At 71.4% G+C, this 57671-nt stretch carries 51 protein-coding genes and 1 tRNA gene (2 of these 52 cut by a window edge); 21 read left to right on the plus strand and 31 right to left on the minus strand.

Going from position 1 to position 57671, the window contains the following annotated elements; all coding sequences use genetic code 11:
• Together K377_RS26235 and K377_RS26240 are read left to right on the plus strand one after the other, a co-directional pair.
• Nucleotides 1-634, plus strand: the 3' portion of a protein-coding gene (locus tag K377_RS26235; RefSeq protein WP_111665977.1) for a dolichyl-phosphate-mannose--protein mannosyltransferase. It extends 1151 nt beyond the left edge of the window; only the last 634 of its 1785 coding nucleotides appear in the window; its start codon lies off the left edge, out of view; the stop codon is at nt 632-634.
• Between the two features lie 16 nt (nt 635-650).
• A complete protein-coding gene (locus K377_RS26240; RefSeq protein WP_111665978.1) occupies nt 651-1079 on the plus strand; it encodes a hypothetical protein in 429 nt (142 codons plus the stop codon).
• Here the strand turns inward: K377_RS26240 and K377_RS26245 are convergent.
• Complete coding sequence (locus K377_RS26245; RefSeq protein WP_111665979.1) at nt 1057-2040, minus strand: GNAT family N-acetyltransferase; 984 nt, start codon at nt 2038-2040, stop codon at nt 1057-1059. The two genes, K377_RS26240 and K377_RS26245, sit on opposite strands and share 23 nt — an antisense overlap.
• A 249-nt stretch (nt 2041-2289) precedes the next feature.
• On the opposite strand from K377_RS26245, the gene K377_RS26250 reads away from it, so the two are divergent.
• The 3 genes from K377_RS26250 to K377_RS26260 all read left to right on the plus strand — a co-directional run bounded on the left by K377_RS26250 (nt 2290) and on the right by K377_RS26260 (nt 6385).
• The gene (locus K377_RS26250; protein WP_111665980.1) at nt 2290-3939 is read left to right on the plus strand and encodes a penicillin-binding transpeptidase domain-containing protein; all 1650 of its coding nucleotides are present in this window, start codon (nt 2290-2292) and stop codon (nt 3937-3939) included.
• Between the two features lie 172 nt (nt 3940-4111).
• A complete protein-coding gene (locus K377_RS26255) occupies nt 4112-5824 on the plus strand; it encodes a penicillin-binding transpeptidase domain-containing protein (protein WP_375605957.1) in 1713 nt (570 codons plus the stop codon).
• A 57-nt stretch (nt 5825-5881) separates the two neighbouring features.
• Nucleotides 5882-6385, plus strand: a complete 504-nt coding sequence (locus tag K377_RS26260; protein ID WP_111665981.1) for a YbaK/EbsC family protein — start codon at nt 5882-5884, stop codon at nt 6383-6385.
• A 13-nt stretch (nt 6386-6398) separates the two neighbouring features.
• On the opposite strand, the gene K377_RS26265 is transcribed toward K377_RS26260, so the two are convergent.
• A complete protein-coding gene (locus K377_RS26265) occupies nt 6399-7172 on the minus strand; it encodes an SDR family NAD(P)-dependent oxidoreductase (RefSeq protein WP_111665982.1) in 774 nt (257 codons plus the stop codon).
• A gap of 110 nt (nt 7173-7282) precedes the next feature.
• On the opposite strand from K377_RS26265, the gene K377_RS26270 reads away from it, so the two are divergent.
• Complete coding sequence (locus K377_RS26270) at nt 7283-7867, plus strand: hypothetical protein (protein WP_111665983.1); 585 nt, start codon at nt 7283-7285, stop codon at nt 7865-7867.
• Here the strand turns inward: K377_RS26270 and K377_RS26275 are convergent.
• The 4 genes from K377_RS26275 to K377_RS26290 are packed head-to-tail and all read right to left on the minus strand — an operon-like array spanning nt 7813 to nt 11645.
• On the minus strand, nt 7813-8985 hold the full coding sequence (locus tag K377_RS26275) for a serine hydrolase domain-containing protein (protein WP_111665984.1): 1173 nt from the start codon (nt 8983-8985) through the stop codon (nt 7813-7815). The two genes, K377_RS26270 and K377_RS26275, sit on opposite strands and share 55 nt — an antisense overlap.
• A gap of 59 nt (nt 8986-9044) precedes the next feature.
• The gene (locus K377_RS26280) at nt 9045-9806 is read right to left on the minus strand and encodes an energy-coupling factor ABC transporter ATP-binding protein (protein ID WP_161195096.1); all 762 of its coding nucleotides are present in this window, start codon (nt 9804-9806) and stop codon (nt 9045-9047) included.
• A 2-nt stretch (nt 9807-9808) separates the two neighbouring features.
• Nucleotides 9809-10570, minus strand: coding sequence for a cobalt ECF transporter T component CbiQ (gene cbiQ / locus K377_RS26285; RefSeq protein ID WP_111665986.1), 762 nt, complete (start codon nt 10568-10570; stop codon nt 9809-9811).
• A 1-nt stretch (nt 10571) separates the two neighbouring features.
• A complete protein-coding gene (locus tag K377_RS26290) occupies nt 10572-11645 on the minus strand; it encodes an energy-coupling factor ABC transporter permease (protein WP_111665987.1) in 1074 nt (357 codons plus the stop codon).
• A 131-nt stretch (nt 11646-11776) separates the two neighbouring features.
• On the opposite strand from K377_RS26290, the gene K377_RS26295 reads away from it, so the two are divergent.
• Entirely contained in the window at nt 11777-12133 is a 357-nt protein-coding gene (locus K377_RS26295; protein ID WP_111665988.1) for an SsgA family sporulation/cell division regulator, read from the plus strand.
• A gap of 11 nt (nt 12134-12144) precedes the next feature.
• Here K377_RS26295 and K377_RS26300 read toward each other — a convergent pair whose 3' ends face one another.
• Entirely contained in the window at nt 12145-14358 is a 2214-nt protein-coding gene (locus K377_RS26300; protein WP_111665989.1) for an MMPL family transporter, read from the minus strand.
• 116 nt (nt 14359-14474) lie between these two features.
• On the minus strand, nt 14475-15062 hold the full coding sequence (locus K377_RS26305) for a TetR/AcrR family transcriptional regulator (RefSeq protein ID WP_111665990.1): 588 nt from the start codon (nt 15060-15062) through the stop codon (nt 14475-14477).
• A gap of 202 nt (nt 15063-15264) precedes the next feature.
• Between K377_RS26305 and K377_RS26310 the strand changes: the two genes are divergently transcribed.
• Complete coding sequence (locus K377_RS26310) at nt 15265-18546, plus strand: S41 family peptidase (protein ID WP_111665991.1); 3282 nt, start codon at nt 15265-15267, stop codon at nt 18544-18546.
• 101 nt (nt 18547-18647) lie between these two features.
• Here the strand turns inward: K377_RS26310 and K377_RS26315 are convergent, their stop codons facing one another.
• From K377_RS26315 to K377_RS26330, 4 genes are all read right to left on the minus strand, one after another.
• Nucleotides 18648-18848, minus strand: coding sequence for a hypothetical protein (locus K377_RS26315; RefSeq protein WP_111665992.1), 201 nt, complete (start codon nt 18846-18848; stop codon nt 18648-18650).
• 114 nt (nt 18849-18962) lie between these two features.
• Nucleotides 18963-19838, minus strand: a complete 876-nt coding sequence (locus tag K377_RS26320) for an SDR family oxidoreductase (RefSeq protein WP_111665993.1) — start codon at nt 19836-19838, stop codon at nt 18963-18965.
• Entirely contained in the window at nt 19835-20803 is a 969-nt protein-coding gene (locus tag K377_RS26325; RefSeq protein WP_111665994.1) for an alpha/beta fold hydrolase, read from the minus strand. Before K377_RS26325 ends, K377_RS26320 begins: the two co-directional genes overlap by 4 nt.
• The gene (locus tag K377_RS26330; RefSeq protein WP_111665995.1) at nt 20800-22329 is read right to left on the minus strand and encodes an NAD(P)/FAD-dependent oxidoreductase; all 1530 of its coding nucleotides are present in this window, start codon (nt 22327-22329) and stop codon (nt 20800-20802) included. The genes K377_RS26325 and K377_RS26330 overlap by 4 nt, the downstream gene beginning before the upstream one ends.
• 174 nt (nt 22330-22503) lie before the next feature.
• On the opposite strand from K377_RS26330, the gene K377_RS26335 reads away from it, so the two are divergent.
• A complete protein-coding gene (locus tag K377_RS26335) occupies nt 22504-23139 on the plus strand; it encodes a MerR family transcriptional regulator (protein WP_111665996.1) in 636 nt (211 codons plus the stop codon).
• Here K377_RS26335 and K377_RS26340 read toward each other — a convergent pair.
• Complete coding sequence (locus K377_RS26340) at nt 23130-23930, minus strand: exodeoxyribonuclease III (RefSeq protein ID WP_161195097.1); 801 nt, start codon at nt 23928-23930, stop codon at nt 23130-23132. The genes K377_RS26335 and K377_RS26340 overlap by 10 nt on opposite strands.
• A 69-nt stretch (nt 23931-23999) precedes the next feature.
• Here K377_RS26340 and K377_RS26345 point away from each other — a divergent pair, with 69 nt between their 5' ends.
• Nucleotides 24000-24521, plus strand: a complete 522-nt coding sequence (locus K377_RS26345) for a GNAT family N-acetyltransferase (protein ID WP_181512646.1) — start codon at nt 24000-24002, stop codon at nt 24519-24521.
• A 3-nt stretch (nt 24522-24524) separates the two neighbouring features.
• Here K377_RS26345 and K377_RS26350 read toward each other — a convergent pair whose 3' ends face one another.
• The 8 genes from K377_RS26350 to galU all read right to left on the minus strand — a co-directional run bounded on the left by K377_RS26350 (nt 24525) and on the right by galU (nt 32392).
• Nucleotides 24525-26561, minus strand: a complete 2037-nt coding sequence (locus K377_RS26350) for a S9 family peptidase (protein ID WP_111665997.1) — start codon at nt 26559-26561, stop codon at nt 24525-24527.
• A gap of 146 nt (nt 26562-26707) precedes the next feature.
• Nucleotides 26708-26781: transfer RNA gene (locus K377_RS26355), tRNA-Ala, on the minus strand.
• 70 nt (nt 26782-26851) lie between these two features.
• A complete protein-coding gene (gene glpR, locus K377_RS26360; protein ID WP_111666062.1) occupies nt 26852-28069 on the minus strand; it encodes a gephyrin-like molybdotransferase receptor GlpR in 1218 nt (405 codons plus the stop codon).
• Between the two features lie 171 nt (nt 28070-28240).
• Entirely contained in the window at nt 28241-28885 is a 645-nt protein-coding gene (locus K377_RS26365; RefSeq protein WP_181512647.1) for a GNAT family N-acetyltransferase, read from the minus strand.
• A gap of 20 nt (nt 28886-28905) precedes the next feature.
• Entirely contained in the window at nt 28906-29430 is a 525-nt protein-coding gene (locus tag K377_RS26370) for a molybdenum cofactor biosynthesis protein B (protein ID WP_111665999.1), read from the minus strand.
• Nucleotides 29431-29544: 114 nt separating this feature from the next.
• Nucleotides 29545-30027: a cyclic pyranopterin monophosphate synthase MoaC gene (gene moaC, locus K377_RS26375; RefSeq protein WP_111666000.1), complete on the minus strand. Its 483-nt coding sequence runs from the start codon at nt 30025-30027 to the stop codon at nt 29545-29547.
• A 96-nt stretch (nt 30028-30123) separates the two neighbouring features.
• Nucleotides 30124-31485, minus strand: a complete 1362-nt coding sequence (gene glp, locus K377_RS26380) for a gephyrin-like molybdotransferase Glp (RefSeq protein WP_111666001.1) — start codon at nt 31483-31485, stop codon at nt 30124-30126.
• Nucleotides 31486-31489: 4 nt separating this feature from the next.
• Entirely contained in the window at nt 31490-32392 is a 903-nt protein-coding gene (gene galU / locus K377_RS26385; protein ID WP_111666063.1) for a UTP--glucose-1-phosphate uridylyltransferase GalU, read from the minus strand.
• Between the two features lie 94 nt (nt 32393-32486).
• On the opposite strand from galU, the gene K377_RS26390 reads away from it, so the two are divergent.
• Nucleotides 32487-33107, plus strand: a complete 621-nt coding sequence (locus K377_RS26390; RefSeq protein ID WP_111666002.1) for a 5-formyltetrahydrofolate cyclo-ligase — start codon at nt 32487-32489, stop codon at nt 33105-33107.
• 62 nt (nt 33108-33169) lie between these two features.
• Here K377_RS26390 and K377_RS26395 read toward each other — a convergent pair whose 3' ends face one another.
• On the minus strand, nt 33170-35932 hold the full coding sequence (locus tag K377_RS26395) for a penicillin acylase family protein (protein ID WP_111666003.1): 2763 nt from the start codon (nt 35930-35932) through the stop codon (nt 33170-33172).
• A 261-nt stretch (nt 35933-36193) separates the two neighbouring features.
• Between K377_RS26395 and K377_RS26400 the strand changes: the two genes are divergently transcribed.
• The 6 genes from K377_RS26400 (at nt 36194) to mscL (ending at nt 42089) form a co-directional block, all read left to right on the plus strand.
• Nucleotides 36194-37696: a potassium/proton antiporter gene (locus tag K377_RS26400; protein WP_111666004.1), complete on the plus strand. Its 1503-nt coding sequence runs from the start codon at nt 36194-36196 to the stop codon at nt 37694-37696.
• Between the two features lie 308 nt (nt 37697-38004).
• On the plus strand, nt 38005-39297 hold the full coding sequence (locus tag K377_RS26405) for an MFS transporter (RefSeq protein WP_111666005.1): 1293 nt from the start codon (nt 38005-38007) through the stop codon (nt 39295-39297).
• 69 nt (nt 39298-39366) lie between these two features.
• Complete coding sequence (locus K377_RS26410; protein WP_111666006.1) at nt 39367-39714, plus strand: FmdB family zinc ribbon protein; 348 nt, start codon at nt 39367-39369, stop codon at nt 39712-39714.
• Between the two features lie 94 nt (nt 39715-39808).
• Nucleotides 39809-40663, plus strand: a complete 855-nt coding sequence (locus K377_RS26415) for an S-methyl-5'-thioadenosine phosphorylase (protein WP_111666007.1) — start codon at nt 39809-39811, stop codon at nt 40661-40663.
• A 319-nt stretch (nt 40664-40982) separates the two neighbouring features.
• Nucleotides 40983-41480 carry a hypothetical protein gene (locus K377_RS26420; protein ID WP_111666064.1) on the plus strand — a complete coding sequence of 166 codons (498 nt, stop codon included), beginning with the start codon at nt 40983-40985 and terminating at the stop codon, nt 41478-41480.
• Nucleotides 41481-41609: 129 nt separating this feature from the next.
• Nucleotides 41610-42089, plus strand: coding sequence for a large conductance mechanosensitive channel protein MscL (mscL, locus tag K377_RS26425; RefSeq protein ID WP_111666008.1), 480 nt, complete (start codon nt 41610-41612; stop codon nt 42087-42089).
• Between the two features lie 4 nt (nt 42090-42093).
• Here the strand turns inward: mscL and K377_RS26430 are convergent, their stop codons facing one another.
• The 4 genes from K377_RS26430 to K377_RS26445 form a co-directional block, all read right to left on the minus strand.
• Nucleotides 42094-42294: a hypothetical protein gene (locus K377_RS26430; RefSeq protein ID WP_111666009.1), complete on the minus strand. Its 201-nt coding sequence runs from the start codon at nt 42292-42294 to the stop codon at nt 42094-42096.
• Nucleotides 42295-42328: 34 nt separating this feature from the next.
• The gene (gene pflA, locus K377_RS26435; RefSeq protein WP_111666010.1) at nt 42329-43132 is read right to left on the minus strand and encodes a pyruvate formate-lyase-activating protein; all 804 of its coding nucleotides are present in this window, start codon (nt 43130-43132) and stop codon (nt 42329-42331) included.
• A 48-nt stretch (nt 43133-43180) separates the two neighbouring features.
• On the minus strand, nt 43181-45463 hold the full coding sequence (gene pflB, locus K377_RS26440; RefSeq protein ID WP_111666065.1) for a formate C-acetyltransferase: 2283 nt from the start codon (nt 45461-45463) through the stop codon (nt 43181-43183).
• 219 nt (nt 45464-45682) lie between these two features.
• Nucleotides 45683-47116: a NarK family nitrate/nitrite MFS transporter gene (locus K377_RS26445; protein WP_202455419.1), complete on the minus strand. Its 1434-nt coding sequence runs from the start codon at nt 47114-47116 to the stop codon at nt 45683-45685.
• Nucleotides 47117-47498: 382 nt separating this feature from the next.
• Here K377_RS26445 and K377_RS26450 point away from each other — a divergent pair, with 382 nt between their 5' ends.
• From K377_RS26450 to K377_RS26465, 4 genes are all read left to right on the plus strand, one after another.
• On the plus strand, nt 47499-48665 hold the full coding sequence (locus tag K377_RS26450) for a low temperature requirement protein A (RefSeq protein ID WP_111666011.1): 1167 nt from the start codon (nt 47499-47501) through the stop codon (nt 48663-48665).
• Between the two features lie 68 nt (nt 48666-48733).
• Nucleotides 48734-49894, plus strand: coding sequence for a P1 family peptidase (locus K377_RS26455; protein WP_111666012.1), 1161 nt, complete (start codon nt 48734-48736; stop codon nt 49892-49894).
• A 154-nt stretch (nt 49895-50048) separates the two neighbouring features.
• Nucleotides 50049-51233: an Ig-like domain-containing protein gene (locus K377_RS26460; protein WP_111666013.1), complete on the plus strand. Its 1185-nt coding sequence runs from the start codon at nt 50049-50051 to the stop codon at nt 51231-51233.
• Nucleotides 51234-51419: 186 nt separating this feature from the next.
• Complete coding sequence (locus K377_RS26465; protein ID WP_237551696.1) at nt 51420-52400, plus strand: DUF6227 family protein; 981 nt, start codon at nt 51420-51422, stop codon at nt 52398-52400.
• A 196-nt stretch (nt 52401-52596) separates the two neighbouring features.
• Here K377_RS26465 and K377_RS26475 read toward each other — a convergent pair whose 3' ends face one another.
• The 5 genes from K377_RS26475 to K377_RS26495 all read right to left on the minus strand — a co-directional run.
• Entirely contained in the window at nt 52597-52845 is a 249-nt protein-coding gene (locus K377_RS26475) for a hypothetical protein (protein WP_111666015.1), read from the minus strand.
• Between the two features lie 157 nt (nt 52846-53002).
• Nucleotides 53003-55012 carry a fructose-specific PTS transporter subunit EIIC gene (locus K377_RS26480; RefSeq protein ID WP_111666016.1) on the minus strand — a complete coding sequence of 670 codons (2010 nt, stop codon included), beginning with the start codon at nt 55010-55012 and terminating at the stop codon, nt 53003-53005.
• Nucleotides 55013-55169: 157 nt separating this feature from the next.
• Nucleotides 55170-56117: a 1-phosphofructokinase gene (gene pfkB / locus K377_RS26485; RefSeq protein WP_111666017.1), complete on the minus strand. Its 948-nt coding sequence runs from the start codon at nt 56115-56117 to the stop codon at nt 55170-55172.
• Between the two features lie 49 nt (nt 56118-56166).
• Nucleotides 56167-56928 carry a DeoR/GlpR family DNA-binding transcription regulator gene (locus tag K377_RS26490; RefSeq protein WP_111666018.1) on the minus strand — a complete coding sequence of 254 codons (762 nt, stop codon included), beginning with the start codon at nt 56926-56928 and terminating at the stop codon, nt 56167-56169.
• A gap of 135 nt (nt 56929-57063) precedes the next feature.
• Nucleotides 57064-57671: the 3' portion of a glucose 1-dehydrogenase gene (locus tag K377_RS26495; protein WP_111666019.1), read on the minus strand. Its footprint extends 157 nt past the window's final position; 608 of the gene's 765 nt are visible here — the last part of the coding sequence; its start codon lies off the right edge, out of view — the gene reads right to left on this strand; the stop codon is at nt 57064-57066.

Consider the following 57671-nt stretch of genomic DNA (forward strand, 5'->3'; position numbering starts at 1 on the left):
GACCGCGGGCAAGGGCGGCCACTTCGCCTGGCTGCCCGACTGGGTGCGCAGCCTGTGGCACTACGAGCACGAGGTCTGGAACTTCAACACCCACCTCACCTCCGCGCACACCTACCAGTCCAACCCGTGGAGCTGGATGGTCGACGGCCGTCCGGTCTCGTACTTCTACGAGTCCCCGGCGGCGGGCCAGGACGGCTGCCCGGCGGACGCGACGGAGAAGTGCGCCCGCGAGGTCCTCGCCCTCGGCACCCCGCTGCTGTGGTGGGCGGCCTGCTTCGCGGTGCTCTACGTGCTGTGGCGCTGGGTGTTCAAGCGCGACTGGCGGGCGGGCGCGATCGTGTGCGCCATCGCCGCGGGCCACCTCCCCTGGTTCAAGTACCAGGAGCGGACGATCTTCTACTTCTACGCGGTCGTCTTCGCCCCGTTCCTCTGCCTGGCCCTCGCGACGATGCTCGGCGGCATCATCGGCAGGCCGGGCTCGACCGAACGCCGCCGCATGGTCGGGGCGGCGAGCGCGGGCGTGCTCGTCCTGCTGATCGTGTGGAACTTCGTCTATTTCTGGCCGATCTACACCGGCACGGCGATCCCGATCGACTCGTGGCGGTCGCGGATGTGGCTGGATACGTGGGTCTGAGAGCGGAGCCGTACGCATGAGGACCCGGATCAGGCTCACCCCGGACGAGGGAGGCGGCACGTTCGTCGCGCGTCTCGCGCCGTCACAGGCGAGTGCGCTGCGCGAGTCGCTGGTGCTGCTGCGTACCAGGGAGTTCGGCGACGCGGTCCTCATGCTCCAGGTGGGCGCGGACCGCGCGACGGTGGACGCCCTCGTCGACCGGCTCGCGGACGACGGGGGCCGGTCGCGGGACATCCCGTTCTCGGCCCCCGAGCTGCACACCCTGCACAGTGCCCTGACCAGCGTCGCGACCATGTTCCTGGCCCACGGTCGGCACTTCTGCCAGGAGCCCTTCCACCAGCGGATCGGCTGCTACCGGGAGGACGCCGACGCCTTGGCGCTCGGCATCGTGGACGCGCTGATCGAGGCCCGCGGAGGGAGCGCTACACCGGAGCCGAGAAGTTGATCCGCGTCTCCGTGTTCCGGAACCCGGCGCGGGTGAACGCCTGGGCCATCGGGCGGTTGCCGAGGTCGGTCGTGGCCGTCACGCGGTCCGCGCCGTCCTCGCCCTGGAAGCGGGTGATGGCGGCGAGGATCTCCGACACGTAGCCGCGGCCGCGCAGTTCCGGGACGACGCCGAGGTAGCCGACGTTGCGGTGGTACGGGGTGGCCGAGGGGATCGCCAGGCCGGCCAGGGCGCCGTCCGGGGTGTGCGCGAGGCGCCACCACTCGCGCTTGCCGGGCCGGTCGAGATAGAACTCCAGGCTCTCGCGGGCGGTGGCCTCCCGGCCGGTTGCCGCCTCGCTCTCCACGGTGTGCGCGTCGAGCGAGCCCTCGGCGACCCGCATCATCGCGTCGAGGAACACCTCGTCGTCCGGCTCCGGGGAGAACACGAGCCGCTCTGGCGCGGCGGGCAGCCGCTCCTCGGGCGTCCACTCGAACTGGAGCCGCTCCACCTCGACGCTCAGGCCCGCGCGGCGGGCCGCCTCCTGGCGCCAGGCCACGGCGGGGACGAAAGCGGGGTCGTCGCGCCACGAGCCGGGCAGGCGGAGGAGGTTGTAGAGCGGCGGGGCCTCGGCGCCCGTCTCGCGGAAGGACCGGTGTCCGGCTTCGAGCAGCGCCGCGGCCAGTTCGGCCCGCTCGGCGGGCGGCACCTCGTCGGCCACCGCGAGACAGTCCAGCGCGAGCGGGTGCGCGCTGTCGCTCTGCCCCCACCACAGGGCGCGGGCCAGCACCCGGCCGTCCCGGTCCCGGGCGGCCCAGGTCCACTCCGGGCGGTACTGCCGCTGGGCGGCCTCCTCCCGGTACGCGTCGGCGGACAGCCTCCACACGGGCTCGGAGGAGGACAGGGCCAGGACGGCGTCCAGTTCCGTACCGGGGCCCGGCACGGAGGAAAAACGAGGAGCAGAGCTGCTCAGCAAGGTCATTCAGTCGCCTTTCGGGCGTGAAGAGGGTGATCGGCGAGTGATCCTGCCAGGGGTGCATGTGCAGGACAACGGGATTACCGGCGCACCTCCCGTTCACGGATGTGTCCGGGCACTTGGGTCCAGACCGCTTTCGGCCGTATTTGTGATCACTCTTCGGACACCTTCGGACACCAAGTGGAGAACAGCACGACCCGGCCGCCCCCGACGTGCCTAGAGTCCCCTACGTAAACCTGGGGAGGGGGAGCGCTCATGCGCAAGGGGGTCAAGGTCGCCATCGTCGGTGGGGTGTTCACCGTGATGGTGGGCGGCGCCGGGTACGGGGCCTACAACATCATCTCGGCCGTCACGGAGGACGGCGGCTCGTCGTCGCTGAGCGGGGCGTCCGCCAAGCGGACGGGTCCGCCGACGGGCGACGAGATCAAGGAGACGTCGCAGAAGTTCCTGAAGGCGTGGGCGAAGAACGACCCGGCCGAGGCGTCGCACTACACCAACAACGCCGACGGCGCGCTGGCCTCGCTGGAAGGCTGGCACGACGAGGCACACATCACGCGCACCGTGCTGACCGCGGGCAAACCGGCCGGTGCCAAGGTGCCGTTCAAGGTGAAGGCCACGGTCGCCTGGGACAAGAAGACCCGGACGCTGGAGTACGCGTCCTCGCTGACGGTCGTCCGCGGGCAGACCACGGGACGCCCGCTGGTCGACTGGGAGCCGTCCGTGCTCCACCCGGACCTGCAGAAGGGCGACAAGCTCGTCACCGGGGAGGCGGCCGCGCCCCCCATCGAGGCCGTGGACCGCAACGGGACGGTGCTGACCGCCGAGAAGTACCCGTCGCTCAGCCCGGTCCTGGACCAGCTGCGCGCCAAGTACGGGGACGAGGCCGGGGGTTCGCCGGGCGTGGAGACGTCCATCGAGCGGACGGCCGCCGACGGCACGACGACGACCGCGAAGACGCTGGTGACCCTCACCAAGGGCAGGCCCGGCAAGCTCCGTACGACGATCAGCGCGAGCGCGCAGGCCGCGGCCGAGCAGGCCGTGACGAAGTACCCCAAGGCGGCCGTGGTGGCCGTCCACCCGCGGACCGGTGAGGTCCTCGCGCTCGCCAACCACGGGTACGGGCAGTTCAACACCGCGTTCCTGGGCAAGCGGCCGCCGGGCTCCACGATGAAGATCGTCACCGCCGCGGCGCTGCTCGACAACCGCATCCTGTCGTCGATGAACTCCAACGCCCCGTGCGACGACTCGGTGCTGGCGCTCGGCCAGACCTTCCACAACCTCAAGAACATGGCCCCCGACAAGAACGCGACGCTCAGCAGCAGCTTCCAGCGCTCGTGCAACACCTCCTTCATCAAGCTCTCCGACGAGCTGGGCGGCGACAAGTTCGCGGCCGAGGCGTCCCAGCGGTTCGGGCTCGGCGAGAACTGGCAGACCGGCATCCAGTCGTACGACGGCAACGTCCCGGTCAACGGCAACTCGCAGGACCCGGCCGGGATGATCGGCCAGGGCAATGTGCAGATGAACCCGCTGAACATGGCGTCCGTCACCGCGACCGCCATCACCGGAACGTTCCGCCAGCCGATCCTCGTCTCCCCGAAGTACGGCGACCGCCAACTGGCCACCGCGCAGGGCCTTCCGGGCCCGACCGTGACCCAGCTCCGGGCGATGATGCACGCCACGGCGACCTCGCCGATCGGCACGGCCACCCAGGCGATGGCCGGGGTGCCCGGGTACATCGGCGCCAAGACGGGCTCGGCGGAGAGCGACGGCCAGGCCGTCTCCGACTCCTGGTTCACGGGCTTCCGCGACGGGGTCGCCACAGCTGCCGCCATGGTGGAGAACGGCGGCCACGGCGGCACGGCGGCGGGGCCCATCGTCGCGGCCGTCCTCAAGAACGCCGGGTAGCGGCGCCCCGCCAGGGGCGCGGGGAACTGCGCGCGCAACCACGACGAAACCGCAACGGTGTCTGCGGCGTTCTCTACTACGGCGGGTGCGGCTGGTCCGTGGCTGGCCGCGCAGTTCCCCGCGCCCCTGGCGGGGCTAGGCTTACCGTCCGCTACACCCCCGGAGGGAAACGTTGGGCACCAGAGGCAAGCGCCCCGAACCGGCGGCGCGCCGCAACTTCAACGCCCTGGTGATCGGCGGCGCCGCGGTCGTCGCCGTCGTCGGAGCCGGCGTCGGCGCCTACGCCCTGATGGAAGGCTCCGGAAGCGACGGCAGCTCGGCGTCGGCCGACGAGAAGCCGAGGATCAAGACGGGCCCGCCCTCCGCCAAGGAGGTGCGCACGGCGGCCGACGGCTTCCTCACCGCCTGGCAGCAGGGCGACGCGGCGAAGGCGGCCACGTACACCGACGACGCGACGGCCGCCGCGAAGGCGCTCACCGGTCTGACCAAGGACGCCCACCTCACCGACGTGAAGCTGACGCAGGGGCAACGGGCGGGCACGAAGGTGCCGTTCCACGTGACGTCGACGGTCACCTGGGACCCGAGCGCGTCCGACAAGGGCAAGCCCGGCACGGGCGAGAAGCTGAGCAAGCCCCTCGCCTACGACTCCTCGCTCACGGCCGTGCGCCGCAAGAGCGACGGCAAGGTCCTCGTCGGCTGGCAGCCGTCCGTCGTGCACCCGGAGCTGAAGGACGGCGACCGGCTGGTCACCGGCGAGGCGGGCGACCCGCCGGTCAAGGCCGTGGACCGCGACGGCGGCGAGCTGGACGTGAAGAAGTACCCGTCGCTCGCCACGATCGTGGACGGGCTGCGCGAGAAGTTCGGCAAGACCGCGGGCGGCACGGCCGGCGTCGAACTGCGCGTCGTGCGCAAGGCGTCGTCCAAGAAGGACGCGCTGCCGGACAAGACCCTGCTCGCCCTCTCCGAGGGCACGCCCGGCAAGGTCACGACCACGCTGTCGCCCACCCTCCAGGCGGCGGCCGAGAAGCAGGTCGCCTCCCGCAAGCGGGCTTCGGTGGTCGTGATCCGGCCGTCGACCGGTGAGATCCTCGCCGTCGCGAACTCCAGCCCGGGCTTCAACACGGCCTTCCAGGGCTCCCTGGCGCCCGGCTCGACGATGAAGGTCATCACGTCGTCGCTGCTCCTGGAGAAGGGCCTCGCGGGCGTGGACAAGGAGCACCCGTGCCCGAAGTACTTCACGTACGGGCACTGGAAGTTCCAGAACGACGACAAGTTCCAGATCAAGGGCGGCACGTTCAAGGCCAGCTTCGCCCGGTCCTGCAACACGGCCTTCATCAGCCAGGCGCCGAAGCTGGACGACGACTCGCTGACCAAGCAGGCGCAGCAGGTCTTCGGGCTCGGCATGAACAACTGGGCGGTGGGCGTGTCCAGCTTCGACGGCTCGGTGCCCGTGCAGTCGGAGGCGCAGATGGCCGCCTCGCTGATCGGACAGGGCGGCGTGCGGATGAACCCGCTGAACATGGCGTCGGTCGCGGCGACCGTGAAGAACGGCACCTTCCACCAGCCGTATCTCGTCTCGCCGGACGTCGACCACCGCACCCTTGCGAAGGCCTCGCGCTCGCTGTCCGCCAAGACCCTCGCGGATCTGCGGGAGTTGATGCACTACACGGCGGTCGCGGGCACGGCGGTCGAGCCGATGTCCGGGCTCGGCTCCGACATGGGCGCGAAGACCGGCTCGGCGGAGGTCGACGGGCAGAAGCAGCCGAACGGCTGGTTCACGGCGTACCGCGGCGATCTCGCGTCGGCGGCCGTGGTGCAGGAGGGCGGGCACGGCGGCGACTCGGCGGGCCCGGTCGTCCGGCAGATGCTGCTCGCCGGAGGCTGACACCGGCCGCCGGTACCGGCTCGCGTGGGCGGTGCGCGGACTACTAGCGTGCCGCCCATGACGTCCTCCACCGCATCCGAGTCCGCCCGTACCGCCCACCCCCGCTTCGCCGAGGCGGTCACCGCGATGGGGCTCGCCGAGCTCCTGCCGCGCGTCCGCTCCTTCCCCGAGGGCGCCCGCACCGCGCAGGAGGCGGCGGACGCGATCGGCTGCGAGCTCAGCCAGATCTGCAAGTCGCTGATCTTCGCCGCGGACGGCGTGCCGGTCCTGGTCCTCATGGACGGCGCCTCCCGCGTCGACGTCGAACTGGTCCGGCGCGAGCTGGACGCGGGCAAGGTCACCCGGGCCAAGGCGGACGTGGTGCGCGAGTTCACCGGGTACGCGATCGGCGGCATCCCGCCCTTCGGGCACGTCAACCGGACCCGGGTGCTCGCCGACCGCTCACTGCTCGCCCACGACACCGTGTGGGCGGCGGCCGGCACCCCGCACACCGTCTTCCCGATGGCCCCCGCCGACCTGATCGCCCACGCGGGCGCCGCGCTCGTCGACGTACGGGAATGATCTCCCCGGGGCCTCAGCCCGAGGTCCCCTTGAAGCCGGTGTGGACGGCGGTGAGGCCCCCGTCGACCGGCAGCACCACGCCGGTCACCCACGCGGCGTCCGGCGACGCGAGGAAGGCCACGGCCGCCGCGATGTCCTCCGGCTCCCCGACCCGCCCCAGCGGATACAGGTCCCGTACGGAGTCGGGGTCGCGCCCGCCGTCCGTCCAGGCCCGCGTGCGGACCGTCCCCGGCGCCACGAGATTGACCCGCACCCCGCGCGGGCCCGCGTGCCCGGCGAGGGTGCGGGTCAGGGAGGCGAGACCGGCCTTGGCGGCGCTGTAGGCGTGGTTGCCGAAGTCCTGGATGCCGTTCACGGAACCGATGTTGACGATGGCGCCGCGGCCGGAGGCGACCAGGTGCGGGAGGGCGGCGCGGCTGCACCGGTAGGCGCCGGTGAGGCTGAGATCGAGGTCGCGGGCCCAGCCCTCGTCGTCCTCGTCCTCGAACAGCGGGGCGTCGGCGTGGCAGCCGTAGGCGTTGTTCACCAGGACGTCGAGCCGGCCGAAGGTGTCGACGGCGTGCGCGACGGCGGCGCCGACGGATTCCCTGTCGCCCACGTCGCAGCCGAACTCCGCCGCCGTACCGCCCAGTTCGCGGATCGCGGCGGCGGTCTCGCGGGCGCCGGGAACGTCGATGTCGGTGACGAGGACGCGCGCGCCCTCCGCGGCGAGCCGCCGGGCGACGGCGGCGCCGATACCGCGTCCGGCGCCGGTGACCAGGACCGCGTACCCCTCGAATCGTGTCATGGCCGGGACGCTACCCGGGACATCCCCGAGAGATCCCTCAGGGTGCACTACGGGGTCAAGTAGGGCTTCCCCGGGTCGAGTTGGGGTCGCGTCGCGCACAGACTCGGCGCATGACCTCACCTCGCAGCGCCTACCTCATCGCCCCCGCCCTCTTCGGCGCGTACGGCGTCATCAGACTCCTCGACGGCCTGGACGGCACCAAGGGCCCCGGGCTCGCCTGGACCACCGGGCATCTGTGCTTCCTCGTCGGGCTCGGCTTCTTCGTGCGCGGCTTCGTCGCCATGCGCGCGGTCGCCGGACGCTCCGACCGCTGGGCGACGGCCGGTCTGGTGGCCGCCGTCGCCGGGGCGTTCGCGCTCGCCGTGCAGTTCGGCGTGGACATCGTGACGGGCCTGATGGCCGCCGACCACGCCGAGATGGCCCGCCTGTCGGACAACTTCGGGTCACTGCCGGGCGCCGAACTCGCCTTCTACGCCGTCGGACCGATGTTCTTCTTCGTCGGCCAGGTGATCCTCGCCGTGCGCCTGTACGCGCTGCGCCGGGTGCCGGTGTGGTCGCCGGTCCTGGTCTTCGCCGCCTCGCTGCTGCCGCTGACCACCAAGGACCTGATCCCGCTCGGCGCGGTGCTCCTGCTGCTCGGCTACGCCCCGCTGTGGCGGACCGGCGCCTCCCGCACCGCCTTGACCAGCGCCTGAGCGCGCGGGTCGGCGGTGACGCCCTTGCGCATCCCGTTCGTCACATAGCCGAGGGCGATGCCGGACTCCGGGTCGGCGAGGCCGAGGGCGCCGCCGCGGCCCGGATGGCCGAAGGAGTGCGGGGACAGCAGCGGGGAGGCGACGCCGTGCAGCATGTAGCCGAGGCCGAAGCGCGAGGGTGCGACGAGGACCCGGTCGGGGCCCGCGGATGCCTCGGTGCGGGCGAGCCGGACCGTCTCCGGGGTGAACAGCCTTCGCCCGCCGTCCACTTCGCCGATCAGCGAGGCGTAGAAGCGGGCGAGTCCGTCGGCGGTGCCGATGCCGTTGGAGCCCGCGAGCTGTCCGGCGCGGTACGCCGGATCGTTCTCGTCCGGGGCCGGGTCGACCGACCCGAAGGCGCGGCAGGTGAGCGAGTCCGGGTTCCCGTACGCCTCGGCGATCCGGCGGCTGGGCCGCGCCCGCAGCCCGCCCGCGGTGACCGGCGCCTGGACCGGGCCGACCCGGCCCGCCCGGTGGGCCTGCGCGTCCGGCAGCCCGATCCACAGGTCGGCGCCGGCCGGTCCGACGATCTCGTCGGCGACGAAGGACCCGATGTCGCGCCCGGTGACCCGCCGGACCAGCTCGGCCGTGAGCCAGCCGTAGGTCTGCGCGTGGTAGCCGTGGTCGGTGCCGGGCGTCCAGGACGGGGCCTGCGCGGCGACGGCCGCGGCGGCGCGCTCCGGGTCGAGGGCCTCGGCGGGGGTCAGCGGCCGGTCGAGGGCGGGCACCCCGGCGCGGTGCGCGAGCACGTCGCGGACCCGGGCGTCCTCCTTGCCGTGCGCCTTGAACTCGGGCCAGTACGTCCCGACCGGCGCGTCCAGGTCGAGCGCGCCGCGCTGGTGGAGGAGGAGCAGCGCGGCCGCGGCGACGCCCTTGGTGGCGGAGCGCAGGATCTGCGCGGTGCCGGGCTCCCAGGCGGGCCCGGCGCCGTCGACATCACGGTGACCGGCCCACAGGTCGACGACCTTGTGCCCGTGCTCGTACACGACGACGGCGGCTCCGCGCTCACCGCGGGCCGTGAAATTCTCGGCGAAGGCGGTGCGTATGCCTTCGAATCGGGGGTCCGATGTGCCGTTCACTGCTGTCTCCACACTGGAGGCAACAGGGAGCGGCACGGGATGATTCCGGCGGCCGGGGTTCAGCGCCGTCCCGCCACGGAGGCCGGGTCGAAGCCGAAGGGCAGTTCCAGGCGGTGGTCCCGCATCAGGTCCTCGTCCATGAGCAGGTCGCCGGTCGGGCCGTCGGCCGCGATGACGCCGCCGCTGAGGATCAGTGCGCGCGGGCAGAGTTCGAGCGCGTACGGCAGATCGTGGGTGACCATCAGGACCGTCACGTCCAACGAGCGGAGGATGTCGGCGAGTTCGCGGCGCGAGGCCGGGTCGAGGTTGGAGGACGGCTCGTCCAGGACCAGGATCTCGGGCTCCATCGCGAGCACGGTGGCGACCGCGACCCGGCGGCGCTGGCCGAAGGAGAGGTGGTGCGGGGGCCGGTCCGCGAACTCCGCCATGCCGACCAGGGAGAGCGCCTTGTGGACCCGCGCCTCCAGCTCCGCGCCCTTCATCCCGGCGGCGGCCGGGCCGAAGGCGACGTCCTCGCGGACGGTCGGCATGAAGAGCTGGTCGTCGGGGTCCTGGAAGACGATGCCGACCTTGCGCCGGATCTCCGCCATGTTCCGCTTGTCGACGGGCATGCCCGCGACCTGCACGGTTCCGGCGCCGCCGGTCAGGATGCCGTTGAGGTGCAGGACCAGGGTGGTCTTGCCCGCGCCGTTCGGCCCGAGGAGGGCGACGCGCTCGCCGCGGGCGACGGAGAAGTCGACGCCGAAGAGGGCCTGGTGTCCGTCGGGGTAGGCGAAGGCGAGCCCGGACACGTCCAGAGAAGCAGGGGTCACAGCATCCATAGTCACAGCGTCCATCCCAGCAGACACACCACGAGCGCCGCGCTCGGGAGGGCCAGCGCGTACGACCACTGCGTGCGCGACGCCGTCACCTCGTCGATCACCGGCATCGAACCCGCGTAGCCGCGGCTGACCATGGCGAGGTGCACGCGCTCGCCGCGCTCGTAGGAGCGGATGAAGAGGGCGCCCGCCGATTTGGCGAGCACGCCCCAGTGCCGTACTCCGGACGCCTCGAAGCCGCGCGACTCCCGCGCGATCCTCATGCGCCGCATCTCGTCCGTGATCACGTCCCCGTACCGGATCATGAAGGACGCGATCTGGACCAGGAGCGGCGGCAGCTTCAGGCGCTGGAGGCCGAGCAGCAGCTCGCGCAGCTCCGTCGTGGAGGCGAGCAGCACGGAGGCGGCGACGCCGAGGGTGCCCTTGGCCAGCACGTTCCAGGCGCCCCACAAGCCGCTCTCGCTGAGCGAGAGCCCGAGGACGTGGACGCGCTCGCCCTCGGCGACGAAGGGCATCAGCACGGCGAAGGCGACGAACGGGATCTCGATGAGCAGCCGCTTGAGCAGATGGCGGGCGGGCACCCGCGCCGCGGACGCCACCACCACGAGCAGCAGCGCGTACAGGGCGAACGCCCACATCGCCTCGCGGGGCGTGGAGACCACGACGACCACGAAGCCGAAGACGGCGGCGAGCTTGGTGTGCGGCGGCAGCCCGTGCACGGGCGAGTGTCCGTGCCGGTAGAGCCGGTGTGCGTGGCCCGCCCCCATGTCAGACCGTCGTCCGGTCGGCGGTGACCTCGGTGGACGCGGCGTCGCTCGTACGGCGCCTGCGCAGCGCCCAGAAGATCGCGGAGCCCGCGACGACCGTCACGCCGACGCCGATGACTCCGGCGAGGCCGCCGGAGAGCCGGGCGTCGGTGATGTCCTTGACGCCGTAGTCGGCGAGCGGGGAGTCGGCGGAGGCGTGCTTCTCGGTCTTGCTGTCGATGCCCTTGTCGTGGGCGACCTTCTCCAGGCCGTCGGGGTTGGCCGAGGCGTAGAAGGAGACGAATCCGGCGAGCACGAGGGACGTGATCAGGCCGGTGATCCAGATCTTGCGGTGCGAGCGGGCGGCGACGGCGACCGGGGCGGGTGCGGCGGCCGGGGCGGCCGGGGCGTCGACGAGGTCCCCGCCGACCTTCAGCTTCAGCGGCGCGGTCAGGCCGCGGGCGCCGTGCACCAGGTCGGGCCGGACGGCGACGACCGCGCCGACGGTGAGCGCGGTGATGACGGCCTCGCCGATGCCGATGAGGACGTGCACGCCGATCATCGCGGTGGCCACCTTGCCGATGGAGACGTCGGTCGTCCCTCCGATGGCGTAGATGAGGGTGAAGACGACGGCGGCGGCCGGGACCGACACGAGCGCCGCCACGAAGGAGGCGACGGTGATCGAGCGGCGCTTGCGGGGCAGCACCTTCACCAGGCCGCGGAAGAGCAGATAGGCGACGACGGTCGTGGTGATCGCCATGTCCGTGATGTTCACGCCGAGCGCGGTCAGACCGCCGTCGGCGAAGAGCACGCCCTGCATGAGCAGCACCACGGAGACACAGAGGACCCCTGTGTAGGGGCCGACGAGTATCGCCGCGAGCGCACCGCCCAGGAGGTGGCCCGAGGTGCCCGCGGCCACCGGGAAGTTGAGCATCTGCACGGCGAAGATGAAGGCGGCGACGAGGCCGGCGAGCGGGGCGGTGCGCTCGTCCAGCTCACGGCGTGCGCCGCGCAGGCTGACGGCGACGGCGCCCGCGGCGACGACACCGGCGGCCGCCGAGACGGGGGCGTTGATGAATCCGTCGGGGACATGCATGGCGGAGATCTCCGGCGCTCGGCAGCTGGTTAACCGTTCGATGATAGTGCCTTGTTGCGAACCCTTCGCAAGAGCGCCCTCCCATCAATTACTCCTGGCCCGAATGACCTGACATATGGGACATTTGACTCATGAGTGCCGACGAGCAGTACGTCGAGCAGTACGCCCGCGCCCATCTCGTCACCGGCGCCGCGGACGGGCACCGGGCCGTTCCGGTGGTCCTCCGCTACGGCGGGGACGGCCAGGTCCGGGTCGCGCTGCCCGCGCCGGAGGGTGAGTGGACCTTCCCGCGCGAGCTGCTCGAACGCGGCCTGCGCGCGCCCGTGACCGGCGGCGACATCCGCATCTGGCCGTGCGGCCGGGTCCAGGCGGTCATCGAGTTCCACGCACGCGAAGGGGTGGCGGTCGTGCAGTTCGACGTGAAGGCGCTGATCCGCTTCCTGCGTCGTACGTACACGGCCGCCACCCCTGTGACGAGTACCGGCTGATCAGGCGCTGACTAGGCGCTGACCAGCTCCCGGTCGTCGTCGCCGCCCTTGCCCGTGGTGCCGGAGGCCGCCGTCAGGCCCTCGCCCTCCACGTCGACGTTGGGCAGCGCCCGGTCGAGCCACTTCGGCAGCCACCAGGCGCGCTTGCCGAGCAGCGCCAGAACGGCGGGCACGATCGTCATGCGGACGATGAACGCGTCGAAGAAGACGGCGATCGCGAGGCCGAAGCCGATCATCTTGACCATCTGCTCGGACGAGCCGATGAAGCCGGCGAACACCGCGATCATGATGACGGCCGCGGCGGTGACCACCCGGGCCCCGTGCCGGAACCCGGTGACGATCGCCTGCGCCGGGCGCTCCCCGTGGACGTACGCCTCCCGCATCCGGGTCACGAGGAACACCTCATAGTCCATCGCGAGACCGAAGACCACGCCCACCATGAAGATCGGCATCATCGACATGACCGGGCCGGTCTGCTCGACGCCGAAGAGCGAGCCGAGCCAGCCCCACTGGAAGACGGCGACGACGGCGCCGAGCGCGGCGAGCACCGAGAGCAGGAAGCCGAGCGCCGCCTTGAGCGGGACCAGGACCGAGCGGAAGACGACCATCAGGAGCAGGAACGCCAGGCCGACGACCAGGGCCAGGTACGGCACGAGCGCGTCGTTCAGCTTCTGCGAGACGTCGATGTTCATCGCGGTGGAGCCGGTGACGCTCAGCTCGGCGCCGGTGTCCGCCTTGATGTCCTTGCCCGCGTCACGGATGGCGTGCACGACGTCCTCGGTCTGCACCGAGGAGGGCTTGTACTTCGAGACGACGCTGATGATGGCGGTGTCGCCCGCCTTGTTGAAGGTCGCGGGCGCGACGGCCGCGACCCCGTCGGTCTTCTTGATCGTCGAGACGACGTCGTCGACGGCCGCCTTCGGGTCGTCCGCGCCCTGGGCGTCGACGACGGTCATCAGCGGGCCGTTGAAGCCCGGCCCGAAGCCCTCCGAGAGCAGGTCGTACGCCTTGCGCTGGGTGGTGCTGGTGGGCTGGCTGCCGTCGTCGGGCAGGCCGAGTTCGAGCGAGGCCACGGGTACGGCCATCGCGCCGAGGCCGAGGATGCCGACGACGAGGACGGCGACCGGGCGGCGCAGCACGAAGCGGGCCCAGCGGGTGCCCATGTTGGGCTTGGCCTCGGTCTTCGTCCCCGACTCGGCGGCCTTGCGGGCCTTGCGGCCGTGGACGCGCTTGCCCGCGTAGCCGAGCAGGGCCGGGATGAGGGTGAGCGCGATGAGCACGGCGATGGCGACGGTGCCGGCGGCGGCGACGCCCATCTTGGTGAGCATCGGGATGTTGACGACGGCCAGGCCGACGAGCGCGATGACGACGGTGAGCCCGGCGAAGACGACGGCGGAACCCGCGGTGCCGACGGCCCGTCCTGCGGCCTCCTCGCGCTCGCGGCCCTCGGCCAGCTCGGCGCGGAAGCGGGAGACGATGAACAGCGCGTAGTCGATGCCGACGGCGAGGCCGATCATCATCGCGAGGGTGGAGGTGGTGGAGCCCAGGTCCAGGGCGTTGGCGAGCGCCGTGATGGTCGAGACGCCGATGCCGACGCCGATCAGCGCGGTGAGCAGCGGAAGACCGGCCGCGATCAGCGAGCCGAAGGTGATCACGAGCACGACGGCGGCCACCGCGATGCCGATGACCTCGGTCGCGCCGGTCTCCGGCATGGCCTGGAGCGCGTCACCGCCGACCTCGACGGTCAGCCCGGTCTTCTTGGCGTCGTCGATGACCTTCTGGAGCGCGTCCCGGTCGTCGTCGGTCAGCTCCATCGAGGAGACCTTGTACGAGGCCGAGGCGTAGGCGATCTCGCCGTTCTTGCTCACCGTGTTGCCGGCGAACGGGTCGGCGACGGACGCGACCTGCTTCGAGCTGGACTTGATCGCGGAGACGGTGTCCTGGATGTCCGCCTTGTTGGCGGCGTCGGTCAGCTTCTCACCGGCGGGCGCCTTGAAGACGACACGGGCGGTGGCGCCGTCGGCGGCCGAGCCCGGGAAGCGCTGGTCGAGCAGGTCGAAGGCCTTCTGGGCCTCGGTCCCCGGAATCGAGAAGGAGCTGGACGCGGCCGTCGGCGCGGAGGCCGCGCCCACGCCCGCGAGCGTGAGCAGGGCCACCCATATCAGGGCGACGAAGTGCCGTCGGCGGAAGGCGAACTTGCCGAGTTTGTAGAGGAAGGTGGCCACGAAGGCGTACTCCGGTCGTGTCGTGGGCTACGGCTGGGCAGGGGTCATCGGCCCGACGACGTGAGCGGGGCGCGTCAGGTGAACGTGACTGGTCCCGAGGGGGCTCGGGCAGGGAGTCAGGCGACGAGGGCGGGGAGGACCACTGCGTCGATGTACGAGGTGAGGTAGGCCTGGGTGGGCGGCTGCTCGTCGATGAGCGTCCGGGTGGCGAAACCGCCGATCAGCATGTGGATGATGTAGTCGCGCGCCGGGTTGTCGGCCCGCATCTCACCTCGGTCCACCGCTCTCTGCAGCACGCGGTCCACACCGGACATCTCCGGCTCGACGATCCATTCCTTGAAGGCGGCGAGCAGATCGGGGTTGGCGTGCACGGCCACCATCAGGCCGCGCATCAGCGCGCTGTTCTGCTCCATGTGACAGTCGTCGTCACGGAGCACCATCGCGTGCAGATCGCCGCGCAGCGACCCCGTGTCGACCTCGTCGAAGTGCGGCTTCTGGTGCCGCAGCGCCTTCACGACCAGCTCGGCCTTGCCGCCCCACTGGCGGTAGAGCGTCGCTTTGCTGGCCCGGGTCCTGGTGGCCACGGCGTCCATCGTCAGGGCGTCGTAACCGACCTCCCGGAGCAGATCGAGCACGGCCGCGTACAGCTCCGCCTCGCGCTCGGGCGTGATCCGGCTCCGTCTGACAACAGCTTCGGCGACCATGACCTCACCTCTCCGGTTCGTACGCTCTGAACATACCCCGCCGACTATCGAAACGAAACGGTTTCGTTCGTGTGCTGCGCCACACCGGCACCCCGTCAGGAGCGCCCCGCAGGGGCGCGGGGAACTGCGCGAGAAGCGGCCACCGGCCCGCAGACGAGGCACCCAGGTTGCTGGAGTCTTGTTCGCGGAAAAGCATGGTGAGGTGACTGAAGATGCAGCCGAGGCGTACCTGAGGTTCCCCCACCTGCACGGCGAGCGGCTGTGCTTCGCGGCGGAAGACGATCTATGGGTCGCGCCGCTCGACGGCTCGGCCCGCGCCTGGCGCCTCACCGTCGACCGCACCAAGGTCAGCCACCCGCGCTTCTCCCCCGACGGCACCCACATCGCGTACACGACCTGGCGCAGTCTCGACCCGGAGATCCACGTGACGCCGGTCGACGGCGGCTCGGCGCGGCGGCTCACGTACTGGGGCAGCGTCGACACCCAGGTCAGGGGCTGGACGCCCGACGGTGACATCCTCGCGGTCGCCTCCCACGGCGAACCCTTCTCCTACTTCACCTTCGCCTACCGCGTCCCCACCGACGGCTCCCCCGGCGGCAAGCTGCCCTGGGGCCCGGTCTCCGACATCCAGGTCGCCGACATCGACGGCGAGCGGCAGACCCTGCTGCTCACGGGCACGCCCCCGCACGAACCGGCGGCCTGGAAGCGGTACCGGGGTGGCGCCCAGGGCCGGCTGTGGGTGCACGGGCAGCGCATCCTCGCCGACCTCGACGGGCATCTCGACGCCCCGATGTTCGTGGGCGGCCGGATCGCCTTCCTCTCCGACCACGAGGGCATCGGCAACGTCTACTCCTGCCTGCCCGACGGCACCGGCCTCACCCGGCACACCGACCACGACGCCTTCTACGCCCGGCACGCCTCGACCGACGGCTCCCGCGTCGTCTACCAGTGCGCGGGCGAGCTGTGGATCCTCGACTCCCTGGAGCCCGACTCCGTACCGCGCAGGCTGCGGGTGCGGCTCGGCGGGCCGCGCGCGGGGCGCCGCTCCTACCAGGTCCCGGCCGCCAGCCACGTCGACTCGCTCTCCGTCGACGAGACCGGCCGGGCCAGCGCGGTCGTCGTCCGCGGCTCCCTGTACTGGCTCACCCACCGCGACGGCCCGGCCCGCACCATCGCCGACACCCCGGGCGTCCGGGTGCGGCTGCCCGAGATGCTGGGCTCCGGCGGGCAGGTCGCGTACGTCACCGACGCCGCCGGCGAGGACGCCGTCGAGATCGCCTATCTGCCCCGGGCCAGCGGCGACCGCCCGCCCCGGCGGCTCGCGTCCGGCGGGCTCGGCCGGGTGCAGGAACTGGTCTCCGACCCCGACGGCGGCCGGATCGCCATCGCCTCCAACGACGGCCGCCTGCTGCTGATCACGGTGCCCGGCGACGGCGCCACCGAGATCACCGCCACCGGCACCACGGAGACCGCCGAGGTCACCGAGCTGATCCGGTCCACGAACGGCCCGGTCCGCGATCTCGCCTTCTCCCCCGACGGCGCCTGGCTGACCTGGTCCCACCCGGGCATCGGCCGCTCCCTGCGCCAGATCAAGATGGCCCGCATCACCGGGCCGGGCGAACGCGCGATCGTCGACGTCACCAACGGCCGCTTCGAGGACGAGAACCCGGTCTTCACCCGCGACGGCCGCTATCTCGCCTTCCTGTCCTGGCGCGGCTTCGACCCGGTCTACGACGTGCACACCGGCGACCTGTCCTTCCCGCTCGGCTGCCGCCCCTACCTCGTACCGCTCTCCTCCGCGACCCCCTCCCCCTTCGCCCTCTCGCCCGACGGACGCACCGCGGCCGGCGGTCTCGACCCGGTCGAGGACAGCGGCGGCGACGGCACCCCGATGGTCGAGATCGAGGGCCTCGCCAACCGTGTCGTGCCGTTCCCGGTCGCCGCCTCCAAGTACTCGGCGCTGCACCCGGTCTCCGGCGGCGGCCTGGTCTGGCTGCGCTGGCCGATCTCCGGCGCGCTCGGCGAGACGTTCGCCAACCCGGCCGACACCTCCTCCCAGCCGACCCTCGAACACTTCAACCTCAGCAAGGGCAAGAAGACCCAGCTCGTCGACCACATGGACTGGTTCGCGGTCAGCGGCGACGGCACCCGGCTCGTCGTCGCCGACGAGGGCGACCTGGAAGCCGTCCCCTCCACCGAGGCGGGCGACTCCGACTCCACGGTCCTCATCGACCTGCGCCGCATCCTGCACGAGGTCGACCCGGCCGCCGAATGGCGCCAGGCCTACGACGAGGCGGGCCGGATCATCCGCGCCTACTTCTGGGAACCGAAGATGTGCGGCATCGACTGGGACGCCGTCCTCGATCAGTACCGGCCGCTGGTCGAACGGGTCGCGTCACCGGACGAGTTCGCCGACCTGCTCCGCGAAGTCCTCGGCGAACTCGGCACCTCGCACGCCTACGTCTCCCCCGCCCGCCGCAACGAGGGCCCGCCGCACTACCAGCGCGCCCAGGGCCTCCTCGGCGCCAACTTCGTCTGCCGCGACGGCAGTTGGGTCATCAGCCGGATCCTGCCCGGCGACTCCTCCGACTCCCGGGCGCGCTCCCCGCTCTCCGGCACCGGCATCCGCGAGGGCGCCGCGCTCACCCACGTCGACGGCCGCCGGGTCGACCCGGTCGCGGGCCCGTTCCCGCTGCTCGCGGGCGCCGGCGGCACCACGGTGGAGCTGACCTTCGACCCGGCCGAGGGCGGCGGCCGGGCCCGCCGGGTCGCGGTGGTCCCCCTCGTCGACGAACGCCCCCTGCGCTACCAGGACTGGGTCGCCAAACGCCGTGCCGTCGTACGGGAGTTGAGCAACGGCAAGTGCGGCTATCTGCACATCCCCGACCTGGGCGGCTCGGGCTGGGCCCAGTTCAACCGCGACCTGCGCATGGAGGTCTCGCGCCCCGCGCTCATCATCGATGTACGCGGCAACGCGGGCGGCCACATCAGCGAACTCGTCGTCGAGAAACTGTCCCGCAGAATCCTCGGCTGGGACCTCACCCGCAACGCGCAGGCCGTCTCCTACGCGTCCAACGCACCGCGCGGGCCCGTCGTCGCCCTCGCCGACGAGGCGACCTCCTCCGACGGCGACATGATCACCGCCGCGTTCAAGCTGCTCGCGCTCGGACCCGTCGTCGGCCAGCGCACCTGGGGCGGCGTCGTCGGCATGACCGGACGGCACCGGCTCGGCGACGGCACGGCGATCACGGTGCCGATGAACGCGGCCTGGTTCCCCGAGTACGGCTGGTCGATCGAGAACCGCGGCGTCGACCCCGACATCGAGGCGCTGCGCACCCCGCTGGACTGGGCCGAGGGCCGGCACGCCCAGCTCGACGACGCCGTCGAACTGGCCCTGGACCTGCTCCGCGAACAGGGCGCCCTCACCCCGCCCGACTACACGGACGTACCCGACCGGAGGCGGCCGGAACTGCCGCCCCGGTGAACGGGCATCGGGCCCCACCCGGAGATCCGGGTGGGGCCCGACGGTGTCCGTGGTGCGCTCAAGGAGCGCTCAGGACGGACAGACTGCGGACGTGCCGCGGGTCAGGAGTCCTGCTGGAACTTGTCCCGGGCCTGCTGCGAGCGCTCGCCCGCCTCGTCCTTCGCCTGCTGAGCACGCTCGCCGGCCTGGTCCTGGGCCTGCTGCGAGCGCTCGCTCGCCTCGTCCTTGGCGCCGCCGAGCTTCTCCTTGGCCTGGTCCTGGAGCTGGTCGGCCTTGTCCTTGAACTGGTCCATGATGCCCATGCTTGTTCACTCCCGTAATGGGTGAGGGGTTGGGGCCTCGACCAGACTGACACGGGGTGACATAAGCCGCATTTCGATCAATGACCGACCGTGCAGGACGGCGAAAAGCCCAGGTCAGCGGCCCCGCACCGATTCGTCGGCGGCCCCGCCGGCCCCCACCAGACCCTTCGGCACATGACCGAGCCGCCCCTCGAACCGGCGCATCTCGCGCTGCCCGACGGTCCCGATCAGCGCGGGCAGATAACCCCGGATGCCCTGCATGCCGCGCAGCCACCACTGCGCGTACACGTGCGCGGACCGGCGCTCGATGCCGTCCACGATCCGGTCGACCGCAGGACCCAGCGGATACGTCTTGTTCGACGGCCACGGCAGCCGCTGCCGCAGCTCGCGCATCACGTCGTCCTGGTCCGCGCCCCGCACCATGTCGGTGTCGGTCCACGACAGATAGCCGACGCCGACCTTGACGCCCTTGTAGCCGACCTCGGCGCGCAGGCTGTGCGCGTACGCCTCCACACCCGACTTCGACGCGCAGTACGCGCTCATCATCGGCGCCGGGGTGATCGCGGCCAGCGAGGCGATCTGGAGGAGATAGCCGCGCGACTCCATCAGGACGGGCAGGAAGGCACGGCCCGTGACGGCCGACCCGATGAGGTTCACCTCGATCACGCGCCGCCAGGCGACCGGGTCGGAGTCCACGAGCGGACCGCCGGTGGCGACACCGGCGTTGGCCACCACGATGTCGACCTTCCCGAACCGGTCCTTCACCTCGCGCGCGACCTGCGCCATCGCCTCGTGATCGGTGACATCGGCGTGCCACCAGTCGGCGTCGGAGTGCAGCCGCCCCGCGACCTGCTTCAGCTCGTCCGGCTCCAGACCGACGAGCGCGATCTTGGCGCCGCGCGCCGACAGCTTGCGGGCGAGCAGCTCGCCGACCCCGCGCGCCGCGCCCGTGACGACCGCGACCTGACCTTCGAGACTGACCTTGCTCATGCGGCGTCCACCCCTTCTTCCTGAGTCTTCCGGTCCTGCTCCACCTGTGCCGGTGTCGGTATGTACGTACGGGACAGTTCCCGGATCTTCCCGGTGACCGCGTCCGGTGCCTCGATCGGCGTCATGTGGCCGAGCCCCGGCAGCTCGGTCAGGCCCACGCAGTTCGGCAGCTCGGAGGCGATCCGCCGGGCCAGCACGACGGGCGTCATCCGGTCGGCGGTGCCGGCCAGCACGGCCACCGGCATGGTCAGCTCCCGCACCCCGGCGTCGACCTGGAGCTGTTCGAGCACCTGCGACCAGCCGTGGCGCACCCCGCGCGGGCACGCGTGCACGATCCGCGCGCACGCCTCGACCTTGTCGGGTGCCGATCCCGGGCCCATCGTCGCGTAGCGGAGGACCTTCTTGCCGACCGGCGTGACCGGCCCGAGCGGCGCCTTCGAGCCGAGGACCGCCCGGGTCAGCCGGGTGCGCAGCCCGCCCGGACGCAGCAGCGGCACCACGGTGGACTCGGCGACGAGCCGCGAGGAGCCGGTGCTGCACAGCAGCAGCGCCGCCGCGTGCTCCGCGACCTTCGCCCGCCCCGCCGCGGCCATCAGCGTCATCCCGCCCATGGAGTGCCCGGCGAGCACGGCCCGCTGCCCCGGCGCGAGCGTCGCGCCGAGCACCGCCTCCAGGTCGTCGGCCAGCATGTCGGTGGTGTACGGGAGTTGGGCGGAGGCCGGACTGCGGCCGTGCCCGCGCTGGTCGTACACGATCACCCGGTGATCGGTGGCGAGGGCCCGCGTCTGCGCCGCCCAGAACGCGGTCGAGCAGGTCCAGCCGTGCGCGAGCACCACGGCGGGCGCGTCGGCCGGACCGTGCACCTCGACGTGCAGCCGGGCGCCGTCCGCCGAGGTGACGGTCAACTCCTCGGCGGCGACCGGCGGCGCGTACGGCCCGGTCCGGACATGGGTCAGACGGCTCACGCTGCACTCACCTTTGCCTTCTTCTTGCTACGGGACGTGCCGGGCGCGGCCGCGACGGGCGGCCGCACCACCTCGTACTCCCCGACGTCCACCCGCCGGGTGGCCTGCCGGAACTCGGTCGTGGTGCCGGGCCACACCGTCGTGTTGCGCCCGTTGGCGTCCAGGTACCAGCTGTCGCAGCCGCCCGTGTTCCACACGGTGCGGGTCATCCGGTCCTGTACGCGGTTGTTCCACCCGGTGACAGCGGTCTCGCGCGGGGTGAGCGCGACGCGCCCGCCGAGCACGGTCAACTGCCGCATGTAGTCGGCCAGATAGTTCAGCTGGGACTCGATCATCAGGATCATCGAGGAGTTGCCGAGCCCGGTGTTGGGGCCGATGACCGTCATGAAGTTCGGGAACCCGGCGACCGTGGCCCCGCGCAGCGCCGCCATCCCGCCCTTCCAGCTCTCGGCGAGGCTGACCCCGTCCGCGCCCACGACCCGCTCCGCGATCGGCATGTCCGTGACGTGGAACCCGGTGCCGAACACGATCGCGTCGACCTCGGTCTCGGTGCCGTCGGCGGCGACCAGCGTGTTCCCGCGGATCTCGGCGAGCCCGGACGCGACCACGTCGACGTTCGGCTGGGCGAGCGCCGGATAGTAGGTGTTGGAGAGCAGGATGCGCTTGCAGCCGATGCGGTAGTCGGGGGTCAGCTTCGCTCGCAGCGCCGGGTCCTTGACCGCCCGGTACATGTTCCGCTTGGCGAGCTGCTCCACCATGCCCAGCTCGTTGGGCCGCTTGGTGAACGCCTGGACCTGCAACTCCCGGATGCCCCACAGCAGTCCGCGCCGCGCCTGCGTGGTGAACGGCAGCTGCCGGTGCAGCCAGCGCTCGGCCTTGGAGATGGCACGGTCGGCGCGCGGCATGACCCACGGCGGAGTCCGCTGGAAGAGGGTCAGTTTCCCGACCTCCTTCTGGATGGCGGGCACGATCTGGATCGCGGACGCACCGGTCCCGATCATCGCGACGCGCTTGCCGCGCAGGTCGTAGTCGTGGTCCCAGCGCGCGGAGTGGAAGACCTTGCCGGGGAAGGAGTCGAGCCCCTTGATGTCGGGGATCTTCGGATCGGACAGCGGCCCGGTGGCGGAGACGACGACATCAGCGGTGATCGTTCCGCTGACCGTCTCGATCTCCCACCACAGCTTCTCGCTGTCCCAGCGGGCCTGCTTCACCTCGGAGTCGAAGCGGATGTGCGGCCGCAGCCGGAAGGTGTCGGCGACGCCCTCCAGGTACTCCTGGATGCGCTCCTGCCCGGAGAAGGTGCGCGGCCAGTCCGGGTTCGGCGCGAACGAGAACGAGTACAGGTGCGAGGGCACGTCACACGCGCACCCCGGGTAACTGTTGTCCCGCCAGGTCCCGCCCACCGTGGAGGCCCGCTCCAGGACCACGAAGTCGGTGATGCCCTCGCGCCGCAGTCTGACCGCCGCGCCGAGCCCGCCGAACCCCGACCCGATCACCGCCACCCGTACGTGCTCGTGCTCGGTCATCCCGGGCCCTCCTTGCCGCGCGACTCTGCCAGTGAACACTGGCACAGTCAGGAGGGTAGAGCAGCGCCCTACTGAGCGGTAGGGGTAGGACCGAGGAAAGTTACCGGCGGTACAACATAGGGTCGTGGCGTGCCCACAGAAGCGACGGAACCCAGCGAGCAGCGCGAGTACCGCATGGAGGAGCTGGCCAGGGCGGCCGGCATCACGGTGCGCACCGTGCGCTTCTACCGCGAGCGCGGCCTCATCAAGCCCCCGCGCCGCGAGGGCCGGATCGCCTGGTACGACGACACGCACCTGGCCCGCCTGCACACGATCGCCCAGCTCCTGGAGCGCGGCCACACCCTCAACGGCATCGCCGAACTCTCCGAGGCGTTCGACCGCGGCCGCGACGTCGCCGAACTCCTCGGCATCGGCCAGGCCACCGAGGAGATCCCGGTCCGCCTGACCGCCACCGAACTCGCCGACCACTTCGCCGACGACGTCACCCCGGAGAACCTCCAGGCGGCCCTCGACCTCGGCTACCTCGGCACCGACGGCGAGGAGATCGTCCACGTCAGCCGCCGCCTGCTCGACGTCTCGGCGGCCCTGGTCCGCGAGGGCATCCCCCTCGCCGAGGTCCTGGCGGCGGCCCGCACGGTCCGCGAACACGCGGACGCCCTGGCCACCCTCTTCCACGACCTGGTCCTGGCCCACGGCGACGACAAGGACGTCCAACGCCTGCGCCCGCTGGCCAAGTCGGTGGTGGAGGCCGAACTCTCGATGGCCCTGGACCGCAGGCTCAGCCCGCCGGCGGGTCCGTCCTACTCGTAGACGACGGTGACCGGCGCGTGGTCCGACCAGCGCTCGGCGTGGGTGGCCGCCCGCTCCACGAACCCCTTGACCGCGCGCCGCGCGAGCCCCGGGGTCGAAATCTGATAGTCGATGCGCCAACCTGCATCGTTATCGAACGCACGTCCGCGATACGACCACCACGAGTACGGCCCCTCGACATCCGGGTGCAGGGCGCGCACCACGTCGACGTAACCGCCGTCGTTCGCGTCGAGGACCTGGCCCAGCCACTCCCGCTCCTCGGGGAGGAAGCCGGAGTTCTTCTTGTTGGCCTTCCAGTTCTTGAGGTCGGCCTCCTGGTGGGCGATGTTCCAGTCGCCGCAGACGACGACCTCGCGGCCGTCGGCGGCGGCGCGCTCGCGCAGGCCCTTGAGGTAGGCGTGGAACTCGGCCATGAAGCGGATCTTCTCGTCCTGCCGCTCGGTGCCGACCTCGCCGGAGGGGAGGTAGAGGGAGGCGACGGTGACGCCGGGAAGGTCCACTTCCACGTAACGGCCGCTGTCGTCGAACTCGGCCGAGCCGAAGCCGATCTGTACGCGTTCCGGCTCGCGCCGCGAGTAGAGGGAGACGCCGGCGCGGCCCTTGGCTGCGGCCGGGGCGTGCACGACGTGCCAGCCCTCGGGCTCGCGGACCTCGTCGGGCAGCTGGTGCGGTTCGGCGCGCACTTCCTGGAGGCACAGGACATCGGCGGAGGTCTCGGCGAGCCACTCCACGAAGCCCTTCTTGGCGGCGGCCCGCAGCCCGTTCACGTTCACACTGGTCACAGTCAGCACCCGGCCACGGTACCGGCACACTGGACGGACCAGCCGCAAGCGCTTCAGCATAGAGTTACGATGGAACGTATGAGTATCCAGTCCGCGCCGTCCGCCTCCGCCGCCGGGATCACCCTGCGCCCGGTCTCCTTCGGCCACCCCGACGCGGTCGCGCTCAACGACCGCGTACAGCTCGAATACGCGGAGCGCTACGGCGACGAGGGCGATGTCACACCTCTCGACCCGACGATGTTCGACGCCCCGAGCGGCCACTACCTGATCGCCTACGACGCGGCGGGCGTCCCGCTGGCCACCGGCGGGTGGCGCACGCAGGACAAGAACGACGAGGGGTACGCGGACGGGGACGCCGAGCTGAAGCGGATGTACGTCACCCCGGAGGCCCGGGGCCTCGGGCTCGCCCGCCGCATCCTGGCCGCCCTGGAGGACGACGCCCGCGCGGCGGGCCGCACCCGCATGGTCCTGGAGACCGGCACCAAGCAGCCCGAGGCCATAGCCCTGTACCTGTCGAGCGGGTACGAGCCGTGCACCAAGTTCGGCCACTACCGGTTCGAGGAGCTCAGCCGCTGCTACGCCAAGCCGCTCAAGGGCTGACCGTCACAGCAGTCCCGGCCGCTGCCACTCGGCGCCGAGGACGTGGTGGTCGAGGAAGTTCAGGAACGTCTCGTACCAGACCTTGATGTGGCCGGGCGCGAGGATCCAGTGGGTCTCCTCCGGGAAGTAGAGGTACTTGGCGGGGACTTCGAACCGCTGGAGGTCCTGGAAGAGCGCCGCGCCCTGGCCGACGGGCACCCGGTAGTCCTTCGCGCCGTGGATGACCAGCATCGGGGTACGGATCTTCGCGGCGTTCTCGTACGGGGAGTCGGCCAGATACCGCTCGGGGCGGGTCAGCGGGTCACCGAAGATCCGGTGGAAGTACCAGGGGACGTCGGTGTCGCCCTGGAAACTCCGCAGGTCCCACAGGCCCGCGTGGCTGACGATCGCCTTGAAGCGGTCGGTGCTGGTGGCGACCCGGTTGGCCATGTAGCCGCCGTAGGAGCCGCCCGCGAGCCCGGTGCGGGTGGCGTCGATGTCGTCCCGGGCCTCGGTGGCATCGGTCAGCGCCATCACGTCGTCGTAGGGCCGCCCGCCCCACTGCCCCCAGCCGCGCTCGTGGTTGCGCTGCCCGTAGCCGGTCGACAGGGCCGGGTCCGGGAGCAGCACGGCGTAGCCGCGCGCGGCGAACGGCCAGGGGTTCCAGCGCCAGGTCCAGGAGTTCCAGCTGCTCTGCGGTCCGCCGTGGACGGAGACGAGCAGCGGTGCGGGGCGGTCGGCGCCGGCTCCTTCGGGCAGGACGAGCCAGCCGCGCAGCGGGAATCCGTCGTCGCCCTCGGTGTGCACCTCGGTGAGGGTGCCGGGCAGGCCGTCGAGGGCGCCCGGGGCGGGCAGTTCGGCGGGCGTCTGGTCGGCCGTCGCGGCGTCGAGGCGGACGGGGCGCGGCGGGGAGTCGACGGCGTTGCGCAGGGCGTAGAGCGTGCGGCCGTCGGGGGCGACGCACAGCGATCCGTACGCGCCGGAGGCGGTGAGGCGGGTGACGGTGCCGTCGGGGTCGCGGCGGAAGACGGGGTGGTGGCCCTTTTCGTCGGCGGTGAAGAAGAGGGTGTCGTCGGCCGGTGAACAGACGGCGCCGCCGGGCCAGTTGTCGAACCCGGGGAGCAGGTCGGTGACGTCGCCGGTCGCCAGGTCGACGCGGATGAGCGTGCCGTCCCAGGGTTCGTCGTAGGTGGGGAAGAACATCCGGGAGAGCACGACGGCGGTGCCGTCGCCGGTGAAGGCGGGTGCCTCGTAGACGTGCTGCGTGTCGCCGAGGACGTGGAGCTGCTTGCCGGTCGTCGCGTCGGCGATCACCACGGCGGTGCGGTTCTCGTCGGGGATCCGGCCGGTCGTGAAGCGGGTGTACGCCACGCGCGTGCCGTCGGGCGAGAGCACCGCGTCCCCGGCGTTCTCCAGCGCCTCGCCCTGGCCACCGGCGTCGACGAGGGCGGCGTCGGGGGTGGCGCGGACGAGGACGTGCGGGTCCTCGGGGCCGAGGTCGCGGTCCCAGGCGCGGGTCGGCCCGGACTCGTAGAGGATCGCGGTGACCTTGGCGTCCTTGCGTGCCGTACGGAGCTTGTCGTGCGCCTCGGCGTCGGCGGCGCCGGGCAGCAGTCCCGCGGTGACGGCGAGCGCGCCGGAGTCACGGGCGACGGTGAACGCCGCGATGCCGCCGGGGTGGCGGGCCACGACGGCGGCCTCGCCGCGCGCGGGCAGCGACCACAGTGCGGGCCCCTCGTGCTCGCCGTCGGCGTCGTCGATGTCTCCGGGGCGGCCGGACAGGAAGTACAGCGCTCCGTCGGGGCCGAACGCGGGCCCGGACTCGCCCTTGTCGGACCGGGTCAGCCGGACCGCCTCGCGCGTGCCGGCCGGGTCGAGCTCCCAGAGTCCGGACACGAACCGGGTGCTGTCGCCGGACAGGGTCTGCACGGCGGCGACGAGCCGGCTGCCGTCGGCGGACAGGGCGAGGGAGTTGACGCGGGGCAGGGCGAGATAGGCGGAGAGGTCGTGGAAGGCGGAGGCACCACCGGCGGTGTCAGGACTGTCAGGGGTTTCAGGCATGGTCGCGATTCTCGCGCCCGAATGCCGTGCGGGACAGGGGGTTTTATCGCTCTTGGTCCCCGCCAACGCAAAGATCCCGCCCGATCGTGATGATCGGACGGGATCTTGTCCACCGTCTGCGAGTCGCCTCACAAGCGGTGTTGCAGTGGACCTGAGGGGATTCGAACCCCTGGCCCCCTCGATGCGAACGAGGTGCGCTACCGGACTGCGCCACAGGCCCTTGCAACGAGTGAAACTCTAGCACCCCGGTCGGGGTGCTTGGAAATCCGTTCCGAGGCTGGTCAGCCCCGTCACTCGTTGGCGGCGCGGGGCCGGCCGTCCGCGCCGTCGTCGTACTGGTCGAAGAGCGGGGTGCGGCCGCGCTCGCGCGAGCGGCGGGCGGAGGCGGCGCGGCGGGCGTCGCTGCGGCCGTCGTCGGCGACGGGCGGTTCCTCGGCGGCGTGCTCCTCCTCGACGGCCGAGGAGCGGGCGGCGCTCCACGTCTCGGGGGCGCCGTAGTCGATGCCGCCGCCGGCGCGCGGGGCGACCGGGGCCGTCACATAGGTGGGCAGCGGGACCGGTACGGGGTCCCAGCTGTCGCCGGGGCCGGGGTGGCGCTGGCGCTCGCGCTGCTGGTCGACCCACTCGGCGTGGTCGGTCTGCTCGACGAGGGCGCGCCGGTCGGCGGCGAGTGCTTCGAGGCCGGGGTCGGTCGCGCTGTCCTCGGCGTCTGGTCCGTCCTCCGCGGTGTCGGCGTACTCGGCGGACCGGCCGTATCCGTCCGTGGCGCGGCCCGCGGCCTGCTGGCGCCTGCGGGGCTGGCGCTCGCGCAGGCGCTGCGCCGCGATCTCGGCGCGGCGGCGGTCCATCACGTAGGCGAAGCGGCGGCGCTCCTGGGCGCGGAGGTAGACGATGTACGCGCTGAGCAGCAGGGCCGGTGCCGCGGGTGCCCACAGGAACGCGATGCCGCCGACTCCGGCGACGACCGCGCCGGCGGTGAACGCGATGAAGAGCATCACGGTGGTACGGCGGCGGCGGGCGAGCACCTTGGAGCGGCGGGCGCGGGCCTGTGCCTCGGCGGAGGCGGCGCGTGCGGCGCGGGACTTGGCGGCGTCCGGGGCCGGTTCGCGGACCGGTTCGGCGTGGTCGCGTCCGGTGGCCGGGGGGCGCGGGGCGGGTGCGGGTCGCTGGGCTGCCGGGGGGCGCTGGGCCGCCGGTGGCCGTTCGGTGACCGCGGGGGGCCGGTCGCCGGCCGAGGGCGCGACGAAGGCCCGGACGTCCACCGGATCGGTGGGCGCGTCCGGGTCGACCGGGTCGCCGCTCCGCTCGTCCTCGGGCGAGCGAGCCTGGAGGTCCTTGGCGTACCGGCGCTCCATGCCCGCCCGACCGGAGAGAAGTCGGATCGCGGTGCTGAAGCGTTCCGTCGGACGGGCTTCGTTCAGCTCGTCCTGCCTACGGAGCCACATCGGCACCAAGTAGGCGGCCCAGGCCCCGACGATGACTGCGTAGATGAGGCCGCTGCTGCTCACGGTCACACCGTAGAGGGGTTTCCGTGAGGCCATCCGCCAATTGAGCCGGTGTGTCGCACGATCTGGCTGATATTTCGAGCTTTTTTTGCGACTGGTGCGATCAACTGGTCGACCGGGGCGGGAATTTAATGGCTCTCGCGGTCCACCGGCGATCAAATTCGAACATTTATTTTATTTCGAAGGGGTCCCCGGATCCATCGTGTTGGACGCCCCCGGACCTGCGCTGTTGCCGGGCCGCTCGCGCCGCCAGCGCCTGACCATGCCCTCGGGGACCTCTTCGGCGGTGAGCGCGAAGACGAGATGATCGCGCCAGCCGCCGTCGATGTGAAGATACCGTGGACGAAGCCCCTCCTCGCGGAATCCGAGTTTCTCCACGACGCGGCGGCTCGGCCCGTTCTCCGGGCGAATGCAGACCTCGATGCGGTGCAGGCCCACGGTGCGGAAGCAGTGGTCGACGGCGAGCGCGACGGCCGTCGGCATCACCCCGCGCCCCGCGACGGACTGGTCCACCCAGTAGCCGACGTGCCCCGAGCACATCGATCCCCAGGTGATCCCGGCGACGGTCAACTGGCCCACCAGGCGGCCCTGGTACTCGATGACGAAGGGCAGCATCCGGCCCGCGTTCGCCTCCGCGCGCAGATGGCGGACCATCTGACGGTAGGTCGGGCGGTGCGTGATCGGGCCGCTCGGTGTGGGCGGCGGGATCGTCGCCTCCCAGGGGCGCAGCCAGTCGCGGTTGCGCCGGTTCACTTCGCGCCAGGCACGCTGGTCGCGCAGCTTTATCGGACGGAGGACGACATCGCCCTCCGCCAGCACGACGGGCCAGGACGGGCTGTTCAGAGCGCACCCCCGGCGTGGGCGTCCGGTGCGGTGTCCGGTCTGGGGTGGTCGCCGCCGCGGAGCTGGTCGACGGCGTGGGTGAGCAGCGGCGCGAGGACGGCGAGGCCGTCCTTCACTCCCCCGCTCGACCCCGGGAGGTTCACGATCAGTGTGCGCCCGGCGACCCCGGCGAGGCCACGGGAGAGCGCCGCCGTGGGCACCTTCTCCCGGCCGTACGCGCGGATCGCCTCGGGGATGCCCGGCACCTCGTGGTCGATGACGCGGGCGGTCGCCTCGGGGGTGCGGTCGGTGGGCGAGATGCCGGTGCCGCCGGTGGTGACGACGACGTCGTAGGCAGCCTCGACCGCGGCCCGCAGGGCGGCCTCGACCGGGTCCCCGTCCGGGACGACCTGAGGCCCCTCGACGTGGAAGCCCATCCCCCGCAGCCCTTCGGCGATCAGGGGTCCGCCCTTGTCCTCGTAGACCCCGGCGGCGGCCCGGTTGGAGGCGGTGACGACGAGGGCGCGGTAGGTGTCAGACATGGCGGCCTCTCCGGTCACCGTCGCGCCCCGTCAGGGGCGCGGGGCTGTGCCGATCAGCGGCTCCGCCGCGGGGCGCGGGCCGCCCGGAAATCCGCCGAACCGACGGAGTCACCGTCATGACCGGCTCCAGGTGCCCGACTTGCCGCCCGTCTTCTCCTCGACCCGCACGTCGGAGATGACGGCGCCCTTGTCGACGGCCTTGACCATGTCGACGACGGTGAGCGCGGCGACCGAGACCGCCGTCAGGGCCTCCATCTCCACGCCCGTACGGTCCGTGGTCCTCACGGTGGCCAGGATCTCGACGGCGTCGTCCGCGACGGACAGGTCCACCTTCACGCCGGAGACGGCGAGCGGGTGGCAGAGCGGGATCAGGTCGGGCGTGCGCTTGGCGCCCATGATCCCGGCGATCCGCGCGGTCGCGAGGGCGTCGCCCTTGGGGACGCCCTCGCCGCGCAGCAGCTCGACCACGCGCGACGACACGAGCACGCGCCCGCTGGCACGCGCGGTGCGGGCGGTGACGTCCTTGCCGGACACGTCGACCATGCGGGCCGCGCCCGCCTCGTCGAGATGGGTGAGGTGTCCTTGCGAAGTGCTCATGGCGTGGTGGCGCTCCCGATCCGAGCCGTGCGCGGTGCGGGCGCGCCGGACTGTTGTGCGCGACACGGTATCGCGAGCCCGCGGCGGCGGGGCCGGTCAGCCCAGGACAACCACGTCGACCTCGGTGCCGGGCTCGACCGACGTGACGTCCTCGGGTACGACGATCAGCGCGTCCGCCTGGGCGAGCGCCGCGACGAGGTGGGAGCCGGAGCCGCCGACGGGGGCGACCCGGCCGGCCTCGGCGTCGTACACCCCGCGCAGGAACTGGCGGCGGCCGGACGGTGAGGTCAGGGCCTTGTCGGTGGCGAGCTCGGCGCGGACTCTCGGGCGCTGCACGGAGTCGGCGGGCAGGCCCATCAGCGTCCGGACGGCGGGGCGGACGAACAGCTCGAAGGAGACGTAGCTGGAGACCGGGTTGCCGGGAAGGGCGAGCAGCGGGGTGTGGTCGGGGCCGACCGAGCCGAAGCCCTGCGGCTTGCCCGGCTGCATCGCGAGCTTGCGGAACTCGACGCCGCTGCCCGCGCCGAGGCCGTCCTCCTCGTCGGGGTCGCCGATGGAGGTCAGCGCCTCCTTGACGACGTCGTACGCGCCGACGCTGACACCGCCCGTAGTGACGATGAGGTCGGCGCGGATCAGCTGGTCCTCGATGGTGGAGCGGAGCGTCTCGGCGTCGTCCGCGACCGCGCCGACCCGGTAGGCGATGGCTCCGGCGTCGCGGGCGGCGGCGGTCAGCGCGAAGCTGTTGGAGTCGAAGATCTGGCCGTCGGCCAACTGCTCGCCGGGCTGGACGAGTTCGCTGCCGGTGGAGACGACGACCACGCGCGGGCGCGGGCGGACGCGTACGGTGCCGCGGCCGATGGCGGCGAGCAGGGCGATCTGCGGCGGGCCGAGCACCGTGCCGGCGGCGAGTGCCCGGTCCCCGGCCTTGACGTCGCTGCCCTGCGCGCGGACGTGCGCGCGTGCCGGGGCGGGGCGGTGCACGCGGACCTCGCCGGAGGCTCCCTCGGGGGCCGCGCTGTGGGCGGTCATCGAGGCGACCGGGCCGGCGCCGAGCCCGCCGTCGGTCCACTCGACGGGGACGACGGTCTCGGCGCCGGGCGGCAGCGGGGCGCCGGTCATGATGCGGGCGGCCTGGCCGGGGCCGACGGTGGGCTGTCCGTCGGGTCCGGCCGCGCCCGCCGCGACGTCGCCGATCACCGTGAGCACGGCGGGGAACTCCTCGCTCGCGCCCGCGACATCGGCGACCCGGATCGCGTATCCGTCCATCGAGCTGTTGTCGAACGGGGGCAGCGAGACCGGCACCGTCACGTCCTCGACGAGCACGCAGCCCTGGGCGTCGAGGAGTTGCAGCTCGATGGGGTCGAGCGGGTGGACGGTGGTGAGGATGTCGTCCAGGTGCTCGTCCACCGACCAGAGCTGGTGCTGACCGGTGGCGGGCGGTGTGGTCGCGCTGCTCAAGGTGCTACATCTCCTCGGTGACGTAACTGCGAAGCCAGGTCCGGAAGTCCGGGCCCAGGTCTTCACGTTCGCACGCGAGTCTGACAATGGCACGCAGATAGTCGCCGCGATCGCCGGTGTCATAGCGGCGGCCCTTGAAGACGACGCCGTGCACGGGGCCGCCGATCGTCTCGTCCGCGGCGAGCTTCTGCAGGGCGTCGGTGAGCTGGATCTCGCCGCCGCGGCCCGGCTCGGTCTTGCGCAGTATGTCGAAGATGTTCGGGTCGAGGACGTAGCGCCCGATGACCGCGTAGTTGGAGGGGGCGTCCGTCGGGTCCGGCTTCTCGACGAGGTCGGTGACCTTGACGACGTCGCCGTCGGCGGTGGTCTCGACGGCGGCGCAGCCGTAGAGGTGGATCTGCGAGGGCTCCACCTCCATGAGCGCGACGACGCTGCCGCCGTGCCGCTCCTGGACCTCGACCATGCGCGCGAGGAGCGGGTCGCGCGGGTCGATCAGGTCGTCGCCGAGGAGCACCGCGAAGGGCTCGTGGCCGACGTGCGGGGCTGCGCACAGCACGGCGTGGCCGAGGCCGCGGGGGTCTCCCTGACGCACGTAGTGCATGGTCGCGAGGTCGCTGGACTCCTGGACCTTGGCGAGGCGGTTGGCGTCGCCCTTGCGCTGAAGGGCCGACTCCAGCTCGTAGTTGCGGTCGAAGTGGTCCTCGAGCGGGCGCTTGTTGCGGCCCGTGATCATGAGTACGTCATCGAGACCCGCCGACACGGCCTCTTCGACCACGTACTGGATCGCAGGCTTGTCGACGACCGGGAGCATCTCTTTGGGAGTCGCCTTGGTGGCCGGCAGGAACCGGGTGCCGAGACCCGCTGCGGGGATGACAGCCTTGGTGATCCTGGTGTGCGAGTCAGTCATGTCCGTCACCATATCCGGCGCCAATGGGCGGAATCTGTGGGTCCGCTTTGTTGGCACATATATGAGTGGATGAGGAGAGGTTTGTGAGTTCTCTATGAGTCCGCACCCACGTGACGCGCGTGACGCAGAGCCTGACAAGCGCACATTGCGACGGGAGTTCCTCCTGGTGAGGAACGCGTTGCCAGAGGATGACGTGCAGGAAGCGCAGACGGTTCTCGCCCGCCGCGCCCTCGACCTCGCCGAGCTGGCGACGGCGGGGACCGTCGCGGCGTACGTGTCCGTGGGCGGCGAGCCGGGCACCGGCGCCCTGCTGGACGCGCTCCACGCTCGCGGGACGCGGGTTCTGCTGCCGGTGCTGCTGCCCGACAACGACCTGGACTGGGGCGCGTACGACGGCGCCGGCTCTCTGGTGGACGTGCGGCACCCGGGAAAGATGACGCTGGCCGAGCCGGGCGGCGCGCGGCTCGGCCGTGACGCGGTGCTCGCGGCGGACGTCGTGCTGCTGCCGGGGCTCGCGGTGGACGCGCGCGGGATGCGGCTCGGGCGGGGCGGCGGCTCCTACGACCGCGTACTGGCCCGCCTGGAGGCCGCGGGCGCGCACCCGGCGCTCATCGTGCTGCTCTACGACAGCGAGGTCGTCGCGCACCTCCCGCACGAGGCGCACGACAAGGCCGTGCACGCGGTTGTGACACCGTCGGGCGTGCGCCGGTTCTAGCCTGGGCCTACGTGAAAAAGGGCCTCCACGCGCGCGTGGAGGCCCTTTTCAGCTGTCCGGTGTCAGGGCTTGAGCTCCAGCGTGTCCGACGTGGTGTTGTCGACGGCGTCCTTCGTGAACGCCCACGGCAGCAGCTCGCCCTTGACCCACTTGTCGGTCTGGTCCGTGTAGTGCGAGCTGAAGGTGTGGCCCGAGGCGCCGGTCAGGTTGATCCACTGGGACTTGTCCATGTCGTCCAGGTTGACCACCATGCGCATCGACGGCACCCAGTCGACGCCGTAGCCGCCCGCCGCGTTCCAGCCGGTCGCGTCGACGGCCGCCTCGCCACCGCCGAGCTTCCAGGGACCGCGGTTGAGGACGTACTGGAGCCAGCCCGGACCCGCCGTGCCGAGGGTCTGGTTCTTCAGCTCCAGCTTGTGCAGGCGGCCCCAGCTCCAGGTGTCGATGTCCTTGCCGAGCTTGGCCGTCAGGTCCCAGCGGGCGTCCTCCATGGCGCGGCCGAACAGTTCGTCACGGGTGTTCGTGGCGCTGTCGGTGCGCGACTTGGGCGCCTTCCACCAGTCGTTCTTCTCGTCCTTGAGGATGTTGCGGACGACCTGGAACCAGCGGTCGCCGCCGTCGGGCTGCGCCGAGTCCGTGTCGCGCTCGCCGCACTCGCGGACCTTGCGGTCCTCGTCGGCCGGGCCGGTGTTGTCGACCGGGTCGACGGTCAGGCACTGGCCCTCGACGCGCAGCTCCTTGGGCAGCTTGTTGCCGAAGGCCAGCTTCAGGATGTTGCGCCAGACCGAGTTGAAGTAGGCGGCGGCCGCCGAGTCCGGGTTCTGGGTGTAGTCCCAGTTCTCCAGGAGCTGCTGGGCCTGGCGGACGTCCTTGTCCTGGACGTCGATCTTCAGCAGGTAGGGCACCAGCAGCTTGGCGATCTCGCTGCTGTTGTCCATCTGCGTGGTGCGCATGTCGTCGGTGGAGATCTTGCCGCCGTCCTTGATCTTCGAGGCGATCAGGTCGGAGATGCGCTGGCTGCGGGTGCCGTAGCCCCAGTCCGTGGTCAGCGTGTACGGGTAGTCCTTGCCGACGACGGCCTGGTTGGCGGTCACGATGTAGCCCCGCTTGGGGTTGTACTCGTAGGGCAGTTCGGACTGCTTGATGTAGCCGGTCCAGCGGTACTTCGAGTCCCAGCCCGGCGAGGGCAGCGAGCCGTCGTCGCCCTCGGCGCGGGTCGGGATGCGGCCGGGCAGCGTGTAGCCGATGTTGCCCTCGGTGTCGGCGTACGTGAGGTTCTGCGAGGGCACCTGGAAGTCCTCGGCGGCCTTGCGGAACTCGGTCCAGTTCTTCGCCTTGTCGATCTCGAAGACGGCGTCCATGGTGTTGCCGGGTTCGAGCGCGGTCCAGCGCAGCGCGACGCCGTAGCCGTCACCGCGGTCGGGCCCCGAGGAGCCGACGGTCGCCTTCTTGCCGACCTTCACCAGCTCGCTGTTCCGGTCGGACAGCAGCGGGCCGTTGTTGGTCTCGCGGACCGTGATGGTCTTGGAGCCGCCGCCCGCGACCTTGATGACTTCCTTGCGGGTGGTGAACGGCTTGGTCTTGCCGTCGTACAGGTAGCCGTCGCCGCTGAACTTCTCCAGGTACAGGTCGGTGACGTCCACGCCCGAGTTGGTCAGGCCCCAGGAGATGTACTTGTTGTGGCCGATGACGACGCCGGGCATCCCCGCGAAGGTGTAGCCCGTCGCGTCGTACTGGCACGTGGCGCTCAGGGTCGTGCAGTGCAGGCCCATCTGGTACCAGACCGACGGCAGTTGCGGCGCGAGATGCGGGTCGTTGGCGAGCAGCGGCTTGCCGCTGACGGTGTGGTCGCCGGAGACGACCCAGGAGTTCGATCCGATGCCGTTGCCGTTCGGTCCCAGGCCCGCGGAGTCGGGGATCCGGTCCAGGACGTCGGAGAGGCCGCCCAGCTGGCTCTGGAGGCTGCTGGGGGCCTGCGTGCCGCCCGTGAGGCCGGTGCCCGCCGTCCCGCCGGTGGCACCGGGCTGCGTGGAGGTGGCGGAGGCCTTCGGGTCGTACTCCCCGGTGGCGCTGTTGTAGGCGCCCTCCTGGACGATCGGCTTGTTCCTGTCGTACGGGTACTCGGGGTAGAGATCGGCGATCTGCTGCGGGCCGAGGCGGCTCGTCATCAGGGAGCGGTCGATCTCGTCCTGCATGTTGCCGCGCAGGTCCCAGGCCATCGCCTTCAGCCAGGCCACCGAGTCGACCGGCGTCCACTTCTGCGGCTTGTAGTCGTTCTCGAAGCCGAGCGCGACGTACTCGGCGGAGATCTCCTTGCCGCTCTTGCCCGACAGGTAGGCGTTGACTCCCTCGGAGTACGCCTGGAGATATTTCTTCGTCGCGGGCGAGAGCTCGGAGTCGTACTCCTCCTGCGCGACCCGGTGCCAGCCGAGCGTGCGCAGGAACTCGTCGGTCTTGACCTGACTCTTGCCGAACATCTCGGAGAGCCGGCCGGAGGTGGTGTGGCGGCGCACGTCCATCTCGTAGAACCGGTCCTGCGCCTGCACGAAGCCCTGGGCCATGAACAGGTCTTCGTCGGAGGAGGCGTAGATCTGCGGGATGCCGTAACCGTCCCGCTTGACCTGCACCTTCCCGTCGAGACCATCGATCGTGACCGAGCCCGTGGTCTGCGGCAGGGAGGCACGGACGCTGTCGACGCTCCAGTAGGCGCCGTACCCGATGCCCGCAATCACCGCCAACACCAGGACGATCACGATCAGTCGGGCTCGGCGCCCCTTCTTCTTGCGCGGCTTGCTGCCGGCAGAGGCGTTCGTAGTGGAGGGCATCGCGATCCTTGCTGTCCTTCGCAGACGACTGGGCGGGCCCGAAGGGCCCTCGTACAAGGGTGGTGGTGGGCGACGGGCAAGAGGGTGAGAGCAACCATACGAGCAGTGCGGTGCGCGCTCGGACGCGGAGTCAGGAAGGCGGCACCCGCGAGGGCCCGGTGAAACGGCCCTCGCGTCAAGAAAGCGTCAAAGATTAGGTAAGGTAACGAAGTAACTCCCCCACATCGACCGTGCGAAGCCTCCTCGCGGAAGGAACGGCCCCTGACTGTCCACCACCTCAACCAGCTCCTGCTCGTCAGCGCTCTTGTGCTGCTCATCGCGGTCGCCGCGGTGCGCATCTCCTCGCGCAGCGGGCTGCCCAGCCTGCTCCTGTACCTCGGCATCGGTATCGCCATGGGCCAGGACGGCATCGGCGACGTCTCCTTCAGCGATGCCGAGATGACCCAGGTCATCGGATACGCGGCTCTTGTCGTGATCCTGGCCGAGGGCGGACTCGGCACGAAGTGGAAGGAGATCAAACCCGCGCTCCCGGCGGCCGCCGCGCTGTCGCTCGTGGGCGTCGCGGTGAGTGTGGGCGTGACCGCGGCGGGCGCGCACTATCTGGTGGGCCTGGACTGGCGGCCGTCGCTGATCATCGGCGCGGTGGTGTCCTCCACGGACGCCGCGGCCGTTTTCTCCGTTCTGCGCAAGGTGCCGCTTCCCGCACGCGTGACCGGCGTCCTGGAGGCGGAGTCGGGGTTCAACGACGCCCCGGTCGTCATCCTGGTCGTGGCCTTCTCGGCCGCGGGCCCGGTGGAGCACTGGTACGTCCTCATCGGCGAGATCGCCCTGGAACTGGCCATCGGTGCCGCGATTGGCCTCGCGGTCGGGTGGCTCGGCTCGTACGGGCTGCGGCACGTCGCGCTGCCCGCCTCCGGCCTCTACCCGATCGCCGTGATGGCCATCGCGACCGTCGCCTACGCCGCGGGCGCCATGGCCCACGGCAGTGGCTTCCTCGCCGTCTATCTGGCCGCCATGGTGATGGGCAACGCCAAGCTGCCCCACTGGCCGGCCACCCGCGGCTTCGCCGAAGGGCTCGGCTGGATCGCGCAGATCGGCATGTTCGTCCTGCTCGGCCTGCTGGTCACCCCGCACGAACTGGCCGACGACGTGGTGCCCGCGCTCATCATCGGACTCGTGCTCACCATGGTCGCGAGGCCGCTGGAAGTGCTGATCAGCCTGCTGCCGTTCCGGATGCGATGGCAGGAGCAGGCGCTCATGTCGTGGGCCGGTCTGCGCGGCGCCGTGCCCATCATCCTGGCGACCATCCCGATGGTGACCGGCGTCGCCGACAGCCAGCGGATCTTCAACATCGTCTTCGTGCTGGTCGTCGTCTACACCCTCATCCAGGGCCCCACGCTGCCCTGGCTGGCCAGGAAGCTGAACCTGGGCGACGACGCGGAGGCCGCCGACCTCGGCATCGAATCGGCGCCCCTGGAGCGGCTGCGCGGGCACCTGCTGTCCGTGTCCGTCCCCAAGGGCTCGCGGATGCACGGCGTGGAGGTCGGGGAGCTGCGGCTGCCCAAGGGCGCCTCCGTGACGCTCGTCGTCCGCGACGGCGAATCGTTCGTCCCCGGCCCGACGACCGTGCTGCGGCGCGGCGACGAACTGCTCGTGGTGGCGACCGACCCCGTGCGGGACGCGGCCGAGGCCCGGCTGCGCGCCATCGGCCACGGCGGCAAGCTCGCCGGCTGGCTGGGCTCCGGCCCCGAAACCGGCCGTTAACATGGAGACCGGATCCGCGTACATGGGGGAATGACCAGACCCGCGTACCGCGTTTCCGGACCGACGTACGAAGTACCACGTACGCATTCCCGCGTACGACCGACTCTGCCTGAAGTAGAGCCGGCGCGACCGCAAAGCGGCCGCGGTCCCCTTGCGGCGCCCGCCCTCACGCGCGCGAACCGCTTGGCCAGGGCCTCTCCTGGCGCGGACCGCAGGTATCACTCGGTTCCCGGCGCATGAGGACGGCTCTCGGTGCCCCCTCCCCGATCGGGAGGCGGGCACTACCAGGCGGCAGAAAGGCAAGGGCCGTGCCAGAGAAGGCCACGGTCACCGATCCCGTCAAGGCGCGTACCGAGCGCCCCGGCTACGGACAGCTGCTGCGCACCCGCGGCGCCTGGACGTTCCTGCTGCCCGGCTTCGCCGCGCGCCAGCCGTTCGCGATGCTGACCATCTCGATCGTGCTGCTCGTCCAGCACACCACCGGCAGTTACGGCACCGCGGGCGCGGTCTCCGCGACGACCGGTGTCTCCATGGCGCTGTTCGCGCCCTACAGCGGCAAACTCGCCGACCGCTTCGGCCAGCGCGCCGTCCTGCTGCCCGGCGTCCTGGTGCACTCCGCCGCCGGTCTCACGCTGACCGTGCTCGCGCTGTCGGGGGCGCCCACCTGGACGCTGTTCCTGGCGGCCGTGCCGACCGGTGCCTCCACGCCGCAGATCGGGCCGATGGTGCGCGCCCGCTGGGGCGTGAAGCTGCACGGCTCGCCCCTGATGCAGACCGCGGCGGCCTTCGAGTCGGTCACGGACGAGTTCACGTTCGTCCTCGGCCCGCTGTTCGCCACCGCGCTGTGCACCGGCGTCGACCCGGCGGCGGGGCTGATCACGGAGGCCGCGCTCACCCTGGTCGGCGGTCTGCTGTTCGCCGCCCAGAAGGGCACCCAGCCCGCGGTGCGCTCCGTCGGGGAGCACGCGCGCGTGGAGCACGTGTCCGCGCTGCGGGTGCCCGGCGTGCGCGTCCTGATCGTCACGTTCCTCGGCATCGGCGCCGTCTTCGGCGGCATGCAGGTCTCGCTCGCCGCCTACAGCGAGGCGATCGGCCGCCCCGGTCTGAACGGCGTCCTGTACGGGATCTTCGCCGCCGGCAACATGCTCTCCGGCCTGGTCTGCGGCGCCGTCGCCTGGAAGATCGCCCCGCAGCGCCGGCTGCTCATCGGCTACACGGCGCTCGCCGTCACCGCGTCCGGCCTGTGGGCCGCGCAGTCCGTCGTCGTGCTCGCCGGGATCGGCCTGCTGGTCGGTGTCTGCATCGCGCCGTCCCTGATCACCGGCTACACGCTGGTGGAGAGGATCGTGCCCGCGACCTCCCGCACGGAGGCCTTCACGTGGCTCACCGGCGCGGTCGCGCTCGGCCAGGCGGCCGCCGTGACGGTGGCCGGACAGCTGGAGGACGGCTTCTGGGACGGGGCCGGATTCCTCGTCCCGATGGGCGGCACGGTGCTGGCTCTGGTGGTCATGTTCCTGCTGCGTTCGCGGCTCGTTCCGCCGTCCGCGGGGCGGACCGTGGCACGTGGTGTCGGTCACCGAGTGCCGGTGGCAGTGGACTGATCCCGTGGAATAGGCCACTATGGAGCGTCGTTAGCACTCATTGAGTGAGAGTGCCAGGAGGAAGACACAGTGCCGACTTACCAGTACCAGTGCACCGAGTGCGGCGAGGGCCTCGAGGCGGTGCAGAAGTTCACCGACGATGCCCTGACCGAGTGCCCCAACTGCGGTGGCCGCCTGAAGAAGGTGTTCTCGGCCGTCGGCATCGTGTTCAAGGGCTCCGGTTTCTACCGCAATGACAGCCGCGGCTCCTCGTCGAGCAGCAGCCCGGCGTCGTCCTCGAAGTCCGAGTCGAAGTCGGACACGAAGTCGGGTTCCTCGACGTCGTCGTCTTCTTCGGCTTCGTCCTCGTCGTCCTCGGACTCGAAGTCGTCCTCCTCCAGCACGTCGAGTTCTTCCAGCTCGTCGTCGGCCGCGTAGGCGCGCACTTCTCCGACGCTTCACGTCTTACGAGACCCTGTCGTTCCCGACGGCGGGGTCTTTGGCGTGCCCGGGCTTGGTTACTGTGCTGACCATGGCGACGAACGCGAACACAAGTGCCAGCGCCGAGATCGGCGTGATCGGCGGCTCCGGCTTCTACTCGTTCCTGGACGACGTGACCGAGGTCCAGGTGGACACGCCCTACGGCCCGCCGAGCGACTCGCTCTTCCTCGGCGAGGTGGCCGGGCGCCGCGTCGCCTTCCTGCCCCGGCACGGGCGCGGCCACCATCTGCCGCCGCACCGCATCAACTACCGCGCCAATCTGTGGGCGCTGCGCTCGGTGGGGGTGCGCCAGGTGCTCGGCCCGTGCGCGGTGGGCGGACTGCGGTCCGAGTACGGGCCGGGGACGCTGCTGGTGCCTGACCAGTTCGTGGACCGGACGAAGTCCCGGGCGCAGACCTACTTCGACGGGCATCCGCTCCCCGACGGCACCGTGCCGAACGTCGTGCACGTCTCGCCCGCCGATCCGTACTGCCCCGTGGGGCGCAAGGTGGCGGTGAAGGCGGCGCGCGGCAAGGACTGGGAGCCGGTGGACGGCGGCACCCTCGTGGTCGTGGAGGGACCGCGTTTCTCGACCCGCGCCGAGTCGCGGTGGCATGCCTCCATGGGCTGGTCCGTGGTCGGCATGACGGGGCACCCGGAGGCGATGCTCGCCCGTGAACTGGAGCTCTGCTACACGTCGATGACGCTCGTCACCGATCTGGACGCGGGCGCCGAGACCGGTGAAGGCGTCTCGCACGACGAGGTGCTTCAGGTGTTCGCGCAGAACGTGGACCGGCTGCGGACCGTGCTGTTCGACGCGGTGGCGGGACTGCCAGCGGCCGAGGAACGGGACTGCCTCTGCACGAGTGCGCTCGGCGGCATGGACCCGGGGTTCCGGCTGCCGTAGCGCGTCCGGGGTGCGGCTGACTCCCCTTTCGGGTGGGGGAGTTGTCCACAACCGGTCGGTAGTGCACGAGGCTCGGCGGGATGTGGCGCGGAAGCGGATCGTGGTCGGCGAGACGGGCGCGGTGCCCGGCTCGGCCGTTCGCGGCCCTCCTTCCGATCGCCTGGCGGTGACGTCCGTGTTCGCTGAGTCCCCTGAGTTCGCTGAATTCCCCGGTCTTGCTGGCTCCGCCGCTTCCGCTGAGTTCCCCGATTCCGCCGAGTTCGCCGGTCCCGCCGGTGCGCTTGTTCCGGGGCGGTTCAGCGCTCCGCCGACGTCGGTGGTGCCCGCCTTCGCTCCGGTACGGGTGCGGGGTGGGCGGTGGCGGTCCGGCGCGGGGCGTCGGCGGCGGGCCCTGGTCGGTGCCGGACTCGCCCTGACGGCCGCGGCGTTGGTGGCCGCGGTGCCGTCGTCGGGGCCGCCGGGTCAGGAGCACGGGCACGAGCGGGCGCAGGCGCCGCCGGGTGAGCGGGCGGGTGCGGCGCGCAAGGCGGCGGTGGTGTCGGCGCCGGTGCGGATCGCGGACGCGGGGGCGGTGCGGCTGTTGCGGCCCGGCGACCGGGTCGACGTGGTGGCGGCGCGGGCGGACGGGGTGCCGGGCGTGCGGGTGCTGGCCTCCGGGGCGCGGGTCGTCTCGGTGCCGAGGGCGGCGCGGTCCGGAGCGCCGGGGGACGTCGCGGCCGACGGCGGGGCGCTGGTCGTGCTGTCGGTGGAGCGCGCGACGGCCACGCGACTCGCGGGCGCGGGGGCCGCGTCCCGGCTGGCGGTGACGGTGTGGTGAGCGGAATTGCGACGGCCTTGCGCTGTGGTCACCCGCGCGGGGTACAAAATTGGACATGCCCGGAACGGCCCGTCTTAGGTGACGCGGGGGTCTCGCACCCCTCCCCCACATGTCGAGAAGGGCTCCAGAGTGACCGAGGAAAAGACAAGCGTCCTGGAGGGCTTCAAGGCCTTCCTGCTCCGTGGCAACGTGGTCGACCTCGCGGTCGCGGTCGTCATCGGCGCCGCGTTCACGAACGTCGTGAACTCCGTGGTCAAGGGCGTGATCAATCCGCTGGTCGGTGCGTTCGGCACCCAGGACCTCGACCAGTACAGCTCGTGCCTGAAGGACCCCTGCAAGGTGAACGCGGCGGGGGAGGTCACGAGCGGCATCCCGATCATGTGGGGCACGGTGCTCAGCGCCGTCCTCAGCTTCCTGATCACCGCCGCGGTGGTCTACTTCCTGATGGTGCTGCCGATGGCCAAGTACCTGGCCAGGGCCGCGGCCCGGAAGGCGGCCAAGGAAGGCGCCCAGGAGACGATCGAGGTCTCCGAGCTGGAGGTCCTCAAGGAGATCCGCGACGCGCTCGTCGCGCAGCGGGGCCGGGGTACGGGGCACGACACCCCGTAGCGGATCAGATGTGGTGGGGCGGCTTCTCGTCGAGGAAGCGGGCCAGGTCGGCGGCGCTGTTGTCGGACGCCGTCGGCCTCTCGCCCCACCCGTGGTCCGAGTCGTCCGCGGACTGGGCCGACAGCGGATCGTCGAAGATCAGCGCGGCCTTCGGGTCACGCTTCTTCGGCTCACGCTTCTTGGGGTCGGGGGCGGTGCTGCTCATGGCTCAAGGGTACGTCGCGCCCGGCGCAGCAGGCTCAGACCGCCCGGAGGCCGTGGGCCTCGAAGATCGACTTGGCGCTGGCGACCTGCTCGGGGGTGGGCGACGGGGTGTCGTGCAGGGTGAAGGTCTTGCCGAGCGCCTCCCACTTCGCCTCGCCCAGCTTGTGGAAGGGCAGCACGTCGACCCGGGAGACATTGCCCAGGGAGCCGGCGAAGGCGGCGACACCCTCGATGTTGGCGGGGTCGTCGGTCAGGCCGGGGACGAGCACGAAGCGCACCCAGACGTTCTTGCCGAGGTCGGCGAGGCGGTGCGCGAAGTCGAGGGTGGGCTGCAGCGGGCGGCCGGTGACCTTCTTGTAGGTGGCGCGGTCCCAGGACTTGATGTCGAGCAGCACCAGGTCCACGTCGCGCAGCAGGGCGTCGGTGGCGCGCACACCGAGGAAGCCCGAGGTGTCCAGGGCGGTGTGCAGGCCCAGTTCGTGCTTGAAGCGGTGCAGCAGTTCACCGGCGAAGACGGGCTGGAGGAGGGGTTCGCCGCCGCTGATGGTGGCGCCGCCGCCCGCCGCCTCGATGAACCGGGTGTACTTGGCGGCTTCCGCGACGATCGCGTCGGCCGAGGTGCGCTTGCCGTTGCGCATCCGCCAGGTGTCGGGGTTGTGGCAGTACAGGCAGGTCAGGGGGCAGCCGGAGAGGAACGTCACGAACCGTGTGCCCGGTCCGTCGACGCCGGTCGACAGGTCCCAGGAGTGCACCGAGCCCTCGGTGGGGCGGTGCGTCGCGGCGGCGGCCGGGGTGGCGGCGTCGTTCGCGGTCAGGTTCTGGGTGAGCAGCGTGGTCATGACGTTCCTCCTCGTGCGGTTCCGGCTGTCTCGGTCAGGAGGACCGGCTCACAGGGAGCCGTGGAAGGTGCGGTTGATGACGTCCAGCTGCTGCTCGCGCGTCAGTCGGACGAAGTTCACCGCGTAGCCGGAGACCCGGATGGTCAACTGCGGGTAGTTCTCCGGGTGTTCCATGGCGTCCTCCAGGGTCGCCTTGTCGAGGACGTTGACGTTCATGTGGAAGCCGTCGCTGGCCATGAAGCCGTCGAGCACGCCGGAGAGGTTGCCGATCCGCTCGGTGGGCGTGCGGCCCAGGGCGTCCGGGGTGATCGTGTTGGTCAGCGAGATGCCGTCCTCGGCGTCGTCGTAGGGCAGCTTCGCGACGGACAGCGCGGAGGCGATGTAGCCGTGCTCGTCGCGCCCGTTCATCGGGTTGGCGCCGGGGGCGAACGGCATGCCGGCGCGGCGGCCGTCCGGGGTGTTGCCGGTCTTCTTGCCGTAGACGACGTTCGAGGTGATCGTCAGGACGGACTGGGTGTGGACCGCGTCCCGGTAGGTCGGGTGCTTGCGGACCTTCTCCATGAAGCCGTGGACGATCGCCTTGGCGATCCGGTCGGCGCGGTCGTCGTTGTTGCCGTAGGCCGGGTAGTCGCCCTCGATCTCGTAGTCGACGGCGAGGCCGGTCTCGTCGCGGATCACCTTGACCTTGGCGTGCTTGATCGCCGAGAGGGAGTCGGCGGCGACGGACAGACCCGCGATGCCGCACGCCATGGTGCGCAGGATCTCCTGGTCGTGCAGGGCCATCTCGATGCGCTCGTAGGCGTACTTGTCGTGCATGTAGTGGATGACGTTGAGCGCGTGGACGTACGTCTTCGCCAGCCAGTCCAGCATCGCGTCGTAGCGCTCGGCGACGGTGTCGTAGTCCAGGTAGTCGCCCTCGACGGGCTCGAAGCCCTCGACGACGCGCTTGCCGGTCTTCTCGTCGCGGCCGCCGTTGATCGCGTAGAGCAGGGCCTTGGCGACGTTCACGCGGGCGCCGAAGAACTGCATCTGCTTGCCGACGGCCATCGCGGAGACGCAGCAGGCGATGGCGGTGTCGTCGCCGTACTTGGGGCGCATCAGGTCGTCGGACTCGAACTGGATGGCCGAGCTGTCGATGGCGACCTGGGAGGCGAAGTCCTTGAAGCCCTTGGGCAGATCGCGCGACCAGAAGACCGTCAGGTTCGGCTCGGGGGCCGGGCCGAGGTTGTAGAGGGTCTGGAGGGCGCGGAAGGTGGTGCGCGAGACCAGCGGGCGGCCGTCCTCGCCGATGCCGGCCATCGACCAGGTGACCCAGGTCGGGTCGCCGGAGTAGAGGTCGTTGTACTCGGGGGTGCGCAGGAAGCGGACGATGCGGAGCTTGATGACGAAGTCGTCGATGAACTCCTGGGCCTCGGACTCGGTGATGAGGCCGTTGTCGATGTCGCGCTGGAGGTAGATGTCCAGGAAGTTGTCGATGCGGCCGATCGACATGGCCGCGCCGTTCTGCTCCTTCACGGCGGCGAGGTAGCCGAAGTACAGCCACTGGACGGCCTCGCGGCCGGTGCGGGCCGGGCCGGAGATGTCGTAGCCGTACGACATCGCCATCGCCTTGAGTTCGGCCAGCGCCTTGATCTGCTCGGAGATCTCCTCGCGGTCGCGGATGACGTGCTCGGTCGGCCACTCGGCGGCGAGCCGGTCCTTGTCGGCCTCCTTGGCGGCGATGAGCCGGTCGACGCCGTAGAGGGCGACGCGGCGGTAGTCGCCGATGATGCGGCCGCGGCCGTAGGCGTCGGGCAGGCCGGTGATGATGCCGGAGGAGCGGCAGGCGCGGATCTCGGGGGTGTAGGCGTCGAAGACGCCTTCGTTGTGGGTCTTGCGGAGATGGGTGTAGATCTCCCTGACCTCGGGGTCGGCGTCGTAGCCGTAGGCGTTGAGGGCGCCCTCGACCATGCGCCAGCCGCCGTTCGGCATGATCGCGCGCTTGAGCGCGCCGTCCGTCTGGAGGCCGACGATGAGGTCCTTGTGGTCCTTGGCGTCGCCGTCGATGTAGCCGGGCTTGAAGGCGTCGATGCGGGACGGGGTCTTCACGTCCACGTCGTGGACGCCGCGCTCGATCTCCGTCGGGAACATCGAGAGGAGCTTGTCCCACACGGCGGTGGTGCGCTCGGTCGGGCCGGCGAGGAAGGAGCCGTCGCCCTCGTAGGGGGTGTAGTTCTGCTGGACGAAGTCGCGGACGTCGACGGCGTCGCGCCACAGGCCCCCCTTGAAGCCGTCCCAGGCCTCGCCGTGCGTCGTGGTTTCCGTCGTCTTCTCCGCGGGAGTGGCAGTCATCTGCGGCACCTTCCCCATCTCTTCGACCGGTTCGTTGCTACGTATTCATTGGACTCCCGTCACGCCGCCGCCGGGGGCCGCAATGGTCCTGAATTCGGGACCATTGGACCCACTTTTGGGGCGGCAGCGACGGGGATTCACTCTCTGAACTGCGGTTTTGTCCGGGACTTTCGACCCAGGTTTCCTTGTGAACGCATTCACAAGATTTTCCGCAAAAAGTCAGCTCGGGGCCTCGGCGCTCTTGCGGGCGTAGAACCACCAGCAGACGGCGATACAGGTGGCGTAGAAGCCCACGAAGCACCACAGGGCGCTGGTGACCGCGAAGTTTGCGAACATCGCGGGGATGAAGAAGAACCCGTAGGCGGCGATCGCCGACGTGAATCCGGTGACGGCGCCGGACTCCATCTCCGCCTGCTTGAGCGCCTTCGTGTACTCGGGCGTGCCCTCCGTGAGGTTCTTCAGGTGCTGCCCGCGGAAGATCACGGGGATCTGGCGGAACGTGGAGCCGTTGCCGACGCCGCTGAAGAGGAACGCCAGGTAGAAGCAGGCGAGGAAGCCCCAGAAGGAGCCGCCGGCGCCGTTCGACGGCATGAAGTTGATGACGCCGATGATCGAGGCGGCCATGCCGACGAACGAGATGATCGTGACGCGCGCGCCGCCCAGCTTGTCGCCGAGCCAGCCGCCGCCCCAGCGGGCGAGGGCGCCGACGGCCGGGCCGATCCAGGCGTAGGTGGCGGCGGTGTAGGCCGCGTCGATCGGGGTCCAGGTGGTCTTGATCAGCATCGGCAGGGCGGCGGCGAAGCCGATGAAGGAGCCGAAGGTGCCGACGTAGAGCCAGGTCATCAGCCAGTTGTGCTTGCGCTTGAAGATGACCTTCTGCTGCTTGAAGGGGGTGGAGGCGACCTTGAGGTCGTTCTGGCCGAACCAGGCGATCACGGCCAGGACCAGCAGCACGGGCACCCAGAGGAACGCGGCGTTCTGGAGGTAGACGGGAGTGCCATCGGCCTTGTGCTGGGCGGAGCCGAGCGCGATGACCGAGCTGGTGATGACGATCGGGGTGAGCAGCTGGACGACGGAGACGCCGAGGTTGCCGAGGCCGCCGTTGATGCCGGTCGCGTTGCCCTTCTCCCGCTTGGGGAAGAAGAAGCCGATGTTCGCGAGCGAGGAGGCGAAGTTGGCTCCGCCGAAGCCGCAGAGGGCGGCGATGGCGACCATCACGGCGTACGGGGTGCCGGTGTCCTGCACGGCGAAGCCGAGCCAGATCAGCGGGACCACCAGGACCAGGGTGGACAGCGCGGTGAAGCGGCGCTGCCCGATGCGCGGGCCGAGGAACGTGTAGAAGATCCGGGCCGTACCGCCGGTGAGGCCCGGGATCGCGGTCAGCCAGAACAGCTGGGAGGTGCTGAAGCTGAAGCCGACGTCGGCCAGGTTCGTCGCGGTGACGCTCCACACCTGCCACACCACGAAGGCCACGAGGAGTGCGGGGACGGCGATCCAGAGGTTGCGGGTGGCGACCCGCTTGCCGATCGACTTCCAGAAGAGGTCGTTCTCGGGTTCCCAGTCGGTGATGGTGCGGCCCGGGCGGTACTGACCCGGGTCATAGGACGAAGTGACGTCGTCGACCGCGGCGGCGTCCCTGACGGCAGGACTCATGACGTGTTCCTGGTGGTGAGGAGGGGATTCCTGACGGGTGTTGCTCCTCAAGCGTCTCGCCGGGGTAAACGGGGCGTAAGGGGACTTGGTCGGGTGCCGGGCGCCCCGAAAGTACGGGGCGGAGGGCGACCAAGGTCCTGCCGGCCGCGGCGCATCGGGGGCGCCCGTTCGTCCGTGGTGTCCGCGCATCGTGCCGCTGATCTGCTGTGCTTGGCCCATGACGTCGTCCACACCACACGATCCGCACCCGCACCAGGGCCCGCACCAGGACCGGCACCAAGACCCGACCGCGCACCACGCGGCACAGGCACACCACGCGTCCCCGGCACCCAGCAGCTCACCCTCGCACCAGGCGTCGGCCCGGCTCTCGCCCGTGCGTCGCATGGTCGAGCGGGGGCGGGACGAGCAGCACCGGGTGGCCTCGTCGCTGGAGCTGTTCTTCGACCTGTGCTTCGTCGTGGCGGTCGCCCAGGGCGGGGTGGAGCTGGTGCACGCCATCGCCGAGGGGCACACGGGCAGCGGCGTCATCAACTACGCGCGGATCTTCTTCGCCATCTGGTGGGCCTGGATGAACTTCACCTGGTTCGCCTCCGCCTACGACAACGACGACGTGATCTACCGGGTCGTCACCCTCGTCCAGATCGCGGGTGTGCTGGTGCTCGCGGCGGGTGTCTCCCGCGCCTTCGAGGACGACGACTTCACCATCGTCTGGCTCGGATACCTGATCATGCGGGTCGCCATGGCGGCGCACTGGCTGCGCGCCGCCCGGTCGAGCAGCGGGGCGGAGCGGAAGGTCGCCCTGCGGTACGCGGGCGGGGTGCTGGTGTGCCAGGTGGGCTGGCTGGCACTGATGCTCACCCCCGACTGGGCCGTGCAGAGCTGGATCTTCCTGGCCATGGCCGTCCTCGAGATGTGCGTGCCCGTCTTCGCCGAGCGGGACCGGCAGACGTCCTGGCACGCGCACCACATCGCCGAGCGGTACGGCCTGTTCACCATCATCGTGATCGGCGAGACGATCGCCGCGGCGACGGTCGCGGTGAAGTCGGGCATCCAGGAGCACGACGCGCTCGGCGAACTCCTGCCGATCGCGGCCGGCGGGCTGCTGATCGTCTTCGCGGCCTGGTGGATCTACTTCGCGGTGCCGATCCACGACCGGCTGCACGACAACCGCCAGGCGTTCGTCTGGGGATACGGCCACTACCTGATCTTCGCGTCGGCGGCGGCGATCGGGGCGGGCATCGAGGTCGCGGTCGAGCAGGCCGTCGGCGAGGCGCACCTGAGCCGCACGGCCGCGTCCGCCGCCGTGACGGTCCCGTGCGCGGTGTTCCTGGTCATGGTGTGGGCCTTGCACGCGCGGTTCTTCAAGGTGGGCCTCGCCCAGCAGCTGACGCTGCCGGTCAGCGCGCTGGCGGTGCTCGCCTGCACGTTCGCCGGGCACTGGGCGGTCCTCGCGGCGGGGATCGTGACGACGGTGACGGTGGCGGTGGGGACGGCGTTGTCGGCGCGGGGCGGACGGAAGGAGCAGGAGGCGCAGGCGGCTAGCTGGTAGGAGGGCACGGCGGACGGACCGCTCGGCGAGGCGGCCCGGTGGGCCAAGTGCCGTGCTAGGCATGGCCCATGACGCTCATCCATGACGCTCTGACCGATGTCCGCGGGCTGCGCGTGGGGCATGCCACGTGTGCGGGGGACGGCTTTCTGACCGGGACCACGGTGGTGCTCGCTCCCGAGGGGGGTGCGGTCACCGCGGTCGATGTGCGGGGCGGCGGGCCCGGCACCCGGGAGACCGACGCGCTCGATCCGCGCAATCTGGTGCAGCGGATCGAGGCGATCACGTTGACGGGCGGCAGCGCGTTCGGGCTCGACGCGGCGTCGGGGGTCGTGGCCTGGCTGGAGGAGCAGGGGCGCGGGGTGCCGGTGGGCGGTCCCGGGCAGGTGGTGCCGGTGGTTCCGGCGGCGACCGTGTTCGATCTGGGCCGGGGCGGCGACTGGCGGGCGCGGCCCGGGGCCGGCACGGGCCGCGCCGCGGTGGAGGCCGCCGCGGGGAGCGATCTCGGGGCGCCGGTCCAGGAGGGGAACGTCGGTGCGGGCACCGGAGCGCTCGTCGGGCCGGTGCGGGGCGGCATCGGCACCGCGTCGACGGTGCTCGACTCGGGGATCACGGTCGGGGTGCTGGTCGTCGCCAATGCGGCCGGGTCGGCGATCGATCCGGCGACGGGGGCGCTGTACGGGGACTTCTTCGCGGGGAGCGGCCCGGTGACGTACCCCTCCCCCGCCGTGCACGAGGCGGCCGGGCGGCGGCTGGCCCACGTCCGGGCACAGGCCGAGGCGGCGCACGGCCCGGCACCGCTGTCCGAGCGGCAGGCGGCGCTTTCCGGCCCGGCCAAGGCTCCGGCCCCGGACCCCGACCCGGACCCGGCCCGGCAGGCGCCGCCGCCGCTGAACACCACGCTCGCCGTCGTGGCCACCGACGCCGATCTGACCCGCGCCCAGGCGCAGAAGGTGGCGGGGACCGCGCACGACGGCATCGCGCGGGCCGTGCGCCCCGTCCACCTGCTCAACGACGGCGACACGGTCTTCGCCCTCGCCACCGGGGAGCGGCCGCTCGACGCCGCGAACCCGCTGGCGCTGAACGAGATCCTGGCGGCGGGCGCGGACCTGGTCACGCGGGCGATCGTGCGGGCGGTGCGGGCGGCGGAGTCGACGGTCACCCCCGGCGGGACGCACCTCGCGTACCGCGACCTCTACGAGACACGTGAGCAGGCCGAGGGCGAGGCGTAGGACGGTTGCGTAACAGACGTAACAGGACTGTCCCTGTGGCTGCCTTCACAACAAACGGAAGGAACTCTTCCGGTCTTCTCGGACTCTCTCCCCTTACCGGAGAAACAGCCGGGACCACCTGAAAAGACGTAGAAGACAGCAGAAGGAGCAGACCGTGAGCAGGCAGAACAAAGCCGTCATCGGGGCCGCCCTCGCCCTCGGCGCACTGACCCTCACGGCCTGCGGCGGCAGCGCCACCGCGGACAACAAGAAGGGCGGGGAGGGCACGGACGCCCCGCGGATCACCATCTCCGCGAAGGACGGCTCCACCAGCGCCTCCATCAACGCCACGGGCGTGAAGGTCGCCGACGGCAAGATCACGAAGGTGAAGATGACGGAGGAGGCCGGCGGCAAGGAGGTCGCCGGGACCATCGCCGCGGACGGCGCGTCCTGGAAGCCGAAGGAGCAGCTGGAGCGCGGCACCAAGTACCGCATATCGGCGACCGCCAAGGACGGCGACGGGGACACGGCCGCCGCCAACTCCATCTTCACGACGGTGACCACGGCGAACAGCTTCATCGGCACGTACACGCCCGACAACGGCACGACGGTCGGCGTGGGCATGCCGGTGTCGTTCACGTTCGACAAGGCGATCACGAACAAGAAGGACGTGCAGGCGCACATCAAGGTGACGTCCAGCAGCGGGCAGCAGGTCGTGGGCCACTGGTTCAGCGGGCAGCGGCTCGACTTCCGGCCCGAGGAGTACTGGAAGGCCGGTTCCAAGGTCACGATGAAGATCGACCTCGACGGGGTCGAGGGGGCGAAGGGCGTCCACGGCGTGCAGGACAAGACGGTCACGTTCACCGTCGGCCGCGCCCAGGTCTCCACCGTCGACGTGAACACGCAGAAGATGACCGTGGTGCGCGACGGGCAGACGCTCAAGGCGGTCCCGGTCTCGACCGGCGGCGCGGCCCACCCCACCTACAACGGGCAGATGGTGATCTCCGAGAAGTTCGTGCAGACGCGCATGAACGGCGACACGGTCGGCTTCGGCGGCGAGTACGACATCGCGGACGTGCCGCACGCGATGCGGCTGTCGCAGTCGGGCACGTTCATCCACGGCAACTACTGGAGCTCGCCCGGCATCTTCGGCTCGCAGGGCACCAGCCACGGCTGCGTCGGGCTCCAGGACGTGCGGGGCGCGGGCGGCGACACGACGGCCAAGTGGTTCTTCGACAACTCCCTCGTCGGTGACGTCGTCGTGGTGAAGAACTCCCACGACCGCACGATCTCCCCGGACAACGGCCTCAATGGCTGGAACATGCCGTGGAGCCAGTGGACGGCCGGCAGCGCCGCCTGACCGGTTCTCGCCCCTCCCCGGGAACAGAGGGGCCGTGCAGGAACATCCTGCACGGCCCGCACGTTGAAGGGGCGCGGGAGCACAGCCAAATCCCGTTGCCTGTTTGCGATTTCACGGACACGATGTCCGACCGAGGCGCTACGGTATGCACCCACCAGGTGACATGCAGCGATGCCGGGAGGTGTCTTGAGCGTTCCGTACGACGACGAGTCCTGCCACCCGTACGACGCCCCGTCTCACAGGTCACCCGAGGAGCATCTGGCGCGCCTTCTGGGCCGTTCGATCAACTCCTTCGAGCTGCCGGACGAGACGCTGGAGGGCATCGACTGCGCGCTGGCGTACGACAGTTCCCTGCACTCGGCCCACCACAGCGCGGGCCTGCACCGCGAGACGTACCGGCACACCTGGCTGCTCGTCGACGGCAGCCCGCTGACCCTGTGGGAGCTGGTGCACAACACCGGCCGGGACGGCGTCACCCAGCACGAGGTCTACGTCACCGCGGACGAGGTCCATCTGGCGACCGGCCGGCTGCCGATGCCGCCGGAGGCCGCCCCCGGCTTCGACCTCGACGTGTCCGTCACCACCGAGACCTTCACGGGCTTCACCTGCGCAGAGGCGCCCGACAGCCACGACCGTCCCGAGTCCGCCGGATTCACCGAATCAGCCGGATTCACCGAGGCCCCCGGGCTCCCCGAGTTCTCGGAATTCACCGGGCTCACCGGGTTCACTGGGTCCACTGGGGTCACCGGGTTCACCGGCCTCTCCGAGGACATCGACTCCCCCGGCGCTCACGTGCAGCTGCCCCCGATCCCGCCGCAGCGGCCCACCTTCGGGCCCGCCGATCCGGACAGCTCCGTCGACCACGCCCGCCGCCTGCTGCGCCGCGCGGAGAACCCGGAGGTGGAGACGCGGCCGGGCCCCGGCACCGCGAGACTGCTGCGGGAGGCCTGCGCGCACCAGATCACCCAGGCGTTCGGCCGTCGGCTCAGCCCGGGTTTCTCGCTGTACGAGCACGCGTTCCTGCTGCACGACGGCTGCGAGGTCAGCCTCTGGGAGGTCGAGCACACGGCGACGCCGGACGGCTCCCACATGTGCGAGGTCTATCTGAACCAGGAGGCCGCCCGGGCCGCGATCGAGCGGCGGGCCGCCGCACGGGTCCGCCGCTGACCACGGCGCCCACGGGCGGCTGGGGCCTGTCTCTCAGATCCCTCCGTCCGCCCGGAGGGCGGGCCCTGCGGCGGCTGGTGCGTGCTCTCGGCGCGCCGGGTGCGAGGCCTCGTACTGGGCGTACTCGGCCTTGTGCCCGGTGCGGCGAGAGCGCGTGCCAGGCGTCGCGGGGCAGGAAGGATCTGGGAGACAGGCCCTAGCGGCGGCTGAACTGCCGGACCAGGCCGGCGAACGCGTCCTGTTCGTCGGCGGTCAGCGGCACCGATTCCACGGCCGGCGCCTGCGCCTGGCCGGGCAGCGCGCCCAGCGGCAGTCGGCGGGGCGGCTCCGGCGGGGCGACGGCGACGACACGTACCAGGCGGACCAGACCGACCACCCAGGCCACGGTGACGAGCGCGAGCGCCGCCAGGCCTATCTGCTGAAGGATCGACACGTGCTCAGGCATGCGGTCCAGTGAACACCACAGTCCGGGACTTTGGTCCCGGACCGTGACGTATCTCGCAGTGTTCACAGTATTCACAGTGTTCGCAGTACGCGCGGTAACGGACAGTTCCACCCAACTCCGGGAACCCGCTGTGAAGTCGCCCTCCGCGCCGGTCGGTTCAGACCGCGGCCGGGACCTGCGTCTTCTCGGGCGCCGCCGGGGCCGCCGCCCCGTCCTCCCGCGGCGCGTTCTTGCGCATCCCCTTCAGTGCGATCACCAGCGCGGCGGCGACGAGGACCCCGGCCGCGACGGCGACGAGGTAGAGCCAGGGGTTGCCGATCAGCGGGACCACGAAGATGCCGCCGTGCGGGGCGCGCAGGGTGCAGCCGAAGGCCATCGACAGGGCGCCGGTGACGGCGCCGCCCGCCATGGATGCGGGGATGACGCGCAGCGGGTCGGCCGCGGCGAACGGGATGGCGCCCTCGGTGATGAAGGAGGCGCCGAGCACCCAGGCCGCCTTGCCGTTCTCCCGCTCGGAGCGGGTGAAGAGCTTGCCGCGCACGGTGGTGGCCAGGGCCATCGCCAGCGGCGGCACCATGCCGGCGGCCATCACGGCGGCCATGATCTTCAGCGAGCCGTCGGTGGGGTCGGCGAGACCGCCGACCGCGAAGGCGTAGGCGACCTTGTTCAGCGGGCCGCCCAGGTCGAAGCACATCATCAGGCCGAGCAGGGCGCCGAGCAGCAGCGCGTTGGCGCCGGACAGCGAGTCCAGCCAGTCGGTGAGACCGCTCTGGAGCGAGGCGATCGGCTTGCCGATGACGACGAACATCAGGAAGCCGACGGCGATCGACGAGAGCAGCGGGATCACGACGACCGGCATGATGCCGCGCAGCACCGCCGGAACGTTCACTTTCTGGATCGCCATGACGACGCCGCCCGCGATGAGGCCCGCCGCGAGGCCGCCGAGGAAGCCCGCGTTCACGGTCAGCGCGATGGAGCCGCCGACGAAGCCGGGCACGAGTCCCGGCCGGTCCGCCATGCCGTACGCGATGTAGCCGGCCAGGACCGGCACGAGGAAGGCGAAGGCGGCCTGGCCGGTGTAGAAGAGGAGCGCCGCCCAGCTCGTCGACGAGGTCCAGTCGAAGCTGTTGAGCAGCGTCTCGACCTTCACGTCGGCGATCTTGTAGCCGCCGATCGCGAAACCGAGCGCGATGAGCAGACCTCCGGCGGCCACGAAGGGCACCATGTAACTGACGCCGGACATCAGCCATTTACGGAGCTTTGTCCCGTATCCGTCCCCGGCTTCACCGGAGTTGTCCACAGCTGTGGATGACGGATCGGTTCCGGCCCCGGCGGTGATCTCGCCGCGGGCCGCCTTGCCGCGCACCTCGGTGATGAGTTCGGCGGGGCGGTTGATGCCCGCCTTCACGCCGACGTCGACCGTCGGCTTTCCGGCGAAGCGTTCCTTCTCCCGTACGGGGACGTCGTGCGCGAAGATCACGCCGTCCGCCGCCGCGATGACCGCCGGGTCGAGCCGGGTGAAGCCGGCCGAGCCCTGGGTCTCGACGACGAGTTCGACCCCGTCGGTGTCGCGGGCCGTGTTCTCCAGGGACTCGGCCGCCATGTAGGTGTGGGCGATGCCGGTGGGGCAGGAGGTGACGGCGACGATCTTGAACGTGTCGGCCGGGGCGGGCTGCTGGGGCCCGGTTTCCGGCTCCGGCTCCGCTTCCGGGGGCGCCTCGGCGTCGCCGCGGATCAGGGCCGCGGTCTGGTCGGCGTCGGTCGCCGCGCGCAGGGCCGCCTTGAAGTCCTCGTCCATCAGCTGGCGGGCCAGCGCGGAGAGGATCGTCAGGTGGGCGTCGTCCGCTCCGGCGGGGGCCGCGATCAGGAAGATCAGGTCGGCCGGGCCGTCCGGGGCGCCGAAGTCGATGCCGTGGGGTGCGCGGCCGAAGGCGAGGGTGGGCTCGGTGACGTGGGTGCTGCGGCAGTGGGGGATGCCGATGCCGCCGTCCAGGCCGGTCGGCATCTGGGCCTCCCGCGCCGCCACGTCGGCCAGGAAGCCGTCCAGGTCCGTCACCCGGCCCTGCGCCACCATGCGCTCCGCCAGGGAGCGGGCCGCCTCTTCCTTCGTCTCGGCGGACAGGTCGAGGTCGACCAGGTCCGCGGTGATCATCTGGGGGGTGGTCATCGCGGGCTCCTTTGCCTACGGGGGTGGGGGGTGGCTCGTCTGTCGGCGGGTGCGGGCTGTGGGTGGCTGGTCGCGCAGTTCCCCGCGCCCCTGACGGGGCCTGATCCGTCGTCGGTACGTACGGCGCCGTCGTGGCCGCTCGCGCCTCTGGCGGGGCTCATCCCGCCGGCTCCTTCAGGACGCGGGTCCACGGGATCTCCGTCGTCAGCGTCACCGCGTCCGGCGCCAGGTCGCCCGGGGTCGGCATCGCGCTGCCCGGGAGCTGGACCGCCGCCGCGCCGTGGGCCGCTGCCGAGGCCAGGGCCTCGGGGCCCTCGCCGCCCGCGATGAGGAATCCGGCGAGCGAGGAGTCGCCCGCGCCGACGTTGCTGCGGACGACGGCCGCCGGGGCGGTCGCGTACCAGGTGCCGGACGCCTCGACCAGGAGCTGCCCGTCGGCGCCGAGGGAGGCGAGGACGGCGGCGGCGCCCGCCGCGCGCAGCTCCTCGGCCGCCGCGACGGCGTCGCCGATCGTGGTGAGCGGGCGGCCGACGGCCTCGGCGAGCTCCTCGGCGTTCGGCTTGACGACGTCGGGGCGCTCCTTGAGGGCCGCGAGCAGGGCGGGCCCCGAGGTGTCGAGGGCGATCCGGGCACCGGCGTCGTGCGCGCGGGCCACCAACTCCGCGTACCAGGACGGGGCGAGGCCGCGCGGGAGGCTGCCGCAGCAGGCGATCCAGTCGGCGCCGGCCGAGCGCTCCGCCACCGTGGCGAGCAGCGACTCGGCTTCGTGGAAGGTCAGTTCGGGACCGGGGGCGTTGATCTTCGTCAGGGTGCCGTCCGGCTCGGCGAGCGCGATGTTCGAACGGGTCTGGCCCGCGACGGGGACCGGGGCGACCGCGATGCCCTGCGCGTCGAGGAGGTCGGCGACCAGGGCGCCGGGGGCGCCGCCCAGGGGCAGGACCGCGAGAGTGGGGGCACCGGCGGCGGCGGCCGCCCGGGAGACGTTGACCCCCTTCCCGCCCGGGTCCACGCGCTCGCCCGCGGCGCGGACGACCTCGCCGCGGTCGAGGCCGGGGATCTCGTAGGTCCGGTCGAGGGAGGGGTTGGGGGTGACGGTGAGGATCATGCCGCTGTCCAGTGCTGGGGTACGGGTGCCGGGGTACGGGAGGCGCGCGTCATGCGCGGATCACCTCCGTGCCGCCCGCCTCGATCGCGGCCGCGTCCTCGTCGCCGAGGCCGGTGTCCGTGATCAGCAGGTCGACGTCGGCGAGGTCGCCGAAGCGGGCGAAGTGCTCCTGGCCGTGCTTGCCGGAGTCGGCGAGCAGCACGACCCGGCGGGCCGCGGCGACGGCGGCCCGCTTGACGGCGGCCTCGGCCAGGTCGGGGGTCGTCAGCCCGGAGGCGACCGAGAAGCCGTTGGCCGCGAGCAGGACGACGTCGGCGCGGATCTCGCCGTAGGCCCGCAGCGCCCAGGCGTCGACGGCGGCGCGGGTGCGGTTGCGGACCCGGCCGCCGACGAGGTGGAGCTGGATGCCGGGGTGGTCGGCGAGGCGGGCCGCGATGGGCAGCGAGTGGGTGACGACGGTGAGGCCGGACTCCGGCGGCAGCGCGGCCGCGAGCCGGGCGACCGTGGAACCGGCGTCCAGGACGACGCTGCCCTCGGCCGGCAGCTCGGCGAGCGCGGCGCGGGCGATGCGGTCCTTCTCGTCGGCTGCGGTGGACTCGCGCTCGGCGAGATCGGGCTCGAAGTCGAGGCGGCCCGCCGGGATGGCGCCGCCGTGCACCCGGCGGACGAGTCCGGCACGGTCCAGGGCCTTCAGGTCGCGCCGGATCGTCTCGGCGGTGACCTGGAACTCCTCGGCGAGGGACAGCACGTCGACCCGGCCGCCGTCCCGCGCGAGTCGGAGGATCTCCTGCTGACGCTCCGGTGCGTACATGCCCGTATACCTGTGCTTTCGCCTGCGACTGTGCCCGAATCTGTTGCTTCACTGGCAGGCTACGACCAAATTTCCAGGAAGTAAACAGACTCGGGCATCAGGCAGACACAAACGGGCACTGCCGGACGTCCCTCGCTACTGCCCCATGACGTACTTGACCGTCGGGCCCGTGGTCCAGCCGCCGTCCACCGCCAGCTCGGCGCCGGTCACGTACGCGGCGTCGTCCGACAGCAGGAACACCACGGCGGCCGCTATCTCCTCGGCCTCGCCGACCCGGCCCATCGGGGTGTTCGGGTAGCCGCCGTCGCCGCGCGGGATGCCGAGCTGGGCGGTCATCGGGGTGTACGTCATGCCGGGGTGCACCGAGTTGACCCGGATCCTCGCCGTGCCCTGCTCCACCGCCGCGATCTTGGTGAGGCCGCGCACGGCCCACTTCGAGGCCCCGTACGAGGAGGTGAGCGCGAGCCCCATCAGCCCGGCGGCCGAGGAGATGTTCACGATCGAGCCGCCGCCCGCCTCCCTCATCGCCGGGATCGCGGTCCGCATGCCCGCGAAGACGCCGACCAGGTTGATGTCGACGACCTTGCGGAAGTGCTCCACGCTCTCCTGCTCCAGGGGCGTCCCGGTGGAGACCCCGGCGTTGTTGACGAGGCCGTGCAGGCCGCCGAACTCCTGGACCGCGTACGCCACGGCCGCCTGCCACGCCTCCTCCGAGGTCACGTCGAGGGTCACGGAACGCGCCC

The organism is Streptomyces sp. PsTaAH-137, from assembly GCF_003259365.1.
In the GTDB taxonomy this organism is placed as follows: domain Bacteria; phylum Actinomycetota; class Actinomycetes; order Streptomycetales; family Streptomycetaceae; genus Streptomyces.

Coding starts and splice junctions, on each gene's coding strand:
- K377_RS26240 (WP_111665978.1), top strand. CDS start 651: ATGAGGACCCGGATCAGGCTCACCCCGGACGAGGGAGGCGGCACGTTC.
- K377_RS26245 (WP_111665979.1), bottom strand. CDS start 2,040: ATGACCTTGCTGAGCAGCTCTGCTCCTCGTTTTTCCTCCGTGCCGGGC.
- K377_RS26250 (WP_111665980.1), top strand. CDS start 2,290: ATGCGCAAGGGGGTCAAGGTCGCCATCGTCGGTGGGGTGTTCACCGTG.
- K377_RS26260 (WP_111665981.1), top strand. CDS start 5,882: ATGACGTCCTCCACCGCATCCGAGTCCGCCCGTACCGCCCACCCCCGC.
- K377_RS26265 (WP_111665982.1), bottom strand. CDS start 7,172: ATGACACGATTCGAGGGGTACGCGGTCCTGGTCACCGGCGCCGGACGC.
- K377_RS26270 (WP_111665983.1), top strand. CDS start 7,283: ATGACCTCACCTCGCAGCGCCTACCTCATCGCCCCCGCCCTCTTCGGC.
- K377_RS26280 (WP_161195096.1), bottom strand. CDS start 9,806: ATGGATGCTGTGACCCCTGCTTCTCTGGACGTGTCCGGGCTCGCCTTC.
- cbiQ (WP_111665986.1), bottom strand. CDS start 10,570: ATGGGGGCGGGCCACGCACACCGGCTCTACCGGCACGGACACTCGCCC.
- K377_RS26290 (WP_111665987.1), bottom strand. CDS start 11,645: ATGCATGTCCCCGACGGATTCATCAACGCCCCCGTCTCGGCGGCCGCC.
- K377_RS26295 (WP_111665988.1), top strand. CDS start 11,777: ATGAGTGCCGACGAGCAGTACGTCGAGCAGTACGCCCGCGCCCATCTC.
- K377_RS26305 (WP_111665990.1), bottom strand. CDS start 15,062: ATGGTCGCCGAAGCTGTTGTCAGACGGAGCCGGATCACGCCCGAGCGC.
- K377_RS26315 (WP_111665992.1), bottom strand. CDS start 18,848: ATGGGCATCATGGACCAGTTCAAGGACAAGGCCGACCAGCTCCAGGAC.
- K377_RS26320 (WP_111665993.1), bottom strand. CDS start 19,838: ATGAGCAAGGTCAGTCTCGAAGGTCAGGTCGCGGTCGTCACGGGCGCG.
- K377_RS26330 (WP_111665995.1), bottom strand. CDS start 22,329: ATGACCGAGCACGAGCACGTACGGGTGGCGGTGATCGGGTCGGGGTTC.
- K377_RS26335 (WP_111665996.1), top strand. CDS start 22,504: ATGGAGGAGCTGGCCAGGGCGGCCGGCATCACGGTGCGCACCGTGCGC.
- K377_RS26345 (WP_181512646.1), top strand. CDS start 24,000: ATGAGTATCCAGTCCGCGCCGTCCGCCTCCGCCGCCGGGATCACCCTG.
- K377_RS26350 (WP_111665997.1), bottom strand. CDS start 26,561: ATGCCTGAAACCCCTGACAGTCCTGACACCGCCGGTGGTGCCTCCGCC.
- K377_RS26370 (WP_111665999.1), bottom strand. CDS start 29,430: ATGTCTGACACCTACCGCGCCCTCGTCGTCACCGCCTCCAACCGGGCC.
- moaC (WP_111666000.1), bottom strand. CDS start 30,027: ATGAGCACTTCGCAAGGACACCTCACCCATCTCGACGAGGCGGGCGCG.
- galU (WP_111666063.1), bottom strand. CDS start 32,392: ATGACTGACTCGCACACCAGGATCACCAAGGCTGTCATCCCCGCAGCG.
- K377_RS26390 (WP_111666002.1), top strand. CDS start 32,487: ATGAGTCCGCACCCACGTGACGCGCGTGACGCAGAGCCTGACAAGCGC.
- K377_RS26395 (WP_111666003.1), bottom strand. CDS start 35,932: ATGCCCTCCACTACGAACGCCTCTGCCGGCAGCAAGCCGCGCAAGAAG.
- K377_RS26415 (WP_111666007.1), top strand. CDS start 39,809: ATGGCGACGAACGCGAACACAAGTGCCAGCGCCGAGATCGGCGTGATC.
- K377_RS26430 (WP_111666009.1), bottom strand. CDS start 42,294: ATGAGCAGCACCGCCCCCGACCCCAAGAAGCGTGAGCCGAAGAAGCGT.
- pflA (WP_111666010.1), bottom strand. CDS start 43,132: ATGACCACGCTGCTCACCCAGAACCTGACCGCGAACGACGCCGCCACC.
- pflB (WP_111666065.1), bottom strand. CDS start 45,463: ATGACTGCCACTCCCGCGGAGAAGACGACGGAAACCACGACGCACGGC.
- K377_RS26445 (WP_202455419.1), bottom strand. CDS start 47,116: ATGAGTCCTGCCGTCAGGGACGCCGCCGCGGTCGACGACGTCACTTCG.
- K377_RS26450 (WP_111666011.1), top strand. CDS start 47,499: ATGGTCGAGCGGGGGCGGGACGAGCAGCACCGGGTGGCCTCGTCGCTG.
- K377_RS26455 (WP_111666012.1), top strand. CDS start 48,734: ATGACGCTCATCCATGACGCTCTGACCGATGTCCGCGGGCTGCGCGTG.
- K377_RS26475 (WP_111666015.1), bottom strand. CDS start 52,845: ATGCCTGAGCACGTGTCGATCCTTCAGCAGATAGGCCTGGCGGCGCTC.
- K377_RS26480 (WP_111666016.1), bottom strand. CDS start 55,012: ATGACCACCCCCCAGATGATCACCGCGGACCTGGTCGACCTCGACCTG.
- pfkB (WP_111666017.1), bottom strand. CDS start 56,117: ATGATCCTCACCGTCACCCCCAACCCCTCCCTCGACCGGACCTACGAG.
- K377_RS26490 (WP_111666018.1), bottom strand. CDS start 56,928: ATGTACGCACCGGAGCGTCAGCAGGAGATCCTCCGACTCGCGCGGGAC.